Origin of the sequence: Treponema primitia ZAS-1, from assembly GCF_000297095.1 — a bacterium.
GTDB classification, from domain to species: Bacteria; Spirochaetota; Spirochaetia; order Treponematales; family Breznakiellaceae; genus Termitinema; species Termitinema primitia_A.
On record NZ_AEEA01000018.1, the window covers coordinates 1 to 57,671 of the forward strand.

51 protein-coding genes and 4 tRNA genes (1 of these 55 running past the window's edge) are annotated in these 57,671 nt (G+C 51.1%); 34 read left to right on the top strand and 21 right to left on the bottom strand.

What is annotated here, in order from left to right; translation table 11 throughout:
- Positions 1–366: 366 nt before the first annotated feature.
- The 13 genes from TPRIMZ1_RS0101770 to dhaK all read left to right on the top strand — a co-directional run bounded on the left by TPRIMZ1_RS0101770 (position 367) and on the right by dhaK (position 15,773).
- Positions 367–1,377 (top strand): sugar ABC transporter substrate-binding protein, encoded by a 1,011-nt coding sequence (locus TPRIMZ1_RS0101770; protein ID WP_010253825.1) that lies wholly within the window; start codon positions 367–369, stop codon positions 1,375–1,377.
- Between the two features lie 82 nt (positions 1,378–1,459).
- A complete protein-coding gene (locus TPRIMZ1_RS0101775) occupies positions 1,460–2,455 on the top strand; it encodes an ABC transporter permease (RefSeq protein ID WP_010253829.1) in 996 nt (331 codons plus the stop codon).
- Positions 2,456–2,483: 28 nt separating this feature from the next.
- Positions 2,484–3,968 carry a sugar ABC transporter ATP-binding protein gene (locus TPRIMZ1_RS0101780; RefSeq protein WP_010253834.1) on the top strand — a complete coding sequence of 495 codons (1,485 nt, stop codon included), beginning with the start codon at positions 2,484–2,486 and terminating at the stop codon, positions 3,966–3,968.
- Between the two features lie 24 nt (positions 3,969–3,992).
- On the top strand, positions 3,993–5,087 hold the full coding sequence (locus tag TPRIMZ1_RS0101785; RefSeq protein ID WP_010253837.1) for a uroporphyrinogen decarboxylase family protein: 1,095 nt from the start codon (positions 3,993–3,995) through the stop codon (positions 5,085–5,087).
- Between the two features lie 35 nt (positions 5,088–5,122).
- Positions 5,123–6,352 (top strand): hypothetical protein, encoded by a 1,230-nt coding sequence (locus TPRIMZ1_RS18255; protein WP_010253840.1) that lies wholly within the window; start codon positions 5,123–5,125, stop codon positions 6,350–6,352.
- A 16-nt stretch (positions 6,353–6,368) separates the two neighbouring features.
- Positions 6,369–7,577, top strand: a complete 1,209-nt coding sequence (locus TPRIMZ1_RS0101795; RefSeq protein ID WP_010253842.1) for an ROK family transcriptional regulator — start codon at positions 6,369–6,371, stop codon at positions 7,575–7,577.
- 115 nt (positions 7,578–7,692) lie between these two features.
- Entirely contained in the window at positions 7,693–8,466 is a 774-nt protein-coding gene (locus TPRIMZ1_RS0101800) for a hypothetical protein (RefSeq protein WP_010253845.1), read from the top strand.
- 26 nt (positions 8,467–8,492) lie between these two features.
- Complete coding sequence (locus TPRIMZ1_RS0101805) at positions 8,493–9,203, top strand: hypothetical protein (protein WP_026043454.1); 711 nt, start codon at positions 8,493–8,495, stop codon at positions 9,201–9,203.
- Between the two features lie 18 nt (positions 9,204–9,221).
- Positions 9,222–11,699: a heavy metal translocating P-type ATPase gene (locus TPRIMZ1_RS0101810; protein ID WP_010253852.1), complete on the top strand. Its 2,478-nt coding sequence runs from the start codon at positions 9,222–9,224 to the stop codon at positions 11,697–11,699.
- 37 nt (positions 11,700–11,736) lie between these two features.
- On the top strand, positions 11,737–11,937 hold the full coding sequence (locus TPRIMZ1_RS0101815; protein ID WP_010253854.1) for a heavy-metal-associated domain-containing protein: 201 nt from the start codon (positions 11,737–11,739) through the stop codon (positions 11,935–11,937).
- The gene (locus TPRIMZ1_RS0101820) at positions 11,934–12,623 is read left to right on the top strand and encodes a response regulator transcription factor (protein ID WP_010253855.1); all 690 of its coding nucleotides are present in this window, start codon (positions 11,934–11,936) and stop codon (positions 12,621–12,623) included. The genes TPRIMZ1_RS0101815 and TPRIMZ1_RS0101820 overlap by 4 nt, the downstream gene beginning before the upstream one ends.
- Positions 12,620–14,011: a sensor histidine kinase gene (locus TPRIMZ1_RS0101825; RefSeq protein ID WP_010253857.1), complete on the top strand. Its 1,392-nt coding sequence runs from the start codon at positions 12,620–12,622 to the stop codon at positions 14,009–14,011. Before TPRIMZ1_RS0101820 ends, TPRIMZ1_RS0101825 begins: the two co-directional genes overlap by 4 nt.
- A 13-nt stretch (positions 14,012–14,024) precedes the next feature.
- Entirely contained in the window at positions 14,025–15,773 is a 1,749-nt protein-coding gene (gene dhaK, locus TPRIMZ1_RS19960) for a dihydroxyacetone kinase subunit DhaK (protein WP_010253861.1), read from the top strand.
- 1 nt (position 15,774) lies between these two features.
- Here the strand turns inward: dhaK and TPRIMZ1_RS0101835 are convergent, their stop codons facing one another.
- A complete protein-coding gene (locus tag TPRIMZ1_RS0101835) occupies positions 15,775–16,302 on the bottom strand; it encodes a DsbA family protein (protein ID WP_332829106.1) in 528 nt (175 codons plus the stop codon).
- A 96-nt stretch (positions 16,303–16,398) separates the two neighbouring features.
- Here TPRIMZ1_RS0101835 and TPRIMZ1_RS0101840 point away from each other — a divergent pair, with 96 nt between their 5' ends.
- The 3 genes from TPRIMZ1_RS0101840 (at position 16,399) to TPRIMZ1_RS0101850 (ending at position 20,935) form a co-directional block, all read left to right on the top strand.
- Positions 16,399–17,613, top strand: a complete 1,215-nt coding sequence (locus TPRIMZ1_RS0101840) for an exonuclease SbcCD subunit D (RefSeq protein ID WP_010253866.1) — start codon at positions 16,399–16,401, stop codon at positions 17,611–17,613.
- A complete protein-coding gene (locus TPRIMZ1_RS0101845; protein WP_010253870.1) occupies positions 17,610–20,852 on the top strand; it encodes an AAA family ATPase in 3,243 nt (1,080 codons plus the stop codon). Before TPRIMZ1_RS0101840 ends, TPRIMZ1_RS0101845 begins: the two co-directional genes overlap by 4 nt.
- A gap of 12 nt (positions 20,853–20,864) precedes the next feature.
- Positions 20,865–20,935: transfer RNA gene (locus TPRIMZ1_RS0101850), tRNA-Gly, on the top strand.
- Between the two features lie 30 nt (positions 20,936–20,965).
- On the opposite strand, the gene TPRIMZ1_RS0101855 is transcribed toward TPRIMZ1_RS0101850, so the two are convergent.
- The 4 genes from TPRIMZ1_RS0101855 to TPRIMZ1_RS0101870 form a co-directional block, all read right to left on the bottom strand.
- A complete protein-coding gene (locus TPRIMZ1_RS0101855; protein WP_038077589.1) occupies positions 20,966–22,315 on the bottom strand; it encodes an MATE family efflux transporter in 1,350 nt (449 codons plus the stop codon).
- A gap of 3 nt (positions 22,316–22,318) precedes the next feature.
- On the bottom strand, positions 22,319–22,606 hold the full coding sequence (locus TPRIMZ1_RS0101860; protein ID WP_010253874.1) for an acylphosphatase: 288 nt from the start codon (positions 22,604–22,606) through the stop codon (positions 22,319–22,321).
- A gap of 87 nt (positions 22,607–22,693) precedes the next feature.
- Positions 22,694–24,079: a glycine--tRNA ligase gene (locus TPRIMZ1_RS0101865; protein WP_010253878.1), complete on the bottom strand. Its 1,386-nt coding sequence runs from the start codon at positions 24,077–24,079 to the stop codon at positions 22,694–22,696.
- Between the two features lie 224 nt (positions 24,080–24,303).
- The gene (locus TPRIMZ1_RS0101870; RefSeq protein WP_010253880.1) at positions 24,304–24,576 is read right to left on the bottom strand and encodes an RNA recognition motif domain-containing protein; all 273 of its coding nucleotides are present in this window, start codon (positions 24,574–24,576) and stop codon (positions 24,304–24,306) included.
- 596 nt (positions 24,577–25,172) lie between these two features.
- Between TPRIMZ1_RS0101870 and TPRIMZ1_RS0101880 the strand changes: the two genes are divergently transcribed.
- The 3 genes from TPRIMZ1_RS0101880 to TPRIMZ1_RS0101890 all read left to right on the top strand — a co-directional run bounded on the left by TPRIMZ1_RS0101880 (position 25,173) and on the right by TPRIMZ1_RS0101890 (position 25,493).
- Positions 25,173–25,257, top strand: a tRNA-Ser gene (locus TPRIMZ1_RS0101880).
- Between the two features lie 67 nt (positions 25,258–25,324).
- Positions 25,325–25,412 (top strand) — tRNA-Ser (locus TPRIMZ1_RS0101885).
- 7 nt (positions 25,413–25,419) lie between these two features.
- Positions 25,420–25,493: transfer RNA gene (locus TPRIMZ1_RS0101890), tRNA-Arg, on the top strand.
- A 73-nt stretch (positions 25,494–25,566) separates the two neighbouring features.
- Here TPRIMZ1_RS0101890 and TPRIMZ1_RS0101895 read toward each other — a convergent pair.
- The 4 genes from TPRIMZ1_RS0101895 to TPRIMZ1_RS0101910 form a co-directional block, all read right to left on the bottom strand.
- Positions 25,567–25,884: a carboxymuconolactone decarboxylase family protein gene (locus TPRIMZ1_RS0101895; protein ID WP_010253882.1), complete on the bottom strand. Its 318-nt coding sequence runs from the start codon at positions 25,882–25,884 to the stop codon at positions 25,567–25,569.
- Positions 25,885–25,936: 52 nt separating this feature from the next.
- Positions 25,937–26,254, bottom strand: coding sequence for a transcriptional regulator (locus tag TPRIMZ1_RS0101900; protein ID WP_010253884.1), 318 nt, complete (start codon positions 26,252–26,254; stop codon positions 25,937–25,939).
- Position 26,255: 1 nt separating this feature from the next.
- Positions 26,256–26,642, bottom strand: coding sequence for a VOC family protein (locus TPRIMZ1_RS0101905; protein ID WP_010253886.1), 387 nt, complete (start codon positions 26,640–26,642; stop codon positions 26,256–26,258).
- A gap of 98 nt (positions 26,643–26,740) precedes the next feature.
- Positions 26,741–27,169: a hypothetical protein gene (locus TPRIMZ1_RS0101910; RefSeq protein ID WP_010253888.1), complete on the bottom strand. Its 429-nt coding sequence runs from the start codon at positions 27,167–27,169 to the stop codon at positions 26,741–26,743.
- A gap of 319 nt (positions 27,170–27,488) precedes the next feature.
- On the opposite strand from TPRIMZ1_RS0101910, the gene TPRIMZ1_RS0101915 reads away from it, so the two are divergent.
- Complete coding sequence (locus tag TPRIMZ1_RS0101915) at positions 27,489–27,701, top strand: hypothetical protein (RefSeq protein WP_010253891.1); 213 nt, start codon at positions 27,489–27,491, stop codon at positions 27,699–27,701.
- Positions 27,702–27,795: 94 nt separating this feature from the next.
- Positions 27,796–27,903, top strand: coding sequence for a DUF2461 family protein (locus TPRIMZ1_RS20385; RefSeq protein WP_010253893.1), 108 nt, complete (start codon positions 27,796–27,798; stop codon positions 27,901–27,903).
- A 200-nt stretch (positions 27,904–28,103) separates the two neighbouring features.
- Here the strand turns inward: TPRIMZ1_RS20385 and TPRIMZ1_RS0101925 are convergent, their stop codons facing one another.
- The 4 genes from TPRIMZ1_RS0101925 to TPRIMZ1_RS0101940 form a co-directional block, all read right to left on the bottom strand.
- Complete coding sequence (locus TPRIMZ1_RS0101925) at positions 28,104–29,153, bottom strand: extracellular solute-binding protein (RefSeq protein ID WP_010253895.1); 1,050 nt, start codon at positions 29,151–29,153, stop codon at positions 28,104–28,106.
- Between the two features lie 65 nt (positions 29,154–29,218).
- Entirely contained in the window at positions 29,219–30,085 is an 867-nt protein-coding gene (locus TPRIMZ1_RS0101930; RefSeq protein ID WP_010253897.1) for an ABC transporter permease, read from the bottom strand.
- Positions 30,082–30,969: an ABC transporter permease subunit gene (locus TPRIMZ1_RS0101935; protein WP_010253899.1), complete on the bottom strand. Its 888-nt coding sequence runs from the start codon at positions 30,967–30,969 to the stop codon at positions 30,082–30,084. The genes TPRIMZ1_RS0101930 and TPRIMZ1_RS0101935 overlap by 4 nt, the downstream gene beginning before the upstream one ends.
- Positions 30,966–32,096 (bottom strand): ABC transporter ATP-binding protein, encoded by a 1,131-nt coding sequence (locus tag TPRIMZ1_RS0101940; RefSeq protein ID WP_010253901.1) that lies wholly within the window; start codon positions 32,094–32,096, stop codon positions 30,966–30,968. Before TPRIMZ1_RS0101940 ends, TPRIMZ1_RS0101935 begins: the two co-directional genes overlap by 4 nt.
- 165 nt (positions 32,097–32,261) lie before the next feature.
- Between TPRIMZ1_RS0101940 and TPRIMZ1_RS0101945 the strand changes: the two genes are divergently transcribed.
- The gene (locus TPRIMZ1_RS0101945) at positions 32,262–32,675 is read left to right on the top strand and encodes an EamA family transporter (protein ID WP_010253902.1); all 414 of its coding nucleotides are present in this window, start codon (positions 32,262–32,264) and stop codon (positions 32,673–32,675) included.
- Between the two features lie 5 nt (positions 32,676–32,680).
- Here the strand turns inward: TPRIMZ1_RS0101945 and TPRIMZ1_RS0101950 are convergent, their stop codons facing one another.
- Complete coding sequence (locus tag TPRIMZ1_RS0101950) at positions 32,681–33,925, bottom strand: M20 family metallo-hydrolase (RefSeq protein WP_010253904.1); 1,245 nt, start codon at positions 33,923–33,925, stop codon at positions 32,681–32,683.
- Positions 33,926–33,948: 23 nt separating this feature from the next.
- Positions 33,949–34,923: a UDP-glucose 4-epimerase GalE gene (gene galE / locus TPRIMZ1_RS0101955; RefSeq protein WP_010253907.1), complete on the bottom strand. Its 975-nt coding sequence runs from the start codon at positions 34,921–34,923 to the stop codon at positions 33,949–33,951.
- Between the two features lie 96 nt (positions 34,924–35,019).
- Between galE and TPRIMZ1_RS0101960 the strand changes: the two genes are divergently transcribed.
- Positions 35,020–35,883: a DMT family transporter gene (locus TPRIMZ1_RS0101960; RefSeq protein WP_010253910.1), complete on the top strand. Its 864-nt coding sequence runs from the start codon at positions 35,020–35,022 to the stop codon at positions 35,881–35,883.
- Positions 35,884–35,936: 53 nt separating this feature from the next.
- Here TPRIMZ1_RS0101960 and TPRIMZ1_RS0101965 read toward each other — a convergent pair whose 3' ends face one another.
- The 3 genes from TPRIMZ1_RS0101965 to TPRIMZ1_RS0101975 are packed head-to-tail and all read right to left on the bottom strand — an operon-like array spanning position 35,937 to position 41,715.
- Positions 35,937–38,006, bottom strand: a complete 2,070-nt coding sequence (locus tag TPRIMZ1_RS0101965; RefSeq protein ID WP_010253912.1) for an ABC-F family ATP-binding cassette domain-containing protein — start codon at positions 38,004–38,006, stop codon at positions 35,937–35,939.
- Positions 38,007–38,010: 4 nt separating this feature from the next.
- Positions 38,011–39,393 carry an SH3 domain-containing protein gene (locus TPRIMZ1_RS0101970; protein ID WP_100216994.1) on the bottom strand — a complete coding sequence of 461 codons (1,383 nt, stop codon included), beginning with the start codon at positions 39,391–39,393 and terminating at the stop codon, positions 38,011–38,013.
- An 18-nt stretch (positions 39,394–39,411) separates the two neighbouring features.
- Positions 39,412–41,715 carry an MFS transporter gene (locus TPRIMZ1_RS0101975; protein WP_010253917.1) on the bottom strand — a complete coding sequence of 768 codons (2,304 nt, stop codon included), beginning with the start codon at positions 41,713–41,715 and terminating at the stop codon, positions 39,412–39,414.
- 243 nt (positions 41,716–41,958) lie between these two features.
- On the opposite strand from TPRIMZ1_RS0101975, the gene TPRIMZ1_RS0101985 reads away from it, so the two are divergent.
- From TPRIMZ1_RS0101985 to TPRIMZ1_RS0102035, 10 genes are all read left to right on the top strand, one after another.
- Positions 41,959–43,470: an anthranilate synthase component I family protein gene (locus tag TPRIMZ1_RS0101985; RefSeq protein WP_010253921.1), complete on the top strand. Its 1,512-nt coding sequence runs from the start codon at positions 41,959–41,961 to the stop codon at positions 43,468–43,470.
- Positions 43,467–44,042, top strand: a complete 576-nt coding sequence (locus TPRIMZ1_RS0101990) for an anthranilate synthase component II (RefSeq protein WP_010253933.1) — start codon at positions 43,467–43,469, stop codon at positions 44,040–44,042. Before TPRIMZ1_RS0101985 ends, TPRIMZ1_RS0101990 begins: the two co-directional genes overlap by 4 nt.
- Positions 44,035–45,066 (top strand): anthranilate phosphoribosyltransferase, encoded by a 1,032-nt coding sequence (gene trpD / locus TPRIMZ1_RS0101995; RefSeq protein ID WP_010253936.1) that lies wholly within the window; start codon positions 44,035–44,037, stop codon positions 45,064–45,066. The genes TPRIMZ1_RS0101990 and trpD overlap by 8 nt, the downstream gene beginning before the upstream one ends.
- A complete protein-coding gene (gene trpC, locus TPRIMZ1_RS0102000; RefSeq protein ID WP_010253940.1) occupies positions 45,063–45,890 on the top strand; it encodes an indole-3-glycerol phosphate synthase TrpC in 828 nt (275 codons plus the stop codon). Before trpD ends, trpC begins: the two co-directional genes overlap by 4 nt.
- Positions 45,891–45,915: 25 nt before the next feature.
- Positions 45,916–46,548, top strand: a complete 633-nt coding sequence (locus TPRIMZ1_RS0102005; RefSeq protein WP_010253943.1) for a phosphoribosylanthranilate isomerase — start codon at positions 45,916–45,918, stop codon at positions 46,546–46,548.
- Entirely contained in the window at positions 46,545–47,753 is a 1,209-nt protein-coding gene (gene trpB / locus TPRIMZ1_RS0102010; RefSeq protein ID WP_010253946.1) for a tryptophan synthase subunit beta, read from the top strand. Before TPRIMZ1_RS0102005 ends, trpB begins: the two co-directional genes overlap by 4 nt.
- On the top strand, positions 47,746–48,519 hold the full coding sequence (gene trpA, locus TPRIMZ1_RS0102015) for a tryptophan synthase subunit alpha (protein WP_010253949.1): 774 nt from the start codon (positions 47,746–47,748) through the stop codon (positions 48,517–48,519). Before trpB ends, trpA begins: the two co-directional genes overlap by 8 nt.
- An 88-nt stretch (positions 48,520–48,607) precedes the next feature.
- Positions 48,608–49,678, top strand: coding sequence for a butyrate kinase (buk, locus tag TPRIMZ1_RS0102020; protein ID WP_010253951.1), 1,071 nt, complete (start codon positions 48,608–48,610; stop codon positions 49,676–49,678).
- Positions 49,679–49,722: 44 nt separating this feature from the next.
- Positions 49,723–52,587, top strand: coding sequence for a PD-(D/E)XK nuclease family protein (locus TPRIMZ1_RS0102030; protein WP_232616721.1), 2,865 nt, complete (start codon positions 49,723–49,725; stop codon positions 52,585–52,587).
- A complete protein-coding gene (locus TPRIMZ1_RS0102035; RefSeq protein WP_010253956.1) occupies positions 52,580–56,278 on the top strand; it encodes a UvrD-helicase domain-containing protein in 3,699 nt (1,232 codons plus the stop codon). The genes TPRIMZ1_RS0102030 and TPRIMZ1_RS0102035 overlap by 8 nt, the downstream gene beginning before the upstream one ends.
- Before the next feature lie 32 nt (positions 56,279–56,310).
- Here the strand turns inward: TPRIMZ1_RS0102035 and TPRIMZ1_RS0102040 are convergent, their stop codons facing one another.
- The 3 genes from TPRIMZ1_RS0102040 to TPRIMZ1_RS20665 are packed head-to-tail and all read right to left on the bottom strand — an operon-like array spanning position 56,311 to position 57,081.
- On the bottom strand, positions 56,311–56,631 hold the full coding sequence (locus tag TPRIMZ1_RS0102040; RefSeq protein ID WP_010253958.1) for a hypothetical protein: 321 nt from the start codon (positions 56,629–56,631) through the stop codon (positions 56,311–56,313).
- A 36-nt stretch (positions 56,632–56,667) separates the two neighbouring features.
- Entirely contained in the window at positions 56,668–56,856 is a 189-nt protein-coding gene (locus tag TPRIMZ1_RS21085; protein WP_010253961.1) for a GmrSD restriction endonuclease domain-containing protein, read from the bottom strand.
- 6 nt (positions 56,857–56,862) lie between these two features.
- Positions 56,863–57,081 (bottom strand): hypothetical protein, encoded by a 219-nt coding sequence (locus tag TPRIMZ1_RS20665; protein ID WP_198429885.1) that lies wholly within the window; start codon positions 57,079–57,081, stop codon positions 56,863–56,865.
- A gap of 39 nt (positions 57,082–57,120) precedes the next feature.
- On the opposite strand from TPRIMZ1_RS20665, the gene TPRIMZ1_RS0102050 reads away from it, so the two are divergent.
- Positions 57,121–57,671: the beginning of a helix-hairpin-helix domain-containing protein gene (locus TPRIMZ1_RS0102050; protein ID WP_038077601.1), read on the top strand. Its footprint extends 1,900 nt past the window's final position; only the first 551 of its 2,451 coding nucleotides appear in the window; its start codon is at positions 57,121–57,123; the stop codon falls past the right edge of the window.

Consider the following 57,671-nt stretch of genomic DNA (forward strand, 5'->3'; position numbering starts at 1 on the left):
ATGTCGCCGGAAGCGAACACCCCGGCCTGGAAGGGTGAGGCAGGACGCCGAACCCTGGAAGGCGAGTCCCGCGTGTCGCGAACACCCCCGTGTTTAGAATTGTAGTAATAAGAAACACCTGATATTAGAAAAATCATACATTTTATTTTTTCAGATAAATGAAAAAAAATTTGACAGATCTAAATTCTTCGTGTACTATAGTTATTAATTGTTAGTAAGTTCTTCGTTTAAGGCATTACAACAAAGAATATAGCGGATATTTTAGGGCTTTTTGGTCTATTTTGCCATTAGTAAATAATATTTACTAATATACTGTAAGTTACGGCGTCGCTGTAATACTATATTTTAGGGATTGGAGGAGAGAAGATGAGTAAAAAGACATGGATTTTTGCAAGTTTGTTCGTAATGGTTTCTTTAACCATGAGTTTTGCCGGGGGGCAAAGTTCAGGTGGACAGGGAGGAGCGGCAAAAAAGATTAAATTCGGTTATGTCCTGAACGACATGAGTCATGAGTGGTATCAGAATATTGCCAAAGGCGCACGGGCTCGGGCAGAAGAACTGGGCATAGAGATCACCATCGCCGATGCGGCCATGGATGCCGCAAAACAGGTGAGCCAGCTTGAAAACATGATCACCCAGGGTGTGGATGTTCTTATTGTCACCCCTGTTGATGTAAAGTCATTGCCTAACATAATAGCCGAAGCAACTAAGGCGGGCATTCCGGTTATTACCGAGTCCAATGTGGTTCCCGGAGCCAAAACCTATGTGGGTATTGATAACGTATCGGGGGGCAAAAAAGCCGGGCTCTGGTTTGCAGAATACGCAAAGGCCAATAAAATTGATCCCAAGATCATTATCGTTGGTCTCCCTGCTTTTGAAGACTGCCGCCAACGGGTCGAAGGTTTTAAAGCCGGTATGGATCAAGGCGGGCTTAAGTACACCATCCTTCAGGAAGTTGACGGACAGGGCGCTAAGGAAACCTCCCTCAAGGTAGCCCAGGACGCCGTTACTGCTCATCCTGATGTAAACGTGATCTTCGGTATTAATGACAATTCCACCACTGGCGGTATGGCCGCTTATAAAGAAGCCGGTCTTGACGAAAGCAAACTCACCGCCATCGGTTTTGGTTTTGAAGGCGTGGTTGGACGGGAAGCCCTGTTGAGCGGCGGCCCCTACAAGTCAGCAGTTGCCATGTTCCCCGATTACGTGGGCGTTTCCGTAGTTGACGCCGCATACAAGGCCTATAACAAAGAAACCCTGCCTGCCAATTATGAATCGGGCACCGTGGTTGTTACCCAGCAAAACTTCCCCCAATTCTATACGAAGAAGGGGAATGATTACGAAACCAATTTTGAAGCTATTCGTTCTTTGAAATAGCGGCTCTTCGTTTTACATCACAATTGACAGGGCAGTGAAAGCATCCCTGTCAATTTATTTTATTAGCCGGGGGTTAGCATTCATGTCGAAAAACAGCTCGAAACTGCTGAACAGTATTAAACAGTCGGATCTATTGGTATTACTGGCCGTCTTGGCGGTATTGTGTATAGTTGTTTCGTTTTTAACGCCCGTATTTCTTTCACAGCGGAACATCATGAATACCCTGCGTCAGGTTTCTTTGACCGCCATTTGCGGGTTCGGCCTTACCATGGTTATTCTGGTTGGAGAGATTGATCTTTCCGTGGGTTCCCAGCAGGCAATAGCCGGCATCAGTTCAATTTACATATTGAACGCCACCCACAGTATTCCCCTTGCCATCCTTGCCGCCCTTGTCTGCGGCGTTATTGTCGGGGCGGTTAACGGTATCCTGGTTACCAAGGCAAAACTTAATTCACTCATAGCCACCCTGGGAACCATGGCAATTTGGCGGGGTCTGGCCATGGTCATAACCGGCGCAGTATCCATACAATCGGGGGTTGAAGCCTTTCAAGGCCTTGCTACAGGTTTTGTCGGATTTATTCCCAATGCGGTTATTATTGCGGCCTTACTGTACCTTATCATCTATTATGTTTTGAATCATACGACTTTCGGCCGAAAAATCTATGCCATAGGGGGCAATAAAGAAGCTTCCCGGCTTGCGGGTCTTTCGGTGGATCGCATAAAGCTTTTGGTGTATATATTCAGCGGAGTGCTCACCATGCTGTCAGGGGTGCTGCTCGCCTCCCGCATGGCATCGGCTCAGCCCACAGCGGGCACGGGTTTTGAAATGGTGGTCATTGCTTCGGTCATTCTGGGAGGCGTCTCCCTTAACGGCGGCATAGGAACCATAGCGGGCGCCCTTATCGGGATGATCATATTGGGGGTGCTGCAGAACGGCCTTACCCTTCTGGATGTTTCTTCCTTCTGGCAGGATATCACCAGGGGTCTGGTTATTATATTGGCCGTGTTTGTTGATACCGTCAGAAAGGACAGTATTGCAAAGCGTCTTGTCAAAGAACAGAAGATGTTGCAGCAGTAGTGTTGCAATAATAGAGGAGGATCATTCTATGGCTGGACAACCGGTAATACAGATCAGGAATATGCACAAAACTTTTCCCGGAGTTCATGCCCTCAAGGGAGTGGATCTTGATCTTTACGCAGGTGAAGTTCATGCGCTGGTGGGAGAAAACGGCGCCGGTAAATCCACACTGATAAAAATAATCTCCGGAGCATATACCTTTACCGAGGGCACGTATCTGATTAACGGTCAGGATGCGGGTATTAAAAACACCATTGACGCCATTAAAAAAGGGATAAGTGTTATTTATCAGGAATTGAATCTGGTGCCCAGTCTCTCGATTGCGGAGAATATCTTTTTTGGAAGGCTCCCTTCAAAACTGGGCCGGGTGCTTTGGAGCGAGCTATACGCCAACGCCCAAAAATACCTTGAAATGGTCGGTCTTTCGGTAAAGCCCACCATGAAGGTACAATACCTGAGCGTCGCTCAGCAGCAACTCGTGGAAATTGCAAAATCACTTGCCCTTGATAGTAAAGTAATTATCATGGACGAACCTACCTCTGCCTTAAGCCCAAAGGAAATCAAAAGTCTTTTTGAAGTAATTGTGACGCTCAGGGAAAAGGGTGTCTGTATTATGTACGTTTCCCATAAGCTTGAAGAGATATTTGAATTGGCAGACCGTATTTCTGTTTTCCGCGACGGCGCCAGGGTGGGCGCCATGCTTGCCAGTGAAACGGATCAGCAGCGGCTAATCGAAATGATGGTGGGCAGAAAACTCAGCGATATGTTCCCTGAGCATACCCGCGTATCCGGTGAAACGGTGCTTGAGGTTAAGGGCCTCACTACCGATAAGGTTACGGATTTAAATTTCCATGTCCGCAAGGGCGAAATAGTCGGCTTTTCGGGCCTCATGGGCGCAGGACGATCCGAAATGACCCGCGGCCTTTTTGGGGCGGATAAAAGAAGCGCAGGAAAAGTATTTATCAACGGCAAGGAAGTGGAAAAAGATTCCACCGGAGCGGCCCATGCCGCAGGCATGGGACTGGTAACCGAGAACCGCAAAACAGAAGGATTGTTGCCGAACCTTTCAGTCAAAAAGAATATAACCATTGCCTCCCTGGGCCAGTTTTCAAAGCTCTTCCATATATTTCCCCGCAAGGAAGCTTCCGAAAGCAACACCCTGGTCGATAAATTGCGTATTAAAACTCCTTCTGTTGATCAGCTTATAACAAAACTTTCCGGAGGCAATCAACAGAAGGTTTTGCTTTCCCGGTGGCTCATGAAGGAAAATCTCAAGCTCCTCATTATTGATGAGCCTACCCGGGGTATTGATGTGGGCGCCAAGTCGGAGATTTATAACCTCATGGATATGCTTGCAAAACAGGGTTTGGCCATTTTGATGGTATCCAGCGAACTGCCAGAAATTTTAGGGATGTGCGACCGCATTTATGTCATGAAGAATGGAAAAATCACCGGCGAATTTAACCGGGAAGATGCAACTGAAACCGCTTTGCTTGCAAAGGCGATCAGCTGAGACAAAAAGGAGGAGAAAATATTTATGCAGCACAGAGAACTTATTGAAAATACCCTGGAAAGAAAACCAATCCCCACCAACGCATTCTGGATTGGGCATCCCGCTGATGAAACAAAAAAGTTATATTATAAAGAATTAGGTATTAAAGAGGCGGAACTTTCGGAATTAGAAAAACATAACCGTGAAGCCTCGGTATTAAAATCTTCAGACGCCGATGAAAAAGAAGTTGAATTCAGCCTCAAAACCGGCAGCGATATGACCTGGATATCCCCGGAACTGGATTTAAGCTGCTGGAAACATCCCGAAGGAAAACCCATGTGGGATTGTTTTGAAAAAGGCAGGGCAAGCCTTGGCAGCGCCGGAATTTTTGCGGAATGCGAGGATGTGCAGGAAGTTGAAGCCTTTGATTGGCCTAATCCGGATTACCTTGATTTTTCCTCAACCCTTAAGCGGGTCAAATACGCCTACGATCAAGGGCTTGCCGTTTTTGGCGGTATGTGGTGCCCTTTTTTTCATACCCTGAGCGATTTTTTTGGCATGGAGAACTATTTTGTAAAGATGCACACAGACAAAGAAGTGGTCCATGCGGTTACTTCCCATGTGGTTGATTTCTATGTGGAAACCAATACCCGCTTCTTCAATTTAGCAAAAGAATATCTTACCGCAGGTTTTTTCGGTAATGATTTTGGAACCCAGCTTGATCTGATGATTGGCTTTAATGATTTTGACGAGTTCCTTCTTCCCTCCATAAACCGTATTATCGGTACCATTAAAAAGGCCGGGTTAAAAACTGCCTTCCATTCCTGCGGCTCCATTAACCGGGTTATACCCCGGCTCATTGATGCGGGAATTGATGTGCTGCATCCGCTTCAGGCCCGTGCTAAGAATATGGACGCAAAAAACCTTGAAACCCAATATGGAAAGGATCTTATCTTTATGGGCGGAGTTGATACCCAGCAGCTCCTTCCTTTTGGAAAAAAAGAACAGGTTCGGGAAGAAGTGCTCAGGTTACGGGACATTTTTAAGGGACATTTTATTGTTTCTCCCAGCCATGAGGCCCTGCTCCCCGATGTTCCATTTGAAAACGCCATGGCCATGAGCAAGGCTGCAAAAGAATAATTATATCAGCAAATAAAATATCTAAGGAGTAACGCATGAACAGAGAATATGCTCATTTAAAGGAATTAGGAAAAAAATTATCAGAAATTACAAATTTGCCGGTTCAGGAGGAAAAGAAAAAACTTTGGATTGCCAATAACGATCTTAAACCAATACGGCCCATGGTATACATGGATCAGCTTCCCTGGCATGAGATCAACACCAGCGATGAAATGAAGCTCCTGTGCGAAAATGAATTTCTCCGCTCGGTGGAATACAGTATCCGGCAGCTGCTTTACCGGTGGAAGCACTTTCCCTGCGATATGGTTGTGGAGAACCGGATTGATATTCCCCACGCCGTTCATAACGTCAATTACGGCATCCATATTGTAGAAGAGACCAGGCAGACCGATGCGGGCAATGACGTAGTTTCCCATAAGTATAAAGATCAGATAGCCACGGAGGAAGATCTTAATGCGCTGCAGAATGATGAGATCCGGGTAGACCGGGATTTGGACCGATTGCATATGGAACAATGCCAGGAAATTTTTGACAGCATTATTCCTGTGCGTTTTTCCGGTGTTGATATACATGCCGGCGTTTGGGATCGGATCGCCCAGATGCGGCCGGCCCAGGTTATTTTAGAAGATATGATTGACCGGCCCGAATTTATGCAGAAGATTGTTGAAAAATTTGTGTCCCTAACCATGTCAACGGTTGAGCAATGCGAGGCGCTTGGTCTCCTTGATCCGGAAATGCAGTATGTTCACTGCACGGGGGCCTATACCAATGACCTTCCGCCGGTGAAGGAAGGTCAGGATCATCCTGCAGCAAAAAATATATGGGCCTTTGGGATGGCGCAGCTTTTTACAACCATGTCCCCTGCCATGCACGAGGAATTTGAGATCGATATTGTGCGTCCCCTGTATGAACGGTTCGGCCTGCTCTACTACGGCTGCTGCGAGCCCCTGGAAAATAAAATCGGCATAATCCGAAAGCTCAAAAATGTGCGCAAGATATCCGTAAGCCCATGGGCAAATGTGGCAAAAAGTGCGGAGAACATGCATGGAGACTTTGTGTTGTCCTTAAAGCCCAACCCGGCGTTTTTTGTGGCGGGTTTTGCCGAGGATAAGATTGTAAAACTTGTCCGTGACGCAATAGCGGTCGCCAAGGCCAACAACACGCCAATCGAGATTATTCAAAAGGACGTGAGTACCCTTGAATATCATCTTGACAATCTTGACCGTTGGGAGCAAATTGTAATGCGGATTGTTCAGGACATTTAAGTATGACAGGGGTATTATGCCAAAACATAAACAGGAAATTCTTGTTGGGAATCATGGGTTAATTAAATATATTAATAAAAAGAATGTTTTGGATACCATCCTTCGGGAAGAACAGATCTCCAGGATTGACATATCAAAACGTGTAAAATTAGCCATGCCGACGGTCATGCGGATTGTCGATGAATTTGTCAATGACGGGCTGGTTATCGAAATTGGAAAGGGGAGTTCAAACGGCGGGCGCAAACCAAATCTGTTAAGCGTCAACGCCGATGCCCGATATTTTCTTGCTACATTAATTTCCGGCAGTGTAAGAAGTGTGGTGGCAAATATGCAGGGAAAGATACTCAGCGATTATGAATCGGAAATTGATTTTTCGGGCCAGGAGGATCATATCCTGACTCAGTTAAAAAATTGTATGCAGCGGGCAATTGAAGGGTGCGGATTGACCGCAAACGATATTGCGTATTCCAGCATCGGAACTCCGGGCATGGGATTCAAATATTATACGGCCGGAAAGACCAGCCATGTGTTTGGTTATTGGTCAAAACTAAGCATCAATTTCTTTAAGAAACAGGGGCAGTTTGAATATCCAACCGCCATTGAAAATATAGCCAAAATGGGAGCCCTGGGAGAGCTTAGGTACGGTAAAGGGAAGTACTATAGCGATTATTTGTTTATATTTGCAGGTACCGGTGTGGGGATGGGGGTTGTAAGGAACGGAAGCTTTGAGTTAGGCGTTAGCGGTACCGCAGGCGAATTCGGGCATACAATCATTGATTATAACGGACCGGAGTGTTATTGCGGAAACAGGGGCTGCATTGAAAGTTATTGTTCGACCATTGCCATCTGCAGGGAATATAAACGGGAAAGAATAAACAACGGATTTGATGCTGCCTCTGACTATTCAGTCTCAGAAGTAGCGGAGGCTGTCAGACGCGGTGAAAGCTATGCGGTTACTGTTGCCAAACGGATAGGAATGCTGCTGGGAATAGGTATAGCAAACGCCATTAATCTATACAATCCCGACGCGGTCATCGTTGGCGGTGAATTGTGCGAAGTTCCACTATGCATCGAAGCGGCATTTGAAGAGGCAAAAAGGCATATATTCAGGAATGCCAGCAGGGATGTAAATTTTCTCATCTCTTCCCGGGATAACCCGATACTTATAATGGGGACAATAGCATATGCTATGGAGAATTGTTTTAACGAATATTGCAAATGTTAATTACTGCCTGAAATCCTTTTTTGTTCGCAAATTATCAGAAATATGTCCCTCTTCTCCATAATATCTACAAATTTTTGTCATATACTAAACCTGTAAACAAAAAGGCAGGTATTGGATGAAAAAAGCCATTATTACGGCTGGACTCCTCATAGCGCTGGTTTGTGCTCTTCCGGGGTGCAGGGTGAAAGCCCGGGGTCTTTCGGGACAAGAAACGGACAGGTTTGAAGCAGTTAGCGGTTCCCCTAGAGCTGATGGCAGCGGCGCCGCTGTTGCCAGGATTCCCGCAGCGGTTGGATCCGGCCCGTACCGGAACCCGGCTGTGGTACAGGGCGGTGAACAGATTATCGCTACCACCTTCAGTTCCCGCCGCTATGTGCCCATCACCGTGCAGGTTGGGATTCCCGTAAAGTGGACTATTTCGATGGAACAGGGCAGCCTGAACGGCTGTAATGGGGCCATGATAATCCAAAAGTTCAATATCCGCCAGCGCTTGAAGGTTGGGAGTACGGTGGTCGAATTTACCCCCACAGAAACCGGGAACATAGCCTACTCCTGCTGGATGGGGATGATCCGGAGCACCATCACCGTGGTGGAGAGTTTGTCCGCCGAAAGCTCAGGCTCGTTCCGGCCGGCCCTGTACCAGCCCGGGCAGGCGATGCTGCGGACTGCGGCCCTTGAAGAGGATGCGGATGATTTTTCCGGCTTCGGCGGGCCCGGGGGCTGCTGCGGCGTCAGTGGGTTTGAAGACCTGGAAGGGGATGATCCCTACCTGGATCAGGAGGATGGTTACGCCTTGACGCCGGAGGATTTTGATGATCAGGGGGATGCTTTAGCCCAAAACGGATTCGGCCGCGGCGGTTGTTGCAGCGGTGGTTCAAAACGATTGTGAAAAAATATATTGATAAGGATAAAAGGATGAAAAAATACGTATTATTAATTGTAGGGACCTTGCTGGTTTTGGTAGGCTGTAACCGGGTACAGACCGGCGGCCGGGAGTCCGACGAGGCTTTGACGGCCTTTAACGCCATTGTTAAGGCGAACCCGGATCGAAAGGGCTATCATGATGCCCTGAAGCATTGGGGGCTTGCCCTTCCCGAGGGCGCTAAGTTCGAGTGGACCAAGGACACTGGGGCGAATAATATCGATTTTGCCATGGTGATCCCCGCGGAGCCCTTTATCCAGGCGGGGTTGGATGTGAACCGCCTGGATGGGACCGGTTATGTGTTCCAGGCAGCTAAGGTTGAGGGCGGGGAAAGTCTGCCGGATTTGCTGCTGCATCCGTACAACGTTAGTGATAAAAAGCAAAACGCCCAGGGTTCCGAGGATGCCCTCCGGCGTATCCTCAAGCAGAAGAACAATATGGTAAAATATCACGGGGAACTTCAGCACTACCGGCTCTTCCTCTACGATGAGGGGGATACGCCCTTCGAGGTGCAGTGGACGGAAGAACTGGGTTTAAGCGATGCGGATATCACCTTTGTAATTCCCGCGGACCCCCTGACTGCGGCGGGGTTGGATATAACCCGGCTGGACGGTTGGGTTTTTCAGCCGGCGTCGAATGACAATAGCATGGGTATGGGAGCGAATCCCAACCAGTTGGTGGAAATATATACCCTGGTAAATTAAAATAAAAAGGGAGAAACTATGACCAGTAAAGTTTTAGTAATAGAAGGGATGACCTGCGCGGCATGCGCCAAGACGGTGGAACGGGTAACCAAGAAACTGCCCGGGGTTGCGGAGGCCAATGTGAACCTGGCCACGGAAAAGCTCAGCATAAGTTTTAATGATGGGGAGCTTACCATAAAGACCATCCAGGAGGCGGTAGAAAAGGCCGGGTACAAGGCTTTGACCCAGTCGGTAAGTAAGGCCTTCAATATCCAGGGGATGACCTGCGCCGTCTGCGCCCGGACCGTGGAGCGGGTAACAAAAAAACTTTCCGGGGTAGATGAAGCCAGCGTAAATCTGGCCACAGAAAAACTGAACATTACCTTCGATCCGGATCTCCTGACCACGGCCATTATCAAAGCTGCGGTTACCAAGGCGGGGTACAAGGCCATTGAGGAGGCCGACGAGACGGATCTTGCGGGGAAGAAGCGGGGTGAAATTAATGCCCTGCGGAACCGGTTTATCTTTTCGGCGATTTTTGCTTTCCCCTTACTGCTCATCGCCATGGTCCCCATGATTCTGGAAGCCCTGGGGGTCAACCTGCCGGGTTTTCTCAATACCATGCGCTATCCAAAACAATTTGCCCTGATACAATTCCTGATGTGTACTCCGGTGATGATAATCGGGCGGCGTTACTATACCGTGGGTTTCCGCAACCTGGTAAAGTTCAGTCCCAACATGGATTCCCTCATTGCCATCGGTACCTCCGCGGCGTATCTTTATAGTTTCTACGGAGTGTACCAGATTTTCTTCAATGGCAATGTGGACTACGAACTTTACTTTGAGGGGGCCGCAGTAATCCTGGCGCTTATCACCTTAGGTAAATATATGGAAGCGGTTTCCAAGGGCAAGACTTCGGAGGCCATCAAGAAACTTATCGGCCTTGCGCCGAAACAGGCTGCGGTGATACGGGACGGAGTGGAAATCCTGGTTCCCATTGACGAAGTGGAAGTGGGGGACATCGTGGTGGTACGCCCCGGGGAGAAGTTTCCCGTGGACGGTGTTGTTACCGAGGGGCTCACCGCGGTGGACGAATCCATGCTCACCGGGGAAAGTATCCCTGTGGAGAAAAATATCGGGGATACGGTAATTGGGGCGAGCATCAACAAGAACGGTTCGGTCAAATACCGGGCAACCCGGGTGGGGAAGGACACCGCCCTGGCGCAGATTATCAAGCTGGTGGAAAATGCCCAGGGTTCCAAGGCTCCCATCGCCCGGCTTGCGGACATCATATCCGGCTACTTTGTGCCCGTAGTAATAGTGCTGGCCCTCATAGGCGCCGGGGCCTGGTTTTTCTCCGGGGAGACCGTCGCCTTTTCCATCACCATCCTCATATCGGTACTGGTTATCGCCTGCCCCTGTGCGCTGGGTCTGGCTACCCCTACTGCCATCATGGTGGGAACCGGCAAGGGCGCCCAGTATGGGGTGTTGATTAAGAGTGGAGTGGCCCTGGAAACGGCTCACAAGATCGGCGTGGTGGTGCTGGACAAAACTGGCACTATTACTGAGGGAAAGCCAACGGTTACCGACATCATCTTGACAGGCAATGAGCAAGGCGGTGCGGATACAGCGTCTGGTGACAAGTCCCTGCTGCAGTTAGCGGCCTCCGGCGAGAAGGGCAGCGAGCATCCCCTGGGTGAAGCCATCGTCCGGGCGGCGGAGGGAAAGGGCTTAGAGCTTTTCCCGGCGGAACAGTTCCAGGCCATACCCGGTCGTGGTATCCAGACCGTAATTCAAGGTAAGACGGTACTTCTGGGAAATGAGAAGCTGATGGCTGAAAAAAACATCCCCCTAGGAGACGCCGCGGCCAATGCGGAGCGCCTTGCCGGGGATGGCAAGACCCCCATGTTCGTTGCGGTGGACGGCGCTCTGGGCGGCATCATCGCTGTGGCGGATACGGTTAAGGCAACGAGCGCCGAGGCGGTGGAACGGCTCCACCGGCTTGGTGTCCAGGTGGCGATGATCACCGGGGACAACAAACGTACCGCTGCGGCTATCGCCAAACAGGTGGGCATCGACACGGTTCTGGCGGAGGTATTGCCGGAGGATAAGGCGGCGGAGGTAAAGAAGCTGCAGGCGAGCGGTAAGAAAACCGCCATGGTCGGGGATGGTATCAACGACGCCCCAGCCCTGGCTCAGGCCGACGTGGGCATGGCCATAGGTTCCGGTACCGATGTTGCCATGGAATCCGCAGACATAGTTCTCATGAAGAGCGACCTGCGGGATGTTGCCACCGCCATTGAGCTTTCCCGCAAGACCATTGTGAACATCAAGCAGAATCTTTTCTGGGCCTTTGCATACAATACCCTGGGGATACCCATCGCCATGGGCGTCCTCTACCTGTTCGGCGGGCCCCTGCTCAATCCGGTGATCGCCGCCTTAGCCATGAGCTTTTCCTCGGTCTCGGTGCTGAGTAACGCCCTGCGTTTGCGGGGCTTTAAGCCCTCAAAGTTATAGGATATTATTAGCAGCATATTCGAAGATAGGAGCGATCATGAAAACGAACTTAAAAATTGACGGGATGTCCTGTGAACACTGTGTAAAACACGTTAAGGACGCATTGGAAGAAGTGGCGGGGGTCAGCTCCGCAGCGGTGAGCCTTAAGGAGAATTCCGCCGTGGTGGATCACGGGGATGCGGTAACCCTGGATGCCCTAAAGGCTGCGGTTGTAGAAGCGGGCTATGAGGTAGTGTGAACGCCGTCCTGGTTGTAGACGACGAACCGAAGATCCTCGACATTGTAAAGTCCTATTTGGAAAAAAGCGGGTACCGGGCGCTGACTGCAAAAAACGGGAAGGAAGCCCTAGCGGCGCTGCAGCGTAATACCGTGGATCTCATGCTCCTGGACCTGATGCTGCCGGATCTTTCCGGCGAGGAACTATGCCGCAGGGTACGCTCCGAATCGGATATGCCCATCATCATGATGACCGCCAAGGTTGATGAGGAGAGCATCATCAACGGGCTCCGTATCGGCGCCGATGATTATGTGACCAAGCCCTTCAGCCCCCGGCAGCTCATGGCCCGGGTTGCAGCAGCACTGCGCCGATCCGGCGGCGGGCCTGTGGAAGGGCGGGTCCTGACCTGCGATGTCCTGTCGGCGGATACGGAGAACCGCCGGGTGAGCAAGAACGGAGCTGCCCTAACCCTGACCCCGAACGAGTACAAAATACTAACGCTGCTTATGTCCAGGCCCCATAAAATTTTTACCCGGGATGAGATTATCGATAATATCAAAAACGAGGAGTACGATGGCTTCGACCGTACCATCGATTCCCATATAAAAAACCTGCGGCAAAAAATAGAGGATGACGCCCGGAACCCCCGGTATATCCTCACCGTTTACGGCATGGGATATCGGTTCGGAGGGGAGGCGTCTCCTTGATCAGTCTGAGGAACCGCCTGGCCCTGAGCTACGCCTTGTTTATCTGCGTCTCCGTTCTTGTTATGGGTATTATCATCAACCGGTTTGCGGAGAAATTATTTTCCGCCTTTGTCACGGAGAATATCAACACCGAAAGCAGGGAAATTGCCGATACCATTGCTGAACAGTGGGATCCCAACGCCGGTAGTTTTGATGTGGTCAGCGTAGAAGCCATGGGCATGTACTTTGTTCACCAGGGCTATATCGTATCAGTGGTAGACATTAAGGGTGAAATAGTCTGGGACGCCCGGGCTTGCGACATGCAGCAGTGCGCCATGGTGATTAACGAAATTATCGACCGGATGGAAAACGAATTCGGAGTGGGAGGATCATTCCAGACGAACGAGTTTCTTCTGTCCTATCAGGATATACCCATTGGTTATCTTAATATCGAAACCTACGGTCCTTTTTTTTATAGTAAAACTGAGTCTGCATTCCTATTGGGTCTTAATAACTTTCTGTTGGTGTCCGGTTGTATCTTTATCGTCCTGAGTATTCTCCTTTCCGTCTTTCTGGCTGCGGAGATTTCCAGGCCCGTCCTCAGGGCTTCTGAGGCAGCCCGGCGGATCGCCGGCGGGGAGCTTTCGGCGCGGGTTACCGATCGTTACGGCACCCGGGAACTTCGCGAACTTTCCCGGTCGGTGAATGATCTTGCAGCGGCTCTGGAGAACGGTGAACGCTGGCAGAAACAGTTGACAGCGGATATTGCCCATGAACTGCGTACCCCCCTAACCTGTCTGCAGGGAAACATGGAGGCCATGATCGACGGCGTATGGGAACCCACAACGGAGCGGCTTTCCAGCGCTTACGAAGAAATTTCCCGGCTTAACAAGCTGGTGGAGGATCTGAACCGCCTTTCGATCCTGGAGCAGAAAAATCTCATCCTGCATAAAACTGAATGTGATTTGACAAAACTTGCCGGCGCCGCTGTGGAACGGTTCCGTCCGGCAGCACTGGAGAAGGGCATTGAGATTAAGCTTCTTAGCCCCACGGTAATAACGGTTAACGGAGATTATGACCGGCTGACCCAGGTGTTTACCAATCTTATTTCAAATTCCATTAAATACACTGACCAAGGTAGTATTACTGTTACTTTATCTCAAACGCAGCAATACTGTGAACTAAGCGTGGCGGATACCGGGATAGGTATGGCAGCGGATGAGCTGCCCCATATATTCGAACGGTTCTACCGGTCCGATAAGTCCCGGAGCCGGAATACCGGCGGGGCTGGGATAGGGCTCTCCATTGTTCAGACCATAGTAAACGCCCACGGGGGGCAGATACAAGCGGAAAGTGAGACTGGAAAGGGGAGCGTATTTATGGTACACCTGCCCAGGGAAGTTTTGTAATGGAGGTTTTATAATGAAGAAACTCTTGAATTCCGTGGAAAACGCCGTTTATGAGATGGGCGCCGGAATTGCCCTTACCCATACGGATCTTGTTTTTAATAACCGGTACAAGTTTCTGCGAAAAAAAACAATAAATAAGGACAAGGTCAGCCTTGTAAGCGGCGGCGGCAGCGGTCATGAACCTGCCCATGCCGGATATATAGGAAGGGGAATGCTGGATGCGGCGGTTTGCGGTGATGTATTTGCATCTCCGTCTCAGGTGCAGGTATATCAGGCCATTAAAGATTCTGCGGGAACTAAAGGTACATTGCTTATCATAAAAAATTACAGCGGTGATATAATGAATTTTCAAAATGCCGCCTTTCTTGCCGGATTGGACGGATTAAAAGTAGATTATATAAAAGTAAACGATGATATAGCTGTTGAGGACAGTCTTTATACCGTTGGACGGCGTGGTGTGGCCGGCACCGTGTTAGTGCATAAGATTGCGGGCGCCGCCGCCGAGGCCGGTGGCAGCCTGGAGGAAGTAAAGCGCCTTGCCCAGAAAGCTGCGGACAATGTACGCAGCTTAGGTTTTGCCTTTACATCCTGTACGGTTCCCGCCAAGGGGACCCCCACCTTCTCTTTGGTGGAAGATGAAATGGAATACGGTATCGGTATCCACGGCGAACCGGGTATACACCGGGAAAAAATTGCCAAAGCGGAGGACCTGGCAAAGCGGATGATTCCGGCGATTATAAAGGATCTCAAGCTGGGCAAGGATGGTGAGGTGGTTCTACTGGTGAACGGCTTTGGCGCAACTCCCCTTATGGAACTGTACCTGTTTGGCTATTCTGCCCTGGCTGAACTGAACACTGCGGGTATCAAAACATATCGTATGTTTACGGGTAATTATATGACCAGCCTTGATATGGCGGGATCATCAATTACGTTGTTAAAGCTCGATGATGAATTGAAAAAATTGATAGATGCCAAAAGCGATGCGCCTGCTTTTACCGTATCGGGCCCTGCGGAGCCCCCGCGGTTTACAAGGGCTATTCCGGAACTGGAAGCCGGTAACGTATCGTATAAAGTGCAAACCGATAGTAAATATGCGCTTATTGAAAATAATGTAATCACCCTGCAAAATATAATCTATCTTATCGATAAGATGAGTGAAGTTATAATTGAAAATGAGGTTCCTTTCTGTGATATGGATGCCCATGGAGGGGATGGTGATTTTGGAATGAGCATTGCCAAGGGTTTCAGGCGTTTAAAGGTTGAGTGGGAAGATCTTTTGAAAAAATCCAAGACCATCGGAGAATTTCTGGATGCCTGTGCGGTGGTAATTATGGAATACTGCGGCGGCGCTTCCGGTCCAATTTGGGGCTTTGCTTTTAAATACGCCGCAAAGGCCGCAGCGGATGCAGTTACGGTAGATATCCAGGGTTTTGCGAAATTGTTTCAGGCTGCGGTTAATGGCGTACAGGAAACCGGCAAACGTTCATTTGGGCGGGGCGCCGTGGTCGGCGACAAGACCTTGGTGGATGCCCTGGTTCCCTGTGCGGACTCCTGGAGTGAATCCGCGAAACGGGGAGCAAGCTTCCCTGAAGGGTTTAAACAGGCCGCCGCCGCCGCGGTTTCCGGCGCCGACAAGACAAAGGATATAGTAGCCCACATGGGCCGGGCGGAAAATGCGGGCGAGCGAAGTCTGGGATATCCCGATGCCGGCGCCTATGCCCTGGGGCTTATCTTTACCGAAATCGCCAAAAGCGTACAGTAAATTAAGCCTGTTCCAGAAAGGCCTTTACCTGTTCTTTGGCAACTCCAACCTGCGCTGCGGCGTCCAGTTTGTGCCCGTTCATTCGAAAAGCGGGAACAAACCAGACGCCGCTTTTTTCATAGGCCAGATCGTTGTTCTCGTCTATCTGCTTGGCGTACTTCCCCGATTCCAGGATTGCCTTGAATTTCGCTCCGTCCACCAGGCCTTTGACGATATCAACCAGTACATCGGGCTTTTCCACGTTACGCCGTTCTACAGCCACCGCCTGAAACATGGCGGCGTGGAATTTCGGCATATCCGCGTTTAGTTCCTTTGCAATGTAATAACTTTGGCAGCTCAGGTCCGTGTGGGGCGGATGGTCCTCCGGCCGGGGATGGGATTCCACAGGCCGCCATTCAATTTCAAGCTCAGGATAATCCCCGATATAACTCACCAGGTACTCATACCCCTTTTTACAGTAGGGACATTCGTAATCATAAAAAACTTGCATCTTTGCCATGGTTTCCTCTCCAATATAAGCATTAGCTATTTCTACTGAAAACTCTTGTAATTATATAGTTATGTTTACTAAAACGGAAGAGTCCGTGAGCTTCAATTTGTCTGTTTTTTATGATACCCTTCTGGTATGTTTAAATTTCTCCATACTGCGGATTTGCATCTAGGCAAGATTTTTTACGAACACTCCCTTTTAGAGGACCAGGCGGTGATGCTGGAGCAGTTGGGGGAGATCCTTTCGGATACATCCTACAGCGCCCTTCTCATAGCCGGGGATATCTACGATCGATCCATTCCCTCCCCGGAGGCGGTTGCCCTCTTTGGTGGCTTCCTGGAAAAGCTCCGCGCCGCCCGGCCGGATCTGGCTATCCTTATTCTGCCGGGAAACCACGATTCCGCTCCCCGCTTGGGTTTTGGCAGGGAACTATTCGCCAAGCTGGGTATCCATATCGCCGCCGGGCCGGAGCAGGGCTTCGAGCCGGTGCTGGTGACGCGGCAGGGCGAAAGCTGCGCATTTTTTCTGCTCCCCTTCCTGTACCCCGGCTGTCTTGGCGAGCCCGCTCCCGAAAGCTCATCCCCGGGGGATCCGGTCCGTTCCCAGGGCCGGCTTGCGGAAATTGCGGCGGCCCGGCTGGAAACTGCCCGTCTCAAAGCGGTGGAGGCCGGAGCTTCTCTAACCGTCCTGGGGGCGCATCTCTTTACCCTGGGGGGCCGGGAGTCCGAGTCTGAACGGATTTTTCTCGGTACTGCGGAACAGGTGGACGCGAACCTTTTTGCGGGCTTTGATTATACCGCCCTGGGGCACCTCCACCGTTTCCAAAAAGTTGGTGCTCATACCTGGTATTCCGGAAGTCCCCTGGCGTATTCCTTTGACGAGGCATTGGACACCGTAGGTCCGGATCAGGAAAAAGCATTCCTGTCGGTTGAACTGGCGCCTGGCGCCGGACCTATGGTTACGCCTATCCCCGTGAAGCCCTTGCGGAAGCTCCGCCGTCTCCGGGGTTCCTTCAATTTTTTCTACCGGGATTCCACCAACGACCCGGTGGTGAAGGAAGCCGAGAATGATTACTTGGAAATCACCCTTACTGATACAGCCCTGATTGATAATCCCCTTCCTTTGCTCAGACCCCGGTTTCCCCAGCTTCTTTCGGTTAAGCAGGGGGAGGCCTTTGCACGGCTTTTTGCCGGCAGCGACGATGCGGTTCCGGCGTTTACCGGCAAGAAGCGGAGTCCCGAGGAGGACTTTGCAGATTTTCTTACCGGCCTTTACGGGGAGGCGGATACGGGGAAGCTGGGGCTGTTCAGGGAATTGCTTACGGAACTGGATCAGGGGGCTGAACAATGAGACCCCTCATATTAAGCATGGAAAATTTCGGACCCTTTGTGGGAAGGACGCGTATTGATTTTACCGTTCTGGATGAAATATTTTTGATCACCGGGCAGACCGGTTCCGGTAAGACCACCATCTTTGATGCGATCTGCTTTGCCCTCTATGGGACCGTCCCCGGCAGCCGGCAGGGGCACATCGATCGGCTGCGCAGCGATTATGCCGAAGAGACCCAGGAATGTTTGGTATCCCTGGAATTTTCCATTGGGGAAAAACGGTACCGGGTTGATCGGAGTCCGAAACAGGAAAAGCTCAAGAAGCGGGGGATCGGCGTTACCACGGTGGAGGAGACGGCAACCCTCTGGGAGATACTTCCCGGCGATGGGAGCATGAACCAAAGCGAGAGTTCCCGGAAGTCCGAGACGGATCAACGGATTCGGGATCTCATCGGCCTTTCGGCCCAGGAATTTTTCAAGATCGTTCTGCTTCCCCAAGGCGAATTTGCGGAGTTCCTCCGGCAGAATACCACCCAACGGCGGGAAGTGTTGAGTAAACTGTTCCCGGTGGATTTTGCGGTACGGGTACGACTCTTGGCCCAGGAAAAGGCTAAAGAAGCGGCAGTCCTGGCGCGGGGGGCGGAGCATGCCCTGGAGGAAATTGTTCGGAGGGTTTCCTTCGACACCTACCCGGAACTGCATAGGCAGGCGGAGGAGGCCGTGAAAAAAGCCAGGGGGGAATCCCAGAGATTAGAGCAGGAAAGTGTCCGGCTAGGCAGCTTACTTACCCTGGAAGAAAACCGGGTGGGCCTTGAACAGCGGCTTGAACAGGTCGGGAAGGAGCGGGCGGTCCTGGAAGCGGAGACGTTATTGATAGAAGAAAAGGAATCCCGACTTGCCCTGTCCCGGAAAGCCCAGCCTCTGGCGCATCACCTCGTCCTTGAAACGGAAAAGCGGGAGACCCTCTCTGCCGTTCTCTCGGAGTTGGAGAAGGTCCGCGGGGAATTGACCCTGGCGGAACGGAAGCACCGGGATGCGGAAACGACGGCGACGGAGCTGCCTGCCCTGGAAAAGGAACTGGCCGGAAATAGGGAAAAACGTCCCGCCCTTTTGGAGATGGCTGGGGAGGAGAAATCCCTGGATCGTAACCGGGAAGAGATGGGGAAGATCGATGCCGCACTGAAGGAAGGCCATCGGAAAATTGCTGCTCTGAAAGGGGGCCTGGAGGAAAAGGACCGGGTCATTGCAGAACGGAAGGCCCTGGCGGATCAAGGGACGGCTATCAATGATAGTTTTGACCGGGAGCGGGAACTCAAGGACCGGTTGATGCGTCTGCGACAGACGGCCGTTGAGGCGGAAGAACTGGGGAAGGAAGCCGCTGCCGCCGCTGCCCGGAACAAGGGCCTGGAAGCCCGGAAGACGGAACTGGAGCAGCGGATTCCGGTACTGCGGGAAGAACTGGCGGAAAAGGAAGCTGCGAAAGAGACAGGGGAACGGGCGGATATGGCTGTCCACCTTGCTGCGGAACTGAAACCCGGCGCTCCCTGTCCGGTCTGTGGTTCCACAGGGCACCCCAATCCTGCCGCCGCCCGGGTTCCCGTCTTTGGTATCCGCGAGCGGATAGAATCCCTGCGGGGTTCCCTCAAGGATGCGGAGCGGGATCTTACCGCCCGGTCCACGGAACTGGAATCCGGAAACCAGGAGCTTACCCAAATTCAGCGGAAACTGGACAGGATGCGGGAGAGCATGAGCCCCTTGGCTGAAGGGTTTGACGCCGCCGCCGATTCTGTTCTACGGGAGATCTTCGTTGCAATCCATAGCTCCGATAAGCCTCTGCCCCTGGCTGCGGAACTGGGCCAGCTTGTGGAGGCAAAGTCCCGGGGTCTTACCACCCTGGCGGCCCGGCAAAAGGAAGCCCGGCTGGCGGGGGACAGCGCAGCTGCCCTATACCGGGAACGGGAGGGATTTTTAACCCAGCAGATGAACATTGAGAAGGAAGTCTCCGGGCTTGGGGAAAAATACCGGATTCTGGAAAAAACCACCGCCGAAATGGAAGAGAAACACCGGGGATTACTCCGGGAGTGGAACTTGTCCAGCGCCGCGGAAGCCTTGATCGTTCTGGATCGCACCAACGAGAATCTGGAGAAGCGCATCCGGGAAATCCGGGAGACCAGGGAAGCCGCAGGCCGGGAACTGGCTGCTGCTAAGGCCCGGGAAGAGGGGATCACGGCGAACCGGACCGAGGCGGAACGGCAGCGCCGGGAGGCAGCTGATGCATTGAAGGAAGCCCTGGCCGCTTCGGCTTTTCCGGACGCCGCAGCCCTGGAGGCAGCCATCCTGGACCGGGACACGGAAACCGTCATGGAGGCGTCGGTTGAACGGTGGAAAACGGAGCGGTCCCGCCTAAAGACCCAGGGGGAAGAACTGGAGCGGAGCCTGGAGGAAAACCGCGCTGCCCGGGCGCCCCTGGGTACAGCTCCCGGTGAACCGGTGGAACTCCGTGCCGTCCTGGAAGCCCTGGTTGCAGACCGTGCCGCCGCCGAAGCCGGACGGGATAGGGCCGCTGCGGATCTCGCTTCCCTGGAACGGGACGAGACCCGGCTTCGGGAAGCCAAGGACCGGCATGAAGCGCTTAGTCAACGGGCCGCCCAGCTCCAGGCCCTTTCGGATGATCTGTCCGGAAAGAACCCCAAAAAGAAAGCCTTTGACGCATGGCTTCTGGGTCTCTACCTTAAAGAGGTAGCCGCCCTTGCCACTAAACGGCTGGAGCGGATGAGTGAGTTTCGGTATTCCCTGATCCTGAACAGCGAAGGCGAATCCGGCCGGGGTCTGGCCGGACTGGATCTGGCGGTTTTCGATTCCCTCACCGGAAAGACCCGGCCCTGCGCAACCCTTTCCGGGGGCGAAAGTTTTATGGCATCCATCAGCCTGGCCCTGGGTCTGGCCGACTCCATACAGACCCGCTCCGGCGGCGTTCGGCTGGATGCGGTCTTCATCGACGAGGGCTTCGGCAGCCTGGATGACGCAAGTCTGGACAAAGCTCTGATCATCCTGGATGAACTTCGGGAACACCGTATGGTGGGTCTCATCTCCCACGTAGGCGAAATGCGTTCCCGCATTCCCAGCCGCATTGACGTTATCAAAACCGGATCGGGGTCAACCATCCGGTTGAGGGGATTTAAGAGGGGTGAACGCTCATTGGCGGTGGATGATTCGCTGGAAGGTCCCCTTGACAAGCACTATTTTTTTCGAGTAGATTAAAAATTCCTAGATGCGGACGTCATATAACGGTATTATCCAAGCTTCCCAAGCTTGTGACGCGGGTTCGACTCCCGTCGTCCGCTTAGAATTCTAAAATAGCCGAATTAACCCTGTTAAGATTTAATCACTACCTTGTTCTGCCACCTGTTCCCTTTCCATCGGATTAAGTAAAAAGCCCCGCGAACTGCCCAGTCCGTTACCATGGCGTACCACACCCCCATGGAGCCGAAACCAAGGGTGTAAGATAGCAGATAGGAGGCGCTTACCCGGATAGTCCACATGGAAACGGTGGCGACGATCATGCTATACCGGACATCCCCGGCGGCGCGGAGGGCGTTGGGGAGGGTAAAGCTTAGGGGCCAGGTGATGGGGGTAAAGATGGTATGAACCAATAGATATTTTTTTGCCAGATCTTGGGCTTCTTCGGTCAGCCCAAACATGCCGGTTAGGGGGTCCATAAAGATGATACACAGAATGCATAAAATAAGATGGCCGGCGTAGGTTAATTTCATCAACTTAGCGGTAAGATACCGGGCGTCTTCGTAAGCCCCGGCGCCTACGCACTGGCCCACAATGGTGAGCATGGCCAGAGAAGCTGCCTGTCCCGGCATAACCATGAAGGTATTAAAGATATTGGCAATGGCATTGGCCGCTATGGCGCCGGTACCAAAAAAGGTAAAGATCCGGGAAACCATGATCTTGCCGATTTGAAACATGGAGTTTTCCAAGGCGCTGGGGATTCCCACATTAAGAATACTGCGGATCATAGGGAACTCCAGCCTGACCTTGGACAAACCCGAGATGGATATGGATTCGGGCGCACGGGATCTAAGCAGCAGTAATAACACAATGGCAGCGGCGGCCCGGCTGATAAGGGTTGCTATTGCAGCGCCGGCCACACCCATGTGGAACCCGTATATCAGAATAGCGTTGCCGGCAAAATTAACCAGATTTACCAGGATACTGATTTTCATGGGGATAGCACTGTTCCCGACACTACGGAATAGGGATGCTGCGGCGTTATAGACCGCCAGGAGGGGATAGCTTAAAAGGGTTATCCAGAAATAGGTTTCGGCGGCGCCCATGACATCCGCCTCGATCTTGCCGTAAATAATCCGTAACATGGGACGGTAAAACAAGAGGGACAATACGGTGATAATCGCAGCTACGATAATACTGGTGTAAATAAGTTGTTTGGAAGCCAAGCTTGATTTTTTAGAATCCCTGCGGCCTATATACTGGCTGACCACCACGGAACCCCCGGTGGACAGGGCCCCGAAGGCAATAATAAGCAGGATGGTAATCGAATCAACCAGGGAAACTCCGGAGACAGCATGCTGGCCAACAACCGACACCATTATTGTGTCAAGTATACCAACAGTAACAGTGAGGATCTGTTCAATCATCAAAGGCCAGAGAAGATGAAATAGTGCATGGTTATTCCATGAATTTCGCATCATCATTGGTTACTCAATTGAAAATACAACATACGCTCCTGTTGGAATTTTAGTTTCAGCTTCCACGGATTCCACCCGTGCCCTGGGCGGTCCCTGATGAAGCCACCGGAGAAACAGATCCAAATTTTCCTGCGAGCCTTCAGCCCAGACATCTACTTCCCCATCACGGGTGTTCCGTACCCAGCCGGTCAGACGGAGGCGGCTTGCTTCGTTATAAGCGGAATACCGGAACCCTACCCCCTGGACCCGGCCCCGGACCTGGGCAAAAAAAGCGGATGGAGGATTTTGATCCGACATTGGCTTTTCCAAGCATCAAGTTCCTATGGAGCGAGCAGGAGTAATTGTGTGCCTATAGTGTCATTGAAATTTCCCACGGGAAGCGGCTCACTTAATCCGTTTGTATTCTTTAATCTCTTTCCTCAACCGCTCCGCCAGTTCCGTCCGGGGCACCCTGACCTGTTCCATGGAATCCCGGAAGCGCAGGGTTACGGTGCCGTTATCCTTGGATTCGTAGTCAATGGTAACGCAGAAGGGGGTTCCCGCCTCGTCCTGCCGGCGGTAACGCCGCCCTATAGCCCCGGCCTGATCGTAGTCGGTGGCGAAGTCTTCCCGCAGTTCAACCCGGATATCCTGAGCCAATTCCGCCAGACCGTCTTTTTTCATCAGCGGGAGGATAGCTACGGTAATGGGCGCCACCGTGGGGTGGAAGCGCAGCACCGTCCGCCAGTCGTCATCGTTACCCTTATCCGCCACCTTTTCTTCGTCATAGGCGTCGCAGAGGATCATCAGCAAAGTCCGGGTAAGGCCCGCCGAGGTTTCGATGATGAAGGGGATGTACCGCTCATTACCGTTTTCCTGATCGATGTACTGCAGGTCCTTGCCGGAAAATTCCGTGTGCCGGGTTAGGTCGTAGTTGGACCGGTTGTGGACACCCTCCAGTTCCTTCCAGCCCATGGGGAAGAGGTACTCGATATCGTAGGCGTCCTTGGCGTAGTGGGCCAGCTCATCCGGCCCGTGTTGGTGCCAGCGGAGATGGTCCATCTTAACTCCCAGCTTTTCGTAGTAGGCCCAGCGCTGTTTTTTCCATTCGTTGAAGGTCTCCACATCCGTGCCGGGTTTTACGAAGTACTGCATCTCCATCTGTTCGAATTCGCAGGTGCGGAAAATGAAGTTTTTGGTAACAATCTCGTTTCGGAAGGCCTTGCCAATCTGAGCAATCCCAAAGGGTATCTTCATCCGGTTGGACTGGATGATATTTTTGTAGTTAACGTAAATCCCCTGGGCGGTTTCGGGCCGCAGGTAGATAAGGTTGTTGTCCACCTCCCCGACCGCCGATTCCACCGGGCCGATGTGGGTCTTGAACATGAGGTTGAACTTCCGGGTGTCGGTCAGCTCCCCGCCGCAGTCGGGACACTTCTTTTCCGCCAGATTTTTCGGATCAATCTGGTCTGCCCGGAATCGGGTCTTACACTTTTTGCAGTCCACCAGGGGGTCGGTAAAGTTTTCCACATGCCCCGAAGCTTCCCAGGTCCGGGGATGCATCAGAATAGCCGCATCCAGGCCTACGATATTGTCGTGCAGCTGGGTCATTTCCTTCCACCAGTTCCGGGAAATACGGTTTTTCAGCTCTATCCCCAGGGGCCCGTAATCCCAGGCGCCGCTCTGGCCCCCGTAAATCTCCGATGACTGAAACACAAACCCCCGTCTCTTGGCTAAAGACGTGATTTTTTCCATAGTGGCGGGACCCTTATACTCGATTTCCTCTGACATGGATGGCTCCAAAAAATTTGATGGTCCGGCGGCTGGCGTCAATGGTTAGGGGCTGCCCCGGACATGAGGTCATTATATAGAAGGGAAGGCGGATCGGTCAATTCATTACATATCCTCCAGCGTCAAGTATCGCCCTTCAACTTTGAGGAAAATAAAGATATTTTGGTGTTTTTTGAAAAGTGGAACCGCCGCAAAACCCTTAGGCCCCGCGGCGGCAGATTGTCCTACCAGCGATTGCTTTCCCGGCGGGGTTTGTCCATTGCTTCGTTTACTTTGATAGCCCGGCCATCAAGGTCCGTGCTGTTGGTTCCACTGATGGCTGCCTGAGCTTCCGCGTCGGTGCTCATTTCCACAAAGCCAAAGCCCTTGGAATTGCCCGTATCCCGATCGGTGATGATTTTAACCGATTCCACTGTACCGAAGGCGGAGAAGAGGCTCCTGAGATTATCTTCGTGGGTATTGTAGGAAAGATTGCCTACATATAATTTTTTAGCCATTTGGCTTCCTTTGCCCGGCCCTTGCCGGGTCTTTTGTAGTCCGCTCATCCAGGATAAGCGTTAGCCTGTGCAAAACGGGTATCCGTAATGGACAGGATCAAGCTGGGAAGGGACATTCAGGATTTTCCTTTCATGATTGTTAAAGTAGATAATCCGGATATTTTATAATCGAACTGAAGACCAGTAACTAAAAATAGCAGACTTTCCAAAAGTACTTAGAAAAGATAATAGTAATGTCTGGGAGTTTCCAACTCTTAAGAAAAGTATATGACGGAAAAGAAAGAAATGTCAAGGGGTAAACGAAAGATAATCCATAATTTCCATAACTATCCCGGTTTTCCACATAAAAATCCTGCAATTTTGACAAAATGCCGCATTCTAGGGATATTTTGGGGAGTCTACATCCTTCCGTTCCGTGTTCTTGACATTAGTTCAAAATTCCGATATCTTTAGGGACTAATTCAGAGTGTTTTGGAGTCGGTCCGAGTGGTTGAAGCAAAGAAGGCTCCTTACGGAGCCATCTAAAGGGTCTTGAAAACCATTGTGCCGCAAGGTACGGGGGGTTCGAATCCCTTTGGGTGGTTGTAATGTAATTTGGAGCGATGTCCGAGTGGTTGAAGGAGGCGGTCTTGAAAACCGTTGTGCCGCAAGGTACCGGGGGTTCGAATCCCCCTTGCTCCGATAGGTTTTGTTTGAAAAAGGTGTTTTGGGGACTTGGTTCCCATACTATAGTGATTGGTTAACTTTGGGAGCGGTGGGTGAGTGGCCGAAACCAACGGTTTGCTAAACCGTCGTACCCTAACCGGGTACCGGGGGTTCGAATCCCCCCTGCTCCGTATCGATGAGGTTGTAGCTCAGCTGGATAGAGCTTCAGATTGCGGATCTGAAGGTCGGAGGTTCGAATCCTCTCAGCCTCAAATGTAAATCGTTACTAGACAAAGAATTAAGTCTGCCCGGTGTCGGGTTCGCTAATTGTTGCGCCGGATTTCATCAGGTTTCCCCCGCATCATACGCCTCTAGCGCGGGGGTAAGGCAAGACAACACACCAGACACACCGCATACGGTCAATGTCAGCAGAATTGTATTTTTGATTTCCTCCCTGGTAGCCCCGGCTTGCTTCGCCATCGGCACATGGGCGCAAACTGCCTGAACATTCTCCTGCGATGCCTTAATGCCGATGTAGATAAGCTGCATGGTTTTCTGGTCAAGACCATTCGGCAGAGCCAACGATTGAATTAAACTGTTAAATGCTGCAGCCGCTTCCGGCGCTTCTTCCATAAATGTCTGATAATTGTTCTTCTTTTCCATGTTGTTACCTCTCAATCACTCCGTAGTATTTACTTACTATAAAACTATCCATTTATTTCTTCTTCTTGAAATTTGATGGGGGAATATTCTTTTCCAATATATTTACAACCTTGCTAAAATATTCGCTGTCATCTGTATTTACAATATAATGCTCTTTTGCGCCGTCATACGGAAAACCCGTTTCCGCATCTTCCATTAAAGGTTTTATGCAATCAAGCATTTTTACAAATGCCGTATTATCACAAACCATTACAACAGGTTTATTGTTCAAGTATACTAAATATTCCCCAAACATTTTTTTATACATTATTGCTCCACTGGCTTTTATTTGGTCAATAACGTATTCAACATAACTTAAATCACTTGCCATGTTATGCCCCAAATGAACCGATTTCCAGCAAATTACCTTCTGGGTCAGCTACATAACAAGTCCGTTGTCCCCAGGGCATTGTGGTCGGCGGAAAAACATTTTCAACGCCTAAATTTATAAGGCGTTTATATTCCGTGTCTACTTCATCAAACGTTTTTAGGGTAAAGGCTATCTCCGCTGTGCCGTTTAATCCTTTGGGATAATTAAATTGTTTTGAAACCATATTTTCAAAATCATTTCTGCCGAACATTATTAAGCGGCATTTCCCCGCTTCAAAATCAGCATTTGGCTCGCCGTTCCAGTTCGTTTTCAATCCAATAACATCACGGTAAAATTCAACCATTGTTTCCATGTTATTCACAAAAAGTCCGATACAATCAATTTCCATCTTTGCCTCCATTTTACTTTATAGTATTCTATCATTCTTTGGCCATTTACACATACTTCCTGACACACTCACCCTTATACCAATTTTTATTTTAATTGTTATTTATTTTCTAATAATTTCTTCCCTAAATCTTTAAAATATTGTTCTTGTATTTTTTCAAAGGTCAAAAATATTTTTGCCACTATATTCATTATTCTATTTTTTATATATATCGTTTCGATAAATATACATTTTGTTTCATTATTATTTATTTCAAAGAATTTACCTACCCAATTTCCATAAAAATTTTTGTTTTCCATGTCAAATGAATACAAATTATATTCCTCCTTTTCTCTCAAAATAAATCTTGTAAAATATTTTCTATTCATATCATAATATTCTATCCAGTCTTTTCCATTTTCAAGTATTTTTATTTCCTTTATATCGGTCCGCCATTTGTAATCATTATTGTTTAAAACAATATTCCAAATAATTTTAACATTATATTTTAATATTATTTCCTTTTTCGCAACCAATGGTTTACCCATATTCTTCCCCCAAGAAATACTTTTACCACCTATATTTTATTTTGTCTACTAGCGCGAAGTTACTTGGCATAATTTTTCAGAAAATTTATGGTTCTTTAGTTGCATTTATTTCTCTTTCCCTGCAAAACTGTGATTGTATTTCTATTATTTTTGATGTAATAAAATAGTGTCTCTCCGTTGACTTCATGCAGACATTGTCCTATCAATTCCCCTTCTGGTTCATGCTCTTACGAAATGACTTTGCGCAATACTGTACCGACTGTTATGGTTGACAAAATTTTTAAAATTATTGTAATATACATAAAAGGAAATAAAATGCATGAGTAAATTTGATATTTTATGGGCATATGTTAAGAAAAATGACAATGCAACAATTAAGTTATCTTTTGCTGAAATAAAAGAAATCTTAGGTATAGAAATTGACCACTCTTTTTTAAAATACAAAAAGGAACTTATAGAATATGGATATGAAGTTGGAAAAATTTCTTTAAAGGATAAATCCGTAATTTTTAATAAATTGGCCAATAAATGAAATATATTTCAGAAAGCGGGACCAAAAAAAATAATATCAAATTGCTAATCATCAAATATTAGGTTTTGTGTTTAAATACAACAAGTAGAATGAAATGGATACAAAATTAATTTTAGCATTTTTGAACGAATTGAATAAAAATAATAGTTTTGAATGGATGAAAAATAATAAACAAAAATATGAACAGGCAAAACATATATAACTCTCACACCCTGCTTAGCGCAGGCAGGGCGTAATGCGAGCAGGCGCCGTGGGGGAGGGGGATTCACATCGCGGGATTTGGAATTCCCCATCTATGGAGACCCCGTAGGGGCTCCATAGATGGACTCTACAAGCATCCCGCGGTGGGGATTCCCCTCCCCCACCGGCGTTTTTTCGAACGACCCTGTATACCCTGCCCTGCTAATCCCCGACTCGTATAGTAAGCCAAGCATCATTATACAGCGTCAGATTCTCTCCCACATCATCCTTGAGCTCAACATTGGTAAGTTCCTCCGCCTGATAATAGGGGGTAACTTTTTTCAGCTGCCGCGCAGGAATGTTGACGGTGGCAGGGAAGCCGAAATAATCGGTAAACTCCGCATAGATTTCCGGCCGATGGATAAAGTCGATAAACTTATAGGCCAGGTCAACATTCTTGGCGCCCTTGAGGAGGCACATGCTATCGATATAAGCAGGCCCACCTTCCGGGGGTATGAAGAAGACGGTATTCTTTTTTTGCTCCTCACTAATTTCTTCGTATACCACTTCGGCGTAACCCTGGACTACCCAGAAGTCTTCATCGGCAAAGCCCTTGCCAAAGGCTTCGGCATCGAACTTAATCAGATTCGGCTTCCAGGAACTGTTAACCAGATCCCGCGCGGCGGCGATCTCCGCAGAGTTTGTGGTATTGACTGAATAGCCCAGGTGTACCAGGGCATCCCCGAGTACTTCCCGCATATCATCCAGCATGGTCATCTTGCCCTGCAGATCGCTGCGGGCAAATATAGACCAGCTCTTTTCGTATTGAGGAACCCTGGCAGTATTTACGGCAATCCCCGCAGCGCCGAAGTAATAGGGCACGCTGTAGTCCATATTCGGATCGTAGGCCGCCTTTTGAAGTACCATCGGGTCGATATTTACCAAATTGGATAATTTTGATTTGTCAATTTTTTCAAGCATGTTCTGCTTGATCATGATGGAGACATAATCTCCGGAGGGGAAAACCAAGTCATAACCTGTCCCACCGGACAGGAGCTTGGCATAGAGCTCTTCGTTTGAAGCGAAGGTATCATAAACAATTTCACAGTTATTCTCTTTCTCAAATTGCCGTAACACAGAGTCAGGTGTGTAGTAGGTCCAGTTATAGAGATAGAGCTTCGACTTTTTAGCACAGCCACTGAATGTGGTGAGCATTACAACACTGAGCAGCGCCGCACCCAGCGCCGCAGCCATAACAGGTATTTTTTTCATCTTTTCCCCCTCATACCGGAAATTCCGGTACCCTCCTTATATAATAGAATTCCATACGGAATCCTTTATTTTGCGGCGATATATTTCAGGAAGTTCCTGAGCAGATAGGTAAGGGCTACGGTTCCCAGGATCATCACCACCGAAAGGGCGTTGATAACCGGAGATACGCCGAAACGGATTGCCGAGTATATATACAGCGGCAGTGTTGTTGAACCGGGCCCCGCGACAAAGTAGGTGATGACAAAGTCTTCGAGGGAAATAGTAACGGCTGTCAGAAAGCCGGAGACAATACCGGGCATACAGATGGGCACCGTTACCTTGAGGAAAGTTTGCTGTTCATTGGCTCCCAGATCGTGGGCGGCTTCGATAATGGAAAAGTCAAATTCATCCAGCCGGGCCATTACCATGAGAAATACAAAGGGCAGGTTAAAGGTGGTATGGGCGATAAATATGGTGAGTAATCCAAGCTTTAGTTTTATTCCCGCAAAAAAGAGGGACAGGGAAACACCGATGATGACCTCCGGCAGGATCATGGGGAGGAAGGATATGGCCTGAACATAGTTCCGCAGCCGGAACCGGTACCAGTTGACCCCCACGGCGCCCAGGGTTCCAAAAACCGTGGCAGTTCCCGCCGAAGTAATGGCGATAAGGATACTGTTCCAGAAAGCCCGCCAAAGGTCCCGGGAATGGAGGAAGAGCTGTTCATACCAGACCATGGAGAAGCCGGTCCAGCCCATGCCCTTGGATTCGTTGAATGAGTAGACGATTAATACCAGCAGGGGGAGAAAGAGGAAGATCAGGGCGGCGATAAAAACGGTTTGGGAAAAGGAAAATGGTTTTTGCCGGTAGGCCCGCCGGGCGTGGCGCGCCGCTTCACCCTTGGCTTTTCCGGGGGTGAGGTTGGTGATGATGCCCTTGATGTTAAGCTTCAATTCCCGGCTCCCTTGGCTTTCAAATCCACGGTTCTATTGGCGTCTTTTTTCTGGAGGTTCATCATGATCAGGACCCCCGCGGTGGTGATCACCGTGAGCACCATGGAGATCGCCGAGGCCAGGGGCCAGTTCCGGGCTTTGGTAAGCTGGTCCGCAATAACGTTACCCAGCATATAGGAATCCTTGCCGCCCACCAGGAGGGGCACCGCATAGGCGCCGAAGATGGGAATAAAGGTAAAGAGTACTGCCGTATAGAGGCCGCTGCGGATATTGGGGAGGAGTACCCTGAACATGGACTGGGGCTTGGTGGCCCCCAGATCCCGGGCAGCCTCCAGAAGGGAAAAATCGAATTTATCAATGGTGGAAAAGAGGGGCAGTATGGCGTAGGGCAGATACATATAGACCAGCACCAATATTACCGACCCCTGGTTGTACAGAAATTGAATATAATTATCGATAAGCCCTATCCGTATGAGCAGATCATTCAGAAAGCCGTTGTTTCCCAGGATATTCATCCAGGCGAATACCCGGATAAGAAAGTTTGTCCAGAAGGGGATGATTATTAGGAGGAGCAGGAAGGTCTGGTTTTTGCTCCTTGCCATGAAGTAGCCGCAGGGCAGAGCGATAAGGATGGTAATAAAAGTAGCAATCAATGCGGTAACAAGGGTACGGATGGTGATAATTACAAAGCTGGGATTACTGAGATTTCTGTAGGCGTCCAGGGTAAACTGCCCCATGGTCACGCCGCCGTAGAGACCTTTCCGCAAAAAACTGTAGAGTACAATAATTAACAGGGGCGCCAGAAAAAATGCGGTAAACCAGACGGTCATGGGCGCTGAGTAGAATAGGCCGTAATGACGCCTGATGGAAGAATTGGCGCTCACGATTCTTTGACCCCGACTATGTATCCGTCATGGGCGCTCCAGGACAGATACACCGAATCTTTCCAGACAATATCGGGACCTTCGTCAGAATATTTGGCGTGCTGTTTAATCACCCTGACAAGGAATTTGTCCTTTACCTTTACATAGAACTTTGTCTGAAAACCCGAGTAGATGGGTTCCTCCACAAAGCCCTGAAAAAGGTTGATGTCCTCCCGGGTGGTGGTGGGCTTTTCCTTTGAGATGAGCACCTTTTCCGGACGGATGGTAAAGCTTACCTGCTGGCCGGGCTTAAACTCATCCACGGTGGTCACCTTGATCCTGCCGAGATCGGGGATATTAAGTTCCACCATATATTCACCCTCCGCCTTTTGGATGGGCGCGGCGGAAATTATCTCCCCGTCAAAGAGGTTGGTTTCCCCGATAAACTTAGCCACAAAGCCCGTGGCCGGGCTTTCGTAGATTTCGTGGGGGGTACCTACCTGCAGGACGTTCCCCTGGTTCATCACCGCGATACGGTCCGAAACCGAAAGAGCCTCCTGCTGATCATGGGTAACATATATGAAGGTGATTCCAATTTTGTCGTGGATCTGATCCAGTTCGATGAGCATGTGCTGCCGCAGTTTGGCGTCCAGAGCCGAAAGGGGCTCGTCCAGGAGAAGTACCCGGGGTTCGTTGATCAGTGCCCGGGCTATGGCCACCCGCTGTTTCTGGCCCCCGGAAAGCTGGTTAGGCTTCTTGTTGGCATGGGCCTCCAACTGGACTAGCTTGAGGTATTCATTGACCTTTTGGTCTATTTCAGATTTCCCTGCCTGTTTGATACGAAGAGGAAAAGCTACGTTCTCAAACACCGAAAGATGGGGGAAAAGGGCGTAGTTCTGAAAAACCGTATTTGCCTGCCGCTGGTTTGGAGGCAGGGGCAGCACATCGGCGCCGTCAAAGGTAACTACCCCGGTATCAGGGCTTTCAAACCCGGCAATAATACGGAGGAGTGTGGTTTTTCCGCACCCCGAAGGCCCAAGGAGGGAGAAAAACTCCCCTTTTTTGATTTCCAAACTGACACTATTTAATGCCTTAAAATCACCGAAGAGCTTGGAAACACCTTCGATAACCACATCGCTCCCTTTCAACCCCGCTCCTTCAACCTCCCTTCAAATACAGCTCATGCCCCCGGCAACCCGGTATTTTTCCTATTCAGTCTAAAAGGTACAATGCGGATTTTAAAGGGTGTTGTCAAGACTATGACTTTAAAAAATAAAAAAAATAACCTAAAATTGCGGTAACGGAGGCATACCATGTGGATCCTATACGCCCTGTTATCCGCCCTTTTTGCGGCTTTAACTTCGATATTGGCCAAAATAGGCATAGAAAATATCAACTCAAATTTGGCCGTGGCGATACGTACGGTGGTGGTATTGATCCTCTCCTGGGGCATTGTATTTTTAACCGGAAAACAGCAGGATCTTACGAATCTGGGGCACAAGAACCTGCTTTTTCTGGTTCTTTCCGGCATTGCCACCGGCCTATCCTGGCTCTGCTATTACCGGGCTCTTCAGATTGGCGAGGCCTCAAAGGTAATCCCCATTGATAAGTTCAGTGTGGTCATCGGTATGGTTCTGGCCTTTATTATACTAAAGGAAACCCTTACGATTAAAACAATTATCGGCGGGGTTCTAATCACCATTGGTACCTTTGTTTTGATCCTGTAGTATTACTACTCCCTAAGCATGAGCAGCGCCATCACCTTGGCGTCCCCAAGGATGTTGTTCACCAGGGTGTACTCGTTGGGCTGGTGGGCGGTGTCGTCCATGCGGCTCCACACCACCGAATCGATACCGGCGTTGCGGAGATAGGCCCCTACGGTGCCGCCGCCAATGCCGATGGGCCGGGTTGCAACCTGGTACACCTCCTTGACAACCTTCGCGAGAAGTTTTACCAGAGGCGCATCGGGGGAGGTGGGTTTTGACTCTTGGCACTGGGGAAGGGTATAGCTGATTTTGACTCCGTGTTTGGCTTCTATCTCCGCCTTGATACGATCGATTTCCGCCAGCACCGTTTTGGCGGGATACCGGGGGAGGATACGCATATCCATGCAGAACACGTCATCACCGGGAATAGTATTGATGTTGGGGACATTGGACTCTTTTTTGGTGGGCTGGAAGGTAGAGTAGTCCGGCTCAAAGAGGGGGTCGTGGTCGGAGAACTTTTTGGAAAGGCCCTCGTGGAGCTGCACCGCCAGTTCCGCCCCGGCAAGATGGGCGTTTATGCCCTGGTCAGGCCTGGAGCCGTGGGCCTGGGCGCCAATGGTGCTGAACCGTGCCCAGATAAGGTTCTTCTCCGCAATCTCTATGGTTTCCCCCTTGGGGTCACCGCCGTCGGGGATGAGTATCATATCGTCCTTACGGAATAGTTCCGGGACCTTCTTGATAAGCCAGTCTACTCCGTAGGCACTGCCGTTCTCTTCGTCCGCAGCGAAGAGCAGTTTTACTGTGTGGGCTGGGACTATGCCCTGCTTAACCAAAGCCAGGGCCGCCACCACCGATGCGGTGAGCCCCTGTTGGTTATCCTCCACCCCCCGGCCTATGAGCCGTAATCCCTTGCTGTCGCCATTGTCTTTTTGGATCACCGTCCAGGGATCGCTTTTCCAGAGGGATGCCTCCCCAGGGGGTACCACGTCTATGTGGCTCATGATCCATAAGCGGGAAGAGTCGGCTTTACCGGGGATGGTGGCGATCAGATTGGGCCGTACACCGCCCTTGGCCCGCTTGTCCGGGGCATCGTAGCGTTCCAGCTGGGTGATGCCCTGGGCTTTTAGCCAGTCCGCCAGAAACAGGCACTTGTCCAGTTCCCCTTCCCCCCCAGATTCCGGGGATATGGCGGGCCGCTTGGTTAATTCCGTCTCCAACTCCACAGCCAGGGCAGTACTATTATCAATAAAACTAAAAATCTTTTCTTTCATTCGAACTCTCCACTTTTTGTTTCCTAGGACAAATTCTTTTGATACGCATTCCAGCTGGTTTTGATCAGGGTTTCCAGGTCCGAATACTTTGCAGTCCAGTTTAAAAGTTCGTGGGCCAGCTTGGATGTGGCGGTAAGTTTGGCGGGGTCCCCAGCGCGGCGGCCCACGATTTTTGCGGGGATAGGCTTGCCGGTGATACGCCGGGAGGCCTCGATAATCTCCAGTACCGAAATGCCGGTTTCGCTTCCCAGGTTTACGGTGATGCTTTTGTCATTTTTGCTGGTGTAGTCCAGGGCCGCCGCATGGGCCGCGGCAAGGTCGCTCACGTGAACATAGTCCCGTACTCCGGTACCGTCCGGGGTATCGTAGTCATTCCCAAAAATCTGCACTTCCTTCCTGGTACCACAGGCGGCTTCCATAATAACCGGGATGAGGTTTGCGGGGTTGCTCTCCAGACCGGTGATCCTGCCTTTGACATCGTAGCCCGCGGCGTTGAAGTACCGGAGGGCGGCGAAACGTATCCCCTTGAGTGTATCGTACCAGCCTAGGAAGCGCTCAATTTCCAGCTTGGTGAAGCCGTAGTAGCTTTCCGGATTGGTGGGGTGTTTTTCATCAATAGGGAGATATTCCGGCTGACCAAAAACCGCGGCGCTGGAGGAAAAGACGAAGTTTTTAATTCCCCCTTCCACGGCGGCGTTCAGAATATTGACGGTACCGTTTATATTATTCACCGAGTATTTCTCGGGCTTTACCATGGATTCCCCCACGGCCTTAAAAGCCGCCAGATGGACCACTGCGTCAAAGCCTCCCTTGGCAGCCCGGGACAGGCTGGTATAGTCCAGAATGTCCCCGTGGATGAATTCTGCTTCGTTTAGGAGATTCCCCCGGAGGCCGCTGGAGAGGTTGTCGAAAACCGTAACTTTATGGCCCCGGTCCAGAAATTCCCGGGCAACATGGCTGCCGATATACCCGGCGCCGCCGACGATCAATATTTTCAATTTATACTCCTATAAAAGTGTTACCAAGTAACACTCTGTTCCTTATTCTGTTTTTTGACTATATCAATTTTTTTTATTTTTGACTATTGTTTGGGGATGGATAACACAAAAAAAGGCCTGCTCCTAACCCATATTGCGGTGTTCCTATTCGGTTTGGCAGGATTATTTGCTAAGCTTATACATCAGAGCGCAGGTATCATCGTGCTTGGCCGGGTGCTTTTTTCTTCGATTTTTTTGCTTATTTTTATTAAGGTAAAAAAATACAGCCTTAAACTTGAAACTAAAAAAGAATGCCTCCTCATTGTTCTGGCGGGGGCGATCCTGGCTTTGCACTGGACAGCCTTTACCCAGTCGGTACAGGTTTCTACCATGGCCATAGGAACCCTGACCATGGCTACATTTCCCTTATTTGTGTCCTTCCTGGAACCTCTGTTTTTTCACGAAAAATTGCGGCCGATAAATATTATATATGCAGTTATTGTGATAATAGGAATATTGTTTATTGTTCCGGAATTTGAATTACAAAACAAGGCAACTCAGGGCATACTCTGGGGCCTAATGGCCAGTATAAGCTATGCGGTTATTTCCCTGTTGAACCGCGTATTTTCAAATAAGTATCCCGGGATGGTAGTTTCTTTTTATGAGCAAACCGCCGCTATAATAGTATTACTGCCGCAACTATTCTTTAATAAAATTGTTTTATCATCCAGTGATATTATCTTCCTGCTGATCCTCGCCCTTGTGTTTACCGCAACGTCCCATTCGTTGTTCATCGAAGGTTTTAAATATATCAAGGTACAAACCGCCGGAATACTTACCGGGCTTGAACCGGTGTACGGAATAATTGCCGCCTTTCTGCTGTTCCACGAAAAGCCGGGGATAAAAGAGCTTGTTGGCGGTGTAATAATACTGAGCGTAGTGCTGTATTCGACGGTGAGACAGGGGAAAAAGAAAGCCTAAAACCGATATTTTTATCAAATTTGTAGAAAATATCGGTTTTAGAGTTCCCCAGTCTATTCAGCCGCGGCTCGTTCCAGTTCTGCCGCCTTTGCTTCCCATTCCCGGTTCTTTCCTTCCAGTTCCGCTGTTACCCCATCCAGCCGGGCTTTTACCGTCCGGGCCTTTTCGCCGCTGCTGTAGACCGCCGGTTGAGCCAGTTCTGTTTCCAGGGCGGTCTTCTCCGCTTCCAGTGCTTCCAGTACTTTGAGGATTTCCTCTTCCTCCCGTTCCAGCCGCCGGGTAAGGGACTGCCGTTGTTTTGACAACTCCCGATGGGCGGCCGCTCCAAGGGGCGCTTCGGCGGACCCGGCTTTGATCAGCACGGTTCTGGGCAGGGGCGCCGGAACGGTTTCCGCCGGGGACTCCGCTGCAGGCAGGGCAGCTTCATCAGGGGCGGATTTTTTCGGTTTATCATCGTCCGCAGTAGTATCATTGCCGGCAAGGCCGCCGGCAGTTTCCCGCACGATCCGGTCCAGGTAGTAGCCGTAGTCACCGTAGAAAAGCCGGGCCGCCGCCGCTTGTTCCGGACCCCGGGCGGATAGTTCCAGGGTTTTGGTGGACAGGGCTTCCATAAAGGCCCGGTCGTGGGACACAAAGATGATGGTTCCGTTATAGCCCTTGAGGGTGTCCAGGAGTATGTCCTTTGACTGGAGGTCCAGGTGGTTGGTAGGCTCGTCCAGGATCAGGAGGTTCATGGGCTTGAGGAGCATCCTGAGCAGGGCCAGGCGGCTTTTTTCGCCTCCGGACAGAACCGAGATGGACTTATACACATCGTCCCCCCGGAAGAGGAAAGCCCCCAGCATGTCCCGTACCCGGGGGATAAGTTCCGTGGGCGCCTCTTTTTCCAGGTACTCCAGGACCTGCTGTGAACCGGTCATAGTTTCTGCGGCATCCTGGGAAAAGTAGCCCGGCTGTATGCCCGCGCCATAGCTTATCTTTCCCGTAAAATTTTGGTCCGCCCCGGCGAGGATGCGCAGTAATGTTGTTTTTCCCGCGCCGTTACGGCCTACCACCACGAGCTTTTCGCCCGCCTCCAGAATCAGGTCCAGGCCGCCGATGACCGGCCTGGTACCGTAGTTTTTCCCGATGCCTTCAAGGGTCATGGCTATGCGGCCTGAGTGGGGGGGCTTAGGAAAACTGATGCTGATTTTTTTGAGAGATTCGGGGATCTCTATGCGTTCCATCTTTTCGAGCTTTTTGATCCGCTCCTGAACCATGGCAGCCTTGGTAGCCTTGTAACGGAAGCGGCGGATCAGATCTTCTGCCTTGGCGATCTCCTCCTGCTGGGCGGCGTAGCGTTTGAGCAGGCTGTCCAGTTCGGTCTGGCGGACCTGCTCGTAGGCAGTATAGTTACCGGCGTACCGTTTAAGCTGGCCCTGGAAGAGTTCGTAGACCTCGTTAACGGTGACGTCCAGGAAGTAGCGGTCGTGGGATACCAGGAGGTAGCCGCCGGTAAAACTGCGCAGCCACTGTTCAAGCCAGGAACGGGCCTCAATGTCCAGGTAATTGGTGGGTTCGTCCAGGAGCAGTATATCCGGCGCTTCCAGGAGTACCTTTGCCAGGGCGATACGCATCTGCCAACCTCCGGAAAATTCCTCGGTCGGCCGGTCCAGATCATCAAGGGAGAAACCCAGGCCGGAAAGGACCATGGCGATGCTCTGGTCCCGGTGGTAGTAACCGGAATTTTCTACCAGCTCGTGGAGACGGTGATGCTCATCCAGAAGCGCTGCGGTACGGCTGTCATCGGTGGTGGCGCTTTCCAGAGCCCGGCCTATGGTTTCCATTTCGTCCATCAAGGCAGTAATTTCAGCGTAGGCGGTCTCCGCCTCTTCCCGCAGGGTGGAGCCCCGGTGGACTATCCCCGACTGGGGCAGGTAGGAGATACGGCAGCCCTTTTGGACCGCCCGCTCACCGGAATCGGCGGCGAGCTTCCCCGCGATAACCTTCATCAGGGTGGACTTGCCGGAACCGTTGGCCCCCGCAAGGGCTGCCCGGGAACCCGAAGCCAGGTTGAGGCCCACCTCCTTCAGAATGTCCCTGTCGGCAAAGGCCAGGGAGACCCGGGTAAACTGAACAAAGGCCATGGGCTCAGAACTCCAGGGGATTTGCGGCTTGAATAGGGGCAGCCGTTTGGGGACGATCGGTCTTAAAGAAGTAAATCACCGTGGGGGCCGCCGCCCGGCGCGTCACCGTGACCCCTTCCAGATTATCCGGGGGAACATATTCGATCCGGAGACCCTGATCATCCAGGGTGTACATAAAATTCACCGTTATACCGGAACTGCTAATCCCGTCAAAGCGCAGGGTAAAGGCGCCGGTATATCGTTCCTCCAGGTCACGGCCCAGGAACAACCCCATGCTGACGGAACCGCTGCCCAAGGCAGAGGCGGGAATAATTTGGGGTATGAGGATATTGTTGCCGGTCCAGGTGAATCTTCCGTTTCCGGAAAAGCTTAGGTTCCCATAGTTGGTACTCTGGAATGCCGGCCCCAGGGCGTAGAGATTCTGAAACAGCGCTTCCCGCCGTTCCGTTTCCTGAACAATAAGATCTTCCAATTCCATGGGGAGAGATACAAAAATGGCCGACTTTAGAGCGCCGCCGTTTTCAGTGTACTGTACGGTCAAGGTGGTATCCGACTGGAGGTGCATCTGGAGGGGTGCCCCCTCGAAACGCCAGGAACGGCTTCCGGCGCCCTGTATTCCCGTATAAGAAAAACTCAGATCCACCGTGGGCAGGTAAATGTGGGCAATCCCCGTATCGGGAGACGGACTAAAGCACCACTGTTTTTCCAGATCCTCCAGGTCGATCTGCCTTGAGGAAATCATAGTTCCGTACCAGTCCGGATACCAGGACTGGGACAGAAGCATATCCAGATCCGGATCTTCCTTCTCCACCGCAGGCGCTGCCTGGGTAAGCGCCAGGGCGCCACCGGTATGTTCAAAGAGTTTAAGCCGGTAGGAGAAGCAATACCCCACGGCGCCATCTTCGGTGAGAACCCGGAACCAATCACCCGGAAGGGGATCCCCGGTAGCGCTTATGGCGGGATTTCCCTGGGCCTTGGTAAGTATCTTGATGATCTGTCCCATCCTCAAACGGTAAACCCGCCGGGCGCTGTTATCCGGATCGTCTCGAATTGGCAGACCGTCCTGGGCGGTCTCGGCATAGAGCCGGGCGTATTCAGAAAACTCCGCCGCCCGCATCCGCGCTGCTTTTTTCCCGCCGCTCAACTCAAGCTGCCAGAGGGGTATTTCAAACTTATTCGTTTCCTGATCCGCTTTTCTATAGGCATCGGGGATTCCTACCACCCATACATGGTCTATGTTTGACCTGATATACACCGGCAGAACCGTCCCCGAAGGGATGGCGGGATCCTCCGTGGACCAGAGCAGTACCCCCCAACCCAAAAGCCGGGAACAGGAACTCAGCGATACGCTTGCAAGAATAAAAAAGATGAAAAACGATAAGCCCATATGCCGCATGGGTTTACTTTACCGGAGCGCGGGGGGATTGTGAAGTACGTCCTTGGTCAAAATCCGCAGTTGGTGGGCGGCCCAATGGGAGATGAGGAGTTTGAGCCGGTCATAGGAGGCGAATTCATCATCCAAAATAAGCTCGGAAAGGACTACCCGGATGACTTCCTGTACCAGATCCTGGGGAAGCTCAAGGATCCAACGCGTCAGGGCGGCGCCTTTGAATTCATTCATATAGGTTGCAATCGCAGGCTGCAGGGCTTTAGCCTGTTTTGTTGTGAAATATCCCTCAGGTTCTTTCCGGGATGCCCTCCAGCCCCGGCGGCTGGACATGAACAGCTCATAGGCTTCTTCGGCTTCATCACGGGCAAGGGTGGGAGCCAAGGAAGGATCCTCGCGAAAACGGATCAGGAGGGGATAAAACTTATTCTGGATATCCAAGATACTGGCCATAGCCAGGATCACCGTGTCCCGGAGATATGGCGGGGGATCCTTCACCCGGAGTATGTCCATAAGCGCCGAAAGGGAATTGGGGGAACCGTAAATTCCCAGGGCTTCCACTCCCATGATCTTCATCCGGGGATTTTTGGTCTTGGCGATGAGCTTTTCAATTTCCGGCCGGAATGCTTCGTCCCGCAGTTTTGCCAGGGCAATCGTGGCTTCCCCCGCAAGCATATAGTCCTTGGAGGCTGCCAATTCCCGGAGGAGCGGCGCTGCGGGAAAAAATCCGTGGTTCCCCAGGATCCGGGCGGATAAATAGGCGGTAGTAAAGGGATTGTTAACCAGATCCGCCATCAGGGCTTTTTCCGCATCCTCGCCGAGATTTTCCAGGGCGCCCACAGCGCGGATTGCATCGGAACGGGTAGCCAGCCGGGGCGACTTTGCTTTATCCAGCAGTCCCTTTAGGGCAAGCTTGGAGGGGGTTTCATAAAGCGCCTCCAGGAGTAGTTCTTCTTCTTCCGAAGCCTCGGTTTTTTTCAGCTTATCTAAAAGGGTTATGGCCCGGAGATCCTTGAAGGAAAACATGATTTCCAGGGCGCCCTTTAGGGGCAGGGACCCCAGGGATACCAGCTTCTTCTGAAAAATAAGGACCACCGCCAGGATCATTGCAAGGATAGTAAAAAGAACTTTGAAGGTGATAAACACCGAAAGCCCCATACTGTCAAATACATCCAGAAAGATACCCGCCAGAAAGGATCCGCCGCCGCCGCCGATGCCGAAAATGAAAAAATAGAGGATCCCCAGATCCATCATTCCCTGCGCAGGAATTAAGGAAAGAAAATAAGTCTGGGCAATTCCCTCGGCGCCAATGAACCCGAAATTCACGATAAAAAACAGGAAAGATAGGTAGGGTATCACCGTAGCGGTATTATCCACCGCGCTCCTGGGAAAAAAAATCATCGGAAGGAGACTTATAAAGCTTACGATAATGCAGGTGAGGTACAGCGGTTTTGCCCCGACCCTGTCCACAAGAAATTTTATAATCATCCCCATCATCAAGGCGCCCAGGCCTCCGAAAACCGTGTAGAGAGAAACCATGCCGTCACTTTGGGAGAATACTTCCCGGGCATAAACCACGATGAAAATCCGGGCAATGGCGGAAACCAGGGCAACCAGCAAAAACAGGAGCATAAAGTTCCGAAAAGCGGGCTTAGAAAAGGCGTCTTTGGTAATTGTCCAGAGTCCGCCCTTTGATCCGCCGGAATCCTTCTCCGGTTCCGGAATGCCCCGGAGCAGGGCGCCGCTGAAAACCCCTCCCACGATACCCGCCGCCATGATGACTGCGTAGAGGATGAGCGAGGGGTTCCGGCCCAGGAGCATGGCCAGGGCAAAACTGGCGAACATAGCCACGGCGTTGTTGATAATCTGAATCATGGTCATATAACTGCCCCGGTCGGGCCCCGATGCCAGTTCGTCCAGTACCGGGTTGTTCGCAATAAGCCCGGTACCCCGGAATAAATGGAACAGGGATACCCCCAGGATGGTTAATTTCAAGGCGTCGTTATGGCGGCCTGCGCTTTCCAGAAAAGGCACGAAAAGTACCACCACCATGGACAGGGCGCGCATGACCCAGGCGATGGTGTAAATCTTTATAATAGGAAATATCTTACAGAGTATCTTTCCCAGGGGTAAAAAGAAGAAAGAGACATATACCAGGGCATTGAGGAGCCCAATTATGGTGGAGGATGCGTTCAGCCGCAGGGCATAGAGGGTAATTATATTTCCCGCCAGGAGGGCATAGGACAGGGCGTTGAAGACGTTAAAAACATTATACCGATCCCTGGCTTTACCAAGACGATATGGAGAGAGAAGGCTACCCATAATTTAGTAATAAGCCTTGTGGAAGGAAATTTCAAGGTAGGGGATCTCCGGCGGGTTGGACACGTAATACGGATCGTAATACAATATATTCTTGATATATTTGAATATTGACGGTTGTAATTTCCGAAATATTGAATTGCCTAAAATATTTCATTTTTTAAAAATTTCTCTTGACAAATCCATGTGTTTCTATGTAAAGTAACATATAGTGTTTCTGTATACAGAAACACTCAAGGAGATCCTATGCCGTATCGACCAAGTCCGGAAGAAGCCGCCTCCCTTGCCGGGGATTTCAAGTCCATCCCCATATCCCTAACCCTGCCTGTGGGGGGACATACTCCGGTGGAGACCTTCAGGATCCTCAAGAATCTGAGCCGCCAGTGCTTTATCCTGGAAAGTCTGGAGGACCCCAACCGGCACGGCCGGTATACCTTTCTAGGCTATGATCCCAAACTGGAGATTTCCTGTACCAACGGCGCCCTCAGTATAAAAAACGGGACCCATATCAATATGACCGTTAAAAATCCCGGCGCAAATATCAATCAAATAATAGAAGAAAACAGAAGTCCCGAACTTCCCTATCTTCCCCCGTTTACCGGAGGTTTGGTGGGGTACTTTTCCTACGACTATATCAAGTACAGTGAGCCGGGACTGAACCTTGACGCCGATGATCAGGAACACTTTAAGGATGTGGATCTTATGCTCTTCGACAAGGTTGTGGCCTACGATCATCTGGAAGAGAAAATCATCCTTATGGTGAATATCAAAACCGATGCGGTGAAGGAAAACTACAACCGGGCGGTGACGGAACTGGAAAAGCTGGCCCGGATCATTGAAAGCGGAACCCCGGCGGACATGAAGCCCCTCAAGATTAATTCCCCCTTCCGGCCCCTTTTTGACGAGGTGCAGTATTGCTCCATGGTCCGGCGGGCCAAGGACTATATCAAGGAGGGGGATATTTTCCAGGTGGTGCTTTCCAACCGGCTGGAGGCTGATGTTGAAGGCAGTCTCTTTGACACCTATCGGGTACTCCGGGAGCGGAACCCATCGCCCTATATGTTCTACTTTTCCAGCGACGACATTGAAATTGCCGGCGCATCACCGGAGACCTTAGTAAAGCTGCTCAAGGGTGATCTCCTCACATTTCCCCTGGCGGGCACCCGTCCCCGGGGCAAGACCGAAGATGAGGATACGGCCTTAGAGCGGGAACTGCTTACGGATCCCAAGGAACTGGCGGAACACAATATGCTGGTGGACCTTGGCCGGAACGATCTGGGGAAGATCAGCCGCTTCGGATCGGTGATGCTGGAACGCTATCTTTCGGTAGAAAAGTTTTCCCATGTGATGCATCTGGGCTCCACCGTACGGAGCGTTATCCGGGAGGGCAAGACCGGGACTGACGCCGTAGAGGCGGTACTGCCGGCAGGAACCCTATCGGGGGCGCCGAAGATAAGGGCCTGCGGGATCATCAACGAGCTGGAAAACAACAAGCGGGGTATCTACGGCGGGGCCATAGGTTACCTGGCCTTTAACGGGGATATGGACACCTGTATCGCCATACGGATCGCCTTTAAGAAAAACGGCAAGGTCTTCGTCCGGTCCGGGGCAGGGATAGTGGCGGACAGTGTTCCTGAAAAGGAATATCAGGAGTGCGAAAATAAAATGCGGGGGGTACTGAACGCCCTGGAGGAAGCACAGTCAATGGGGACGGCGGATTCGGCGTCCCCTGTGCAAAAATGGGGGCATAAAAAGTGATTTTACTCATCGACAACTACGATAGTTTTTCCTATAATCTCTACCAGCTCATCGGCGGCCTCAATCCCGATATCCGGGTGATCCGGAATGACGAAATGACCGTGGCGGACATTGTGGTCCTCCATCCAAGCCACATCGTAATCTCCCCCGGCCCTGGCCGGCCCGCCGACGCCGGCATCTGCGAAAAGCTGATCGCCGCCCTGGCCGCTCAGATTCCCATACTTGGGGTGTGCCTGGGTCATCAGGCTATCTGCGAAGTGTTCGGCGCCACCGTAAGCTACGCAAAAACTCTGATGCATGGGAAGTCTTCGATGATCAAGGTGGATACCGGGAGTCCCCTCTTCGCAGGCATGAACGAAACCATACAGGGCGCCCGCTACCATTCCCTGGCTGCAAGGGACAATACCATCCCTGCGGATCTAAAGATTATCGCCGCCGCCGATGATGGGGAAGTTATGGCGGTACAGCACCGGAAATATCCGGTCTATGGCGTACAGTTCCACCCTGAATCAATTTTAACCCCCGAGGGGAAGCAGATACTTATCAACTTTTTAGGAGTTCACAATGATTAAAGAAGCTATTATAAAAGCCGCAGGCCGGAAAAATTTGGATTACCAAACAGCCGAGGCGGTGATGGACGAGATCATGGGCGGCAAGGCGAGCGATATCCAGATGGCGGCCTACCTTGCCGCTATGGCGGTAAAGGGCGAGACCATCGAAGAGATCACCGCCTCCGCCGCGGGTATGCGGAAGCACTGTATCCGCATACTCCACGATATGGATGTCCTGGAAATTGTAGGTACCGGCGGGGACCGATCTAATTCTTTCAATATAAGTACCACATCTTCTCTGGTAATTTCCGCCGCAGGTATCCCGGTGGCAAAACATGGTAACCGGGCGGCTTCCAGTAAGTCCGGTGCAGCGGATGTGCTGGAAGCCCTTGGTGTGGACATCACCGTTTCCCCGGACCGGAGCCTCCATCTGCTTAAAACAATCGGTCTCTGTTTCCTCTTTGCCCAGAACTATCACCTTTCCATGAAGTACGTAGCTCCGGTACGGAAGGAACTGGGCATCAGAACTATTTTCAATATTCTGGGTCCCCTGGTTAATCCGGCGGGGGCGAACATGGAACTCCTGGGGGTCTACGATCAGGAGCTTACTGAGCCCATGGCACGGGTACTTTCAAACCTGGGTGTAAAGAGCGCATTGGTAGTGTACGGCCAGGATGGGTTGGACGAAATTTCCATGAGCGCCCCTACTTCTGTCTGCGAAGTACGGGACGGGGTTTTTAGGTCCTATGTCATCGAGCCTGAGCAATTCGGTTTTAGGCGCTGTAACAAGGAAGACCTGGTGGGGGGAACTCCGGCGGAAAACGCCGCCATAAGCCGGGCTATCCTTTCCGGCGAGAAGGGACCAAAGCGTGACGCGGTGCTCCTCAACTCCGCTGCGGCTATCCACATCGCCAAACCGGAGTTTTCCATAGCCGACGCCATCGGTATCGCTAAAGAAACTATCGACAGCGGCAAGGCGCTAAACCAGCTGGAGCAGTTTATCAACCTTTCTAAGGCGGTCGAAGTGCCGGAACTTAGTCTATGATTCTGGATGATATTGCGGCAAGTACCCGCATACGGGTGGAAAAAGCAAAGGCCGCGCGATCCCCGGAACAGGTACGGGACGCAGCCCTGACCCAGGCTGGTCTGAGCCGGGAAGGGGATGGTAAACGGCTTCCGGCCTTCGAACAGGCCCTGGCCGTACCGGGCTTGTCCTTTATCTGTGAGGTCAAGAAGGCTTCTCCCTCCAAGGGAATTATCGCCGAAGATACACCCGGCGCGCCGGGTTTCCCCTACCTTGAAATAGCCAGGGATTACGAGGCTGCCGGGGCTTCGGCTATTTCGGTACTCACCGAGCCGGACTATTTTTTAGGCAGCGACCGGTATCTGCGGGAGATCGCCGCTGCGGTACAGGTCCCGGTTTTACGTAAGGATTTTATTATTGATACGTATCAAATCTACGAGGCGAAACTCCTTGGCGCCTCCGCAGTATTGCTGATCTGCGCTCTCTTGGACACAAAAACGCTCGGTAGCTATATTAAGACAGCGGATACTCTGGGCCTTGCCGCTCTGGTGGAGGTTCACAACGAAGATGAAGTCCGGTCCGCCCTGGACGCCGGCGCCCGGATAGTGGGGATAAACAACCGGGACCTTAAAACCTTCACCGTGGACCTTGCGACCACAACACGGCTGCGGAAACTGATTCCTGCGGGGATACTCACGGTGTCCGAAAGCGGTATCCGCGGGCCGGAGGATATACGGGGTTTAACTGCGGAAACGAAAATCGACGCGGTGCTGATCGGGGAAACCCTTATGCGGGCAGCGGATAAGAGAGGATATTTGCAGGAACTGCGCGGGGAACTCCGTTGAAAATAGAGGGCTGTTGGTGAGCAGGATGAAGATAAAAATTTGCGGGCTTTCCCGGGATGATGATATTAGTTTTGCTAACGAGGCGGGGCCGGATTATATTGGCTTTGTATTTGCCAAAAGCAAGCGCCGGGTTTCCCCGGACTGTGCGGCACGTTTGAGGGCACGATTGCGTCACGATATTGTACCGGTTGGGGTGTTCGTGAACGCTCCTGTGGAAGAAATCGCAGCCCTTTACCGGGATGGAATTATCGGTATCGCCCAGCTCCACGGAGATGAGAGCCAGGGGTATATTGCGGAGCTTAAGAAGCTTACCGCGTCGGTCAGTTCCGTCCCTGTTCTGGTGATTAAAGCGGTGCAGGTGGAGAGCCGGGAGGATATTCTGGACTCAGTGAGGAGCGGGGCGGATTATCTCCTGCTGGATCATGGGACGGGAGGGACCGGGAAACCCTTTGACTGGGCTTTGTTGGAGGATGGTGATTTTTTGAACGGGTTACCCGTCCCCTGCTTCCTTGCGGGTGGTATTGATATGTATAATATAGAAGAGGCCCTGCGGTTTAAGCCCCTTGGGATCGATGTTTCCAGCGGCGCGGAGACCGGCTCGGTTAAGGACCGGGATAAGATGATACAGCTTGTACAGAAAGTGAGGAATTGGAAATGAGCGACTTGCAAGGAAGTTTCCCGCGTAAGGGCAGATTTGGTGATTATGGCGGGCAATACATCCCGGAAACCCTGATGAACGAGATCATCAATCTGGAGAAGGCCTACAACCATTATAAGGATGACCCGGAGTTTAACGCGGAGCTCACGGATCTGTTGAATAACTATGCAGGGCGGCCTTCGTTGTTATACTACGCGGAAAAAATGAGCGCCGATTTGGGCGGGGCAAAGATTTACCTTAAGCGGGAGGACCTGAACCACACGGGATCCCACAAGATCAATAACGTTCTCGGACAGGTGCTGCTGGCAAAGAAGATGGGTAAGACCAGGATCATTGCTGAAACCGGAGCAGGTCAGCACGGAGTTGCCGCAGCCACCGCCGCGGCGCTTCTGGGGCTGGAATGTGAGATCTTCATGGGTAAGGAAGATACGGAACGCCAGGCCCTGAATGTGTACCGCATGGAACTTCTCGGCGCCAAGGTCAATGCGGTTATCTCCGGTACCCAAACCCTGAAGGATGCGGTGAACGAGACCATGCGGGAATGGGTCGGCCGGGTTTCAGATACCCACTATGTCCTGGGTTCCGTCATGGGGCCCCATCCCTTTCCAACCATAGTACGGGACTTCCAGAGCGTTATCAGCAGGGAAGCCCGGGAACAGATCCTGAAGCGGGAGGGGAAACTTCCCGCTGCGGTGATCGCCTGCGTGGGCGGGGGCAGCAACGCCATAGGTATGTTCTACCACTTTATTCCCGATAAAACAGTAAAACTGATAGGCTGCGAGGCCGCCGGCTTAGGGGTGGATACGGAAAAACACGCGGCCACCATTGCCAAGGGAAGCGTAGGCATATTCCACGGCATGAAGTCCTACTTCTGCCAAAATGATGAGGGGCAAATCGCCCCGGTCTATTCGATTTCCGCCGGGCTGGACTACCCCGGTATCGGACCGGAACACGCAAGCCTCCACGATACCGGCCGAGCCCAGTACGTGCCGGTAAGCGACGAAGAGGCGGTGTCCGCCTTTGAATACCTGGCCCGAAGCGAGGGGATCATCTGCGCCATCGAAAGCGCCCACGCCGTGGCCCACGCAAGGATCCTGGCGCCGAAGATCGGCAATGATGAAAATATCATCATCTGCCTCTCCGGACGGGGAGACAAAGACGTGGCCGCCATTGCGCGGTACCGGGGGAGCAATATCAATGAGTAATATCAACAGGGCTTTTAAAAACAAGAGCGCATTTATCGGTTTTGTCACCGGCGGTGACCCCAGCATTGAAAAATCCGAAGAGTTTATCCTGGATATGATCCGGGCCGGCGCGGACCTGGTAGAAATCGGCATCCCCTTCTCGGATCCCATCGCCGAAGGCCCGGTGATCCAGGAGGCTAATATCCGCGCCCTTTCCGCAGGAGCAACGGTAGAAAAACTATTCGGCCTGGTAAAGAGCCTGCGCGCAAAAACTGAAGTCCCCTTAGTTTTTCTCACCTACCTGAATCCGGTTTTCCATTACGGTTACGACGCTTTTTTTAAGCGAAGCCGGGATGCAGGCTTGGACGGTATCATCATCCCCGACCTTCCCTTTGAGGAACAGGCCGAAGTCCGGGAGGCCGCGGTCAAATACGGCATAGATATTATTTCCCTTATCGCCCCTACATCCCGGTCACGGATACAGGAAATTGCCAAGGCTGCTACGGGCTTCATCTACCTGGTATCTTCCATGGGCGTTACCGGGGTACGCAGCGAAATCCGAACCGATCTTGATTCCATTGTCACTGCGGTCAGGGACGTTACCAAGGTTCCGGCGGCGGTGGGGTTCGGTATTCATACCCCGGCCCAGGCTTCTCAAATCGGGAAGATTGCCGATGGGGTCATTGTGGGAAGCGCCATCGTCAAGATCATTGCGGAATACGGAGGCGATGCGGGGAAGTATCTCTACGAATATGTGAAAGCGATGAAGGCGGCTATCGGGCAATGAAAAGTCGGAAAAATGCAAGAATTCAAAATTCAACCACAGACCTCGTTGAATTCCGTCCTAAACCAGGGTATGGTATTAAGGAGGAGTTATGGCCTTTCTGATTTTGTCAATAAATCCCGGATCAACATCCACCAAAATTGCGGTGTATGAAGATGGGGATCAGATTTTTTTCAAAACCATTGATCATACTCCGGAAGAATTGGGCAAATTCGATACCCTCCTGGATCAGTTTGATCTGCGCAAGGATTGGGTAATCCAATCTTTGGAAGAACAGGATATTGACAAGTCGCGCTTATCCGCCGTGGTTGGCCGGGGGGGTATGCTGCCTCCGGTTCATGGCGGCGCTTATCTGGTGAATGAGGCGATGATTGAGGAGCTGCGCTCCGATAGGGTGATGCCCCATGCGTCAAACCTTGGAGCCCTGATCGCCTTCAGTATCGCTGAGCCGCTTGGAATACCGGCGTATATCTACGATGCGGTTACCTCCGATGAGCTTTACGATGTGGCGAAGATCACCGGCATACCGGAGATAACCCGTCACAGTTTTTGTCATGTGCTCAATTCCAAAGCAAGCGCCCGGAAGGTGGCGAAGATGCAGGGATCACGCTACGAGGAAAAGAATTACATTGTGGCCCACATCGGCGGCGGTATATCCGTCAGTGCCCACGAAAAGGGACGTATTGTGGATGTAATTACCGACGATGCGGGTCCCTTCTCGCCTGAACGGGCGGGAAGCGTACCCCTGGGATATATCATCAATATTTGCTATCATTCAGGGCTTACCGAGAAAGAGCTGAACGATAAATTAAAAAAGAATTCCGGCATCATGGGGCATCTGCATACCAACGATTGCCGGGAGGTGGAAAAAAGAATTGCCGCCGGGGATGAGTTCGCCGCCCGGATCTACGAAGCCCAGGCGTATCAGATTGCCAAGGGCATAGGGGAAATGGCGCCTCCCCTTTGCGGTAAAATAGACGGCGTTATTTTAACCGGCGGTATGGCCCGTTCGGAATATATTACCCGGGAGCTTAGCCGCAGGGTTTCATACCTGGGCGAAGTTTTTGTTATTCCCGGCGAAAATGAAATGGAATCCCTGGCCTTAGGGGCCTTACGGATCCTGCGGGGGGAAGAAAACTGCTCCACCTACACAACCCGGTAGAAACTATACTTCTCGAAAATATCGATAAGCCCGATACGCTCTTCGTGTTTCCCACGGATATCGCAGTAAACCATTGGGCGGATCATCTCCTGAATCTTCGGGGAGGCGGTACGCTTGCCATGGAGCGGTTTACCGCCTGGGATACCTTTAAACAGGAGTCCATACGGGCGAAGAAGCAGGATAAGAAAAGTGTGCCCGCAGTTTTGCGAAAAATATTTGTAAGCCGGCTTGTTCGGGAAAACACGGAAAATTGCGGGGCCGGAAAGGCGCCTCTGTTCAGCTCCCTCCTGCCTCCAAAATATGCCTATGCCGGGGGTGCCTTTGTTTCCTGGTTTACAGGGATACTGCCCCAGCTGGGTTCGTGGTTTGAAAAAACTGCCGGACTTCCGCCGGCGCTTATGAACGAAAAAAACGGTGTTCTTGCGGGGGAGAGTTTGACAGGCGATGATCGTGACCTCTATACGCTGGCTTCCCGGTATCAGCGGTTTCTCGATGAACATGGACTCTTTGAACCTGCCTGGGAAAAGCCGCCCTTTGAAGATACGGGGAAGACCTGCTTCATCTTTTTTCCCGAGTCCCTGATGGACTACAGTGAATATGCGGAGCTTCTGGAAAACACCGGCCATGTTAAGACGGTACGGATTTCCGGCGCCGGCGCCGCGGCTAAACCATATAAAACATTTTTCTACACCAATGCTCGCAGCGAAATTACCGAGGCTGCCCTGTATATCAGGGCGCTCCATGAAAACCAGGGGGTCCCCTTTGAATCAATGGCGGTGAGCATCTCCGATGAGTCAAACTACGAACCCTATGTGCTCCGGGAATTTGCCAACCGGAATATTCCCTTTGTGCATCGGCAAGGGAAACCGCTGGCTTCCTACCCTGCGGGTCAGTTCTTTACTGCCATTGCGGATTGCGCTTCCCGGGATTTTTCCTTTGATGCGCTTACGGGGCTTTTGTTGAATAGTCATCTCCCCTGGAAGGATAGGGAAGTTATTAATCAGCTCATAGATTTTGGGATCAGGAACAACTGTATTACTTCCTGGAAAGAAACTGACGAAAAAGGAAATGCGGGAAGGGAGATCCATGTATGGGAAGATGCCTTTAGATCTCCCATGGGGAACAGGGAGGAGCGCGCCCGGTCATTTTACGAAATTCTCAAAACCGATATAGAAAAATTATGCAGCGCCTCTTCTTTCGAAGACATACGAACCCGTTACTTTATATTCCGGGAAAAATTTCTCAACATGGGTGAATGTCTTCCCGAAACGGATTTAATCCTGTCCCGGTGTATATCAGAACTGTTATCCCTGATAGAAATTGAAAAATCATTTCAGGATCTTGCCATTCCGGATCCCTATACATTTTTTACCGAATACCTTCAAGAGAAAAACTACCTTCCCCAGCAGTATTCTTCCGGGGTGAACATACTTCCGTACCGGACCGCAGCGCCGGCGCCCTTTGAGTGCCACATCATTCTTGGCTCAACCCAGAACAGCCTTTCGGCGGTTTTCTCACGGCTTGGGTTCCTGTCCCGGGCAAAACGGGAGGAACTGGGCCTGCAGGACGATGATGCTTCCGAGGCGTTTATCAACCTCCATAAATTGAATTCCCGTCTTCCCGCGGCCTTCTTCTGTGCCCAGGAAACCTTTTCCGGTTATGCCATCCCCCACAGTCTCCTTAGGGTTACGGAAAAACCCCGTATGCGCTATGGCGCCGATGATACGGAAGCCTTTGCGGAGGATCTTTTTGAGGCCGAGCAGGGATTGTACCGGGTTCTGCAAGCCGCCGAATCGGCGCCGTATTTCCCGAACCGGCTCCATAAGGGGCAGATGCAGGGTTTTAATGCCTGGGCCGCCAGGAGAAACCGGAGCGGTGATGAGGAAAGATGGAAGGCAGACCCAGCGCTGTTGAATCTTATCATGGAACGGTATTGCTACAGTGAGGATTTTCCGGGAAAATTCAGTGTCTCCGCATCGTCCCTGGAGCCGTACTATAACTGCGCCCTGCAATGGCTTTTTCAAAGGGTTCTTGTCCTTGAAAATGTCCGCATTGAAACAAGCTTGATGGCCGAAAATATTATGGGGTCCGTGTACCATGCGGTGCTGAACTGGTTTTTTACGGCGGTAAAAAAAGATGGAGCCGTGCTTTCCCCGCTTCAAAACGGCGCCCTTCCCCGGGATTACGGTGTTCTGCTTACGGAATGTGTTGAGACCATACTGAAGGGGCTTCCCGCATTGCTGCCGGGTAAACAACCGGAGATGAGCGCCCTTACGGTACGGCTGATCCGCGCGGAGAAAAAGAATATCCGGGCAAAGCTTGAGACGCTGCTCACCGCCTTTCTCACTTACTTTGGGGGGTATCGTGTATTGGGAAGCGAAACATCCTGGAAACTAGAGAAGGATTCCTATTATCTTAACGGTAAAGTGGATTGTATGCTTGAGGATACGGGCAGCGAAGTTCCCGGCGCCGTAATTGTGGATTTCAAGCTGTACTATATGCCGGATTGGGATTCCTGTACCGCCTCCGGGGATGAGGGGCTTACGAATTTTCAGCTTCCCCTGTATATGACCCTGGCGGGAGAGAAGGGCGGGAAATCGGTAAGCACGGCGCTTTTTTTCAGCATCCTGCAGGCTAAGCCCCAGGTAATATTCGGCGCTATAACGAACAGAGAAACCGGGAAGTCCCTGCCAAAAAATCCTGTGGCGGATGACCAATTTCAGTTAATAATGGAGGAGTTCCGGGAAAAGACGGAACGATACGCTGCGGAAATCAGGGCCGGTAATTTTTCGACCATCAGTAATAGTTTTAAGAAATGCACCGCCTGTGACTATCATCCTGTATGCCGCACCAGTTATACGGTAGATAGGGAAACGAACCTGTTACATTGGGGCGTTAACCATGGATGATACAAAAACAAAGCTGGAACTCAATGCCGAACAGCGTGCGGCGGCCTATTGCAAAGAAAATGCCGTGGTTGCCGCAGGGGCCGGATCGGGGAAGACTTCCGTACTGGCGAGCCGTTTTGCCTACCTCTTGACCGAAAAGGGGTATCGTGTCGATCAGATCCTCACCCTCACCTTTACGAAAAAAGCCGCCGCAGAAATGTACCAGCGCATCTACAATACCCTGAGCGAAATTGCCGCGAATGATCCGGGGCCCAAGGGGGAAAGGGCGCGGGAGGGTATCAAGGATTTTATCCGGGCCAGGATACAAACCCTGGATTCCTACGCCGTTTCTATTGTCAAGCAGGCCGCGTCTCGGTACGGCATACGCCCGGATTTTACCAATGACAATGAACGGTGCCGCGCCATTGCGGAAGAGGTCTCCCTTCCGTTCTTAATCGCCCACCGGCATCATCCGGCTGTGGAAAGACTGTACCCCCAAAAAAGTCCTTCCGGGATTGCGGGGGATATTTTTGCTGCTGCGATTTTTAATTACAGTTATATTGACGGGCCCCATGATTTTACCGAGGATGTCAAGAAGCAATTCAGTATAATATGTACGGAATGGAAAAAACTGAGTTCCGAAATAACAGCGCTGCTGAAGCATCTTGCGGATATCCTTTTGGAAGACGGAGGGGACAAACTGCTGCCCGATCTGGTCCCCCTGATGGTTCAATTTAGCTCTGGTAAAATTAAGTTTCCCGACGAAGGGGAAATCCGTAGTTTTTTTGATTCCCTGCTGCCCCTCTCGGACCTCGAATGTATTACCGGAGCGGAATCACATCCGGTCAGGGCTGCGGTACTGGAAATACTCAGCTATCTGGGCGAATTGTACGCCCTTGACCTCCGAAAGGGTAAACGGAGTGATAATCCGGCTAAGGAATTAATAAAGCAGTTCCGGAACTCTCTGTATGGATCCTTTTCCTCCCTGGCAGTTTTTTGTATGCAGGCGGGTTTTATCCTTTCCGTTATGTTTCTTTTGGACTCCCTGCAGGAATTGTATCTTGATAAAAAACGGGCGGAAGGTGTTCTTACCTTTACTGATGTGGCCCGGCTGGCAAGAACCATACTCAGGGATCACCCTGATATCAGGAAAAGCGAGAAGAAAGCCTTTGAGGCAATTATGATCGATGAATTTCAGGATAACAATGAGCTGCAGAAGGAATTACTCTTTCTGCTTGCGGAACATCCTGACCGGATGGATACAAGCATCCCCCCTCCGGAGGAACTTGAGCCGGGTAAACTCTTTTTTGTGGGAGATGAAAAACAGTCTATCTACCGTTTCCGTGGGGCCGATGTTTCGGTGTTCCGGAAATTAAAGGATGAATTGGCCGCCGGAGATCTTCCCCTTAAGATCAACTACCGGTCTGCCCCTGAACTTATCGGAGCCTTTAACGCTATCTTTGGGGGAAGCCAATACGATCCCATGGGTGAGAAACCGCCGGCGGAATTCGCCTCGGTCTTTGCCTCCGGCAAGCCTCTGCCGCTTTATGAAGCTTCGTACAGTCCCCTTCAGGCGGGCAGTGTCAATGAGGGGAAGTTTACCCTATGCGTCCTCAACGCCGGTGATGAGCCGGATGATGATACGAATGATGCGGACCAACTTAGCCCCCTTGAAAACGAAGCCCGCTTTACCGCAGAGCGTATACAAAAACTGTTGACGGAAAGGGACGCAAGCGGCAGCCCAATCTATAGACCCGACGATATTGCCATCCTTTTCCGTACCCACAGTCCGCAACATTTGTTTGAGAAGCATCTGCGGCTGCTGAATATCCCCTACGCCAGCGAAGCTATCAATGGCTTTTTTTACGGAGGCCCGATCAATGATTTAATGTCGGTGCTCCGTCTTGCCGCGTATCCCCTGGATACCGAAGCCTATGCGGTGATGCTCCGCTCCCCCTTTGTGGGGCTTTCCCTGCAGAGCCTTGCCGTTTGTCTTGCGGTCATGAACAGCGGTCCCTCTAAAACGCCATTCTCCGATGAAGCCCTTTCAGAGCTCCTGGAAATAGAACAGGTCCGGTTCCTCCAGGGCCGTATTTTATATGAGCGTATCCGCGACAGGGCGTCGGAGAGCACCCTGTCGGAGATGGTGAGCGAGTTATGGTACGCCGAAGGGTACCGGTACGAAACCGAGTGGAATCCCCAAACCGTAGTTTACCGGGAATTGTACGATTACCTGTTCCACCTTGCCGCCAAGGCCGATGAGGATGGCTTGGGCCTTGCCGGTTTTACGGATATGGTACAAACCCTGCGGGAGGACGACGGCGGCCTTGAGGAAATTGACATTCCCCTGGAACGGCCCGGGGCGGTACGCCTTATGACGATCCATAAAAGCAAGGGCCTTGAATTTCCCGTAGTATTCCTTTGCTGCTGCGGCAGCCATGGCAGAAGAGGCGGCGGTTCCTCCGATGTGTATGATGCCGGGCCGGGCGGTATATCCTTTAACCCCCCCATGCCTCCTGAATGTTTTGGTATATCCGGTGTTAAAAGAAACTTTTTCTATGAACAGTCTTCCGGAGAGGAAAAGCGGAAAAAGACCGCTGAGCTGCGGCGCCTCCTCTATGTTGCTATGACCAGGGCGGAGAGGGAATTGTACCTTACCGGAAGCCTTGATCTTGGGGAGGATGAGAACGAGGAGAAAGATATTTCTCTCCGATTGAAAGCCTTTGTTGATGAAAAACGGGCGGGTAGTGATACGGCGGATCGTATTGCCGGAGACACCATCCTGGATAACGATACCTTCTTCGGTCTGTTTCTTCCGGCCCTTGCGGATCATATCCCGCAGGAGGGGCTTCAAACAACGCCGTCCTTCTTTAGCCTTGAATCAATTCCGGTGTATACCGATACACCGGTGAACAGTCCGAGGCAACAGGGCGCGGTATTTTACAATGATCGCAGGGGCCTTGCAGCTTTTCTTAAAGAGGCGGCGCCCTATTATGATAAAATAGGAGAAGAAAATAGTATTATTACCCCGGAAATCAAAAACAATCACCGGACTCCCACGTTATTCCACTTTGAATCCGATCCTGCCCAGTTTAGTTATACTATTGATAAGGACAATTCCGGGGAAAAGGCTGTTGAAATATTTGCTGCGGTTGACGATATCCTCAAACGCTTTGCGGCGAAAGGGAAGGCCGCTGGCCTTGATCCCGGGGCGGAGGCATTTACCCCGGCCGACTTCGGGACCATTGCCCACGCCTGTGTGGACGCCCTGATGAATCATGAGACGCCTGCCATACCCGCCAAGCTCGGCGGCCCCCTTTCCCCCCAGGAAGCGGATACCCTGCTTTCTGCGGGGATTGAACTGGCAAAAGGGTTTCTGGAATCACCCCTAGGACAGTCGGCCCTCAGTGCGCCTTTACGGAAAAGCGAATTCCGTTTCCGCAGCCTAAATGGCGCAATCTTCATCAATGGAACCATTGATCTTCTCTTTGAGGATGACAGGGTTGTTTATGTGGTTGACTTTAAGACCGACAGCGTTGAGGAGCCCGGGGAGCATCTGGCTCAGATGGCCTTCTACTATCGGGCGGCCATGGATCTTCTGGGCAAGCCCCACGGCAAGGACTGCCAGCTGTGGCTATACTATCTTCGCACCGGGCATGCGGTAGAAATGACGGATGCGGCGAAGAATCTCAAGCTTGAAGAGATGATGTAATCACCCCGGTCAATATTTTACATAAAAGTCTGTTACAGCAATTTCCCAATTATTTTTTTTGCAACCTCAATTCTATCCTCAGTATCAATCCCATCTTCAGACTGAGGAATAGGGTATTCTTTTATTTTGCCATTTTGTAATAGTATAAATTTGTCATTTAAACAGTCCATTTCAATGTCCGTACCTAGGCCGATTACGGCAATGCAGCCTTTCAACATAGGCCTTTCTATCTTCAGCGCCCCAAAAATGGAGTTGATTGAATTGTGACTCTGTGTAATATTTAAGAAAAACCATTCTCGTACATACCGAGAGCTAATTTCCTTGTTAAAAAGTAATAGCAGCTGTTCGATCATGCTGTAATCGGATGTGTTTTCATAGGACAGTTCGCACTAATCTTTCTTGAAATCGATACTTTTTGCAACTTTTTCGTTTAGGGTATCTTGATCATATTCAAGGGAAAAATGAAGATTCAACGGTATATTCAGCTGTTTTATATAGCGAAAAATTAAGAAAATAGTAGTTAGCCGCTGCTGACCATCTATTAATTCATATCGTTTTTCGCCGATATTCTTAACCACTATAGGTTAAAGCCAATAATTTTGCCCTTCCGCAATTTCGTCAATGTCATTTAACAACATTGCGACTTCTTCTTTCCAGCGATATCCCCGCTGATAAGAGGGGATATAAAATTCACCTTCAATATCCCCTACTGGTGATATAATTTTTCCCGTTTGGTTTAAAATACCAGAAAAAGGGCTTGATCGCAAGGAAAGGTTGTCTTGGCTTACCCGGCTGCGAATCACCTGGAAAAAAGATCCCCCCTTGTGATACACTACCTTTATATGGAATTAACGCAGGAATTTATCGATGGCCTTGCGGTCAACGAAGTAAGCATCATGAAGGGCATCGCCGAACGCCTGGGGGTGAACCTGGGGCAGGTTTCGGCGGTTGTCGGCCTTTTGGGGGAGGGGAGCACGGTTCCCTTTATTGCCCGGTACCGGAAAGAGCAGACCGGCACCCTGGACGAGGTCCAGGTGCGGGATGTGGACCACCTGTTTTCCAGCGGGAAGAACCTGGAAACCAGGCGGCTGGAGATTATCCGGGGGATCTTTGACCAGGGAAAACTTACCGAATCCCTCTACGAAAATATAACCCGGGCGGTGACCTTAACGGAGCTTGAGGATATTTACCTCCCCTATAAACGGAAAAAGAAGACCCGGGGTATGGCCGCCATAGAAAAGGGCCTGGAACCCCTGGCGGATGCCATGTTGGAACTGAAAGAAGCCGCTTTGGTACAAAAGGCAGCAGAATTTATCAAGGAAGATGCCGAAAACCCCGCCCTGTCGGTGGCCACCGCCGAAGAAGCTCTTCAAGGGGCAATGGACATCCTGGC

Bases quoted from the DNA above. Each gene is read 5' to 3' on its own strand.
- TPRIMZ1_RS0101845 (WP_010253870.1), top strand. From the start codon at position 17,610: ATGAGACCCCTCATATTAAGCATGGAAAATTTCGGACCCTTTGTGGGA.
- TPRIMZ1_RS0101785 (WP_010253837.1), top strand. From the start codon at position 3,993: ATGCAGCACAGAGAACTTATTGAAAATACCCTGGAAAGAAAACCAATC.
- trpD (WP_010253936.1), top strand. From the start codon at position 44,035: ATGATTAAAGAAGCTATTATAAAAGCCGCAGGCCGGAAAAATTTGGAT.
- dhaK (WP_010253861.1), top strand. From the start codon at position 14,025: ATGAAGAAACTCTTGAATTCCGTGGAAAACGCCGTTTATGAGATGGGC.
- TPRIMZ1_RS0101945 (WP_010253902.1), top strand. From the start codon at position 32,262: ATGTGGATCCTATACGCCCTGTTATCCGCCCTTTTTGCGGCTTTAACT.
- TPRIMZ1_RS0101925 (WP_010253895.1), bottom strand. From the start codon at position 29,153: ATGAAAAAAATACCTGTTATGGCTGCGGCGCTGGGTGCGGCGCTGCTC.
- TPRIMZ1_RS0101910 (WP_010253888.1), bottom strand. From the start codon at position 27,169: ATGGGTAAACCATTGGTTGCGAAAAAGGAAATAATATTAAAATATAAT.
- TPRIMZ1_RS0101985 (WP_010253921.1), top strand. From the start codon at position 41,959: ATGCCGTATCGACCAAGTCCGGAAGAAGCCGCCTCCCTTGCCGGGGAT.
- TPRIMZ1_RS0101870 (WP_010253880.1), bottom strand. From the start codon at position 24,576: ATGGCTAAAAAATTATATGTAGGCAATCTTTCCTACAATACCCACGAA.
- trpA (WP_010253949.1), top strand. From the start codon at position 47,746: ATGAGTAATATCAACAGGGCTTTTAAAAACAAGAGCGCATTTATCGGT.
- TPRIMZ1_RS0101810 (WP_010253852.1), top strand. From the start codon at position 9,222: ATGACCAGTAAAGTTTTAGTAATAGAAGGGATGACCTGCGCGGCATGC.
- TPRIMZ1_RS0101970 (WP_100216994.1), bottom strand. From the start codon at position 39,393: ATGGGCTTATCGTTTTTCATCTTTTTTATTCTTGCAAGCGTATCGCTG.
- TPRIMZ1_RS0101805 (WP_026043454.1), top strand. From the start codon at position 8,493: ATGAAAAAATACGTATTATTAATTGTAGGGACCTTGCTGGTTTTGGTA.
- TPRIMZ1_RS0101950 (WP_010253904.1), bottom strand. From the start codon at position 33,925: ATGAAAGAAAAGATTTTTAGTTTTATTGATAATAGTACTGCCCTGGCT.
- TPRIMZ1_RS0101855 (WP_038077589.1), bottom strand. From the start codon at position 22,315: ATGATGATGCGAAATTCATGGAATAACCATGCACTATTTCATCTTCTC.
- TPRIMZ1_RS20385 (WP_010253893.1), top strand. From the start codon at position 27,796: ATGGATACAAAATTAATTTTAGCATTTTTGAACGAATTGAATAAAAAT.
- TPRIMZ1_RS18255 (WP_010253840.1), top strand. From the start codon at position 5,123: ATGAACAGAGAATATGCTCATTTAAAGGAATTAGGAAAAAAATTATCA.
- trpC (WP_010253940.1), top strand. From the start codon at position 45,063: ATGATTCTGGATGATATTGCGGCAAGTACCCGCATACGGGTGGAAAAA.
- TPRIMZ1_RS0102040 (WP_010253958.1), bottom strand. From the start codon at position 56,631: ATGATCGAACAGCTGCTATTACTTTTTAACAAGGAAATTAGCTCTCGG.
- TPRIMZ1_RS0101960 (WP_010253910.1), top strand. From the start codon at position 35,020: ATGGATAACACAAAAAAAGGCCTGCTCCTAACCCATATTGCGGTGTTC.
- TPRIMZ1_RS0101795 (WP_010253842.1), top strand. From the start codon at position 6,369: ATGCCAAAACATAAACAGGAAATTCTTGTTGGGAATCATGGGTTAATT.
- TPRIMZ1_RS0101770 (WP_010253825.1), top strand. From the start codon at position 367: ATGAGTAAAAAGACATGGATTTTTGCAAGTTTGTTCGTAATGGTTTCT.
- TPRIMZ1_RS0101780 (WP_010253834.1), top strand. From the start codon at position 2,484: ATGGCTGGACAACCGGTAATACAGATCAGGAATATGCACAAAACTTTT.
- TPRIMZ1_RS0101895 (WP_010253882.1), bottom strand. From the start codon at position 25,884: ATGGAAAAGAAGAACAATTATCAGACATTTATGGAAGAAGCGCCGGAA.
- TPRIMZ1_RS0101915 (WP_010253891.1), top strand. From the start codon at position 27,489: ATGAGTAAATTTGATATTTTATGGGCATATGTTAAGAAAAATGACAAT.
- TPRIMZ1_RS0102035 (WP_010253956.1), top strand. From the start codon at position 52,580: ATGGATGATACAAAAACAAAGCTGGAACTCAATGCCGAACAGCGTGCG.
- TPRIMZ1_RS0101905 (WP_010253886.1), bottom strand. From the start codon at position 26,642: ATGGAAATTGATTGTATCGGACTTTTTGTGAATAACATGGAAACAATG.
- TPRIMZ1_RS0101815 (WP_010253854.1), top strand. From the start codon at position 11,737: ATGAAAACGAACTTAAAAATTGACGGGATGTCCTGTGAACACTGTGTA.
- TPRIMZ1_RS0101965 (WP_010253912.1), bottom strand. From the start codon at position 38,006: ATGGCCTTTGTTCAGTTTACCCGGGTCTCCCTGGCCTTTGCCGACAGG.
- TPRIMZ1_RS0101840 (WP_010253866.1), top strand. From the start codon at position 16,399: ATGTTTAAATTTCTCCATACTGCGGATTTGCATCTAGGCAAGATTTTT.
- TPRIMZ1_RS0101860 (WP_010253874.1), bottom strand. From the start codon at position 22,606: ATGTCGGATCAAAATCCTCCATCCGCTTTTTTTGCCCAGGTCCGGGGC.
- TPRIMZ1_RS0101975 (WP_010253917.1), bottom strand. From the start codon at position 41,715: ATGGGTAGCCTTCTCTCTCCATATCGTCTTGGTAAAGCCAGGGATCGG.
- TPRIMZ1_RS0101865 (WP_010253878.1), bottom strand. From the start codon at position 24,079: ATGTCAGAGGAAATCGAGTATAAGGGTCCCGCCACTATGGAAAAAATC.
- TPRIMZ1_RS0101775 (WP_010253829.1), top strand. From the start codon at position 1,460: ATGTCGAAAAACAGCTCGAAACTGCTGAACAGTATTAAACAGTCGGAT.
- TPRIMZ1_RS0102005 (WP_010253943.1), top strand. From the start codon at position 45,916: ATGAAGATAAAAATTTGCGGGCTTTCCCGGGATGATGATATTAGTTTT.
- TPRIMZ1_RS0101800 (WP_010253845.1), top strand. From the start codon at position 7,693: ATGAAAAAAGCCATTATTACGGCTGGACTCCTCATAGCGCTGGTTTGT.
- TPRIMZ1_RS0101900 (WP_010253884.1), bottom strand. From the start codon at position 26,254: ATGGCAAGTGATTTAAGTTATGTTGAATACGTTATTGACCAAATAAAA.
- buk (WP_010253951.1), top strand. From the start codon at position 48,608: ATGGCCTTTCTGATTTTGTCAATAAATCCCGGATCAACATCCACCAAA.
- trpB (WP_010253946.1), top strand. From the start codon at position 46,545: ATGAGCGACTTGCAAGGAAGTTTCCCGCGTAAGGGCAGATTTGGTGAT.